Raw genomic sequence first — 48055 nt, 5'->3', positions numbered from 1 at the left:
AGCCTTTCCGATCACGAAGCTGCTGCTGGCTGTGCTGCCGTTGTGATTGGCATCGCCGCCGAAGTTCGCCGTCGCTGTTGCCGTGCCCGCGTTGACGTTGTTCGTGTAGTTCACCGTCAGCGACTGGTTCAGGTTTCCAGCTCCGGTTGCATTCGCGGTGCAGGCTGTGACTGGCGAACCCGTGTAGGTGAAGGGCGCACTGGCAGTGCAGTCCACAGTTACCGTGGAATCTGCTTTGCCGATGCTGAGGGTCACGGGTACATTTTGCGTTGTGTAGTTGGTCGTGTCGCTTGGAGTAAATGTGACTGAGAGCGTCTGATTACCCGCGTTCAGCACTGTTCCAGCAGCGGGTATGTAGGCGAAGTTGCCTGGCACACTGGCGGTGGCGTTCAGCTGCGTTCCGCTCAGCGCCGTGCCATATGTAATGGCTGCGGGGCTCGTCCAGGTGATCGTGGCCGTCGCCTTTCCGATTACGAAGCTGCCAGCCCCGGTACTGCTGTTGTGATTGGAATCCCCAGCGTAATTCGCCGTCGCAGATGCCGTGCCCGCGTTGAGGTTGCCGGTGTAGTTGACGGTGAGCGATTGGTTCAGATTCCCGACTCCGATTGCAGTCGCGGTACAGGGCGTCAGTGCCGAACCTGCATAGGTGAACGGAGCACCGGAAGTGCAGTCGACGGTCACAGTGGAATCGGCTTTGTTGACAGTGATCGTGACACTCGCGGTTTGCGTCGCATAGTTGCTTGTGTCGGTGGGTGTGAACGTAACCGAGAGCGTCTGGTTGGCACTGGCGGTCAGCAGCGTGCCTGGGGCGGGCGAGTAGACGAAGGTGCCGGACACGCTGGCGGTGGCATTCAACTGCGTCGCACTCAGCGCTGTCCCGTAGGTGCTGGCTGCCGGATTGGTCCAGGTGATCGTGGGCGTAGCCTTTCCGATCACGAAGCTGCTGCTGGCTGTCCTGCCGTTGTGATTGGCATCGCCGCCGAAGTTCGCCGTCGCTGTTGCCGTGCCTGCGTTGACGTTGCCGGTGTAGTTGACCGTGAGCGATTGGTTCAGGTTCCCGACCCCGGTCGCAGTCGCGGTACAGGGCGTCAGTGCCGAGCCCGTGTACGTGAACGGGGCACCGGCCGTGCAGTCGACGATCACAATGGAATCGGCTTTGTTGACAGTAATCGGGATACTCGCGGTTTGTGTCGCGTAGTTGCTTGTGTCCGTCGGAGTGAACGTAACCGAGAGCGTCTGGTTGGCACTGGCGGTCAGCAGCGTGCCTGGGGCGGGCGAGTAGACGAACGTGCCGGAGACGCTGGCGGTGGCATTCAACTGCGTCGCACTCAGCGCTGTCCCGTAGGTGATGGCTGCCGGATTGGTCCAGGTGATCGTGGGCGTAGTCTTTCCGATCACGAAGCTGCTGCTGGCTGTCCTGCCGTTGTGATTGGCATCGCCGCCGAAGTTCGCCGTCGCTGTTGCCCTGCCTGCGTTGACGTTGCCGGTGTAGTTGACCGTGAGCGATTCGTTTAGGTTCCCGACTCCGGTCGCGTTTGCAGTGCACGGCGTCAGCGGAGAACCTGTATAGGTGAACGGAGCGCCTGTGGTGCAGTCCACGTTTACCGTGGAACTGGCCTTGGCGATGGTGAAGTTGACGCTGTTCGAACTGCCGCTGTGATTGGCATCGCCTGCGAAGCTCGCTGTTGCTGTTGCCGTGCCCGCGTTGACGTTGTTCGTGTAGTTAATCGTCAGGGACTGGTGCAGATTTCCGGCTCCGGTTACGACTGCCGTACACGGCGTTAGCGCTAAACCGCTATAGGTGAAGGGCGCACCCGCCGTGCAGTCCACCGTCACCACGGAATCGGCCTTGTCGGCACTGATCGTGACACTCGCAGTTTGGGTTGTGTAGTTGCTCGTATCCGTCGGAGTGAATGTAACCGAGAGGCTCTGGTTTGCTCCTGCATTCAGTACCGTGCCCGCCGCGGGGGAGTAGACGAAGGTACCGGGCACACTCGGGATAGCATTCAACTGCGTCGCACTCAGCACATCGCCAAAGGTGATAGCGGCAGGATTTGCCCAGCTGATTGTGGGCGTTGCTTTAGTCAACATCACTGAGAAGGGTGCAGATGTTGCTGGAGCGTAGCTTTCGTCGCCTGCTTTGGTCGCGGCGACCGTGCACGTGCCGCTTGCGTTCGTAACTGAGATTGTCCTGTCGCTAACCGAGCATCCCGTTGAAGTGCCAGCGCTGAAGGTCACTGCGCCAGTTCCGCTCCCGCCAGAGACCGTCGCACTTCCAGTCATGCCGTAGACAAGGGACGACGGACCGGTGATCGAGAGCGGCGTTTGTGTCGCCGCTGCGACGTTTAGCGTGAAGTTCTGGGCTGCATCCGGTCCAATGCCGTTGTGCGCCGTGAATGTGAGCGAAAACGTACCGCTCGTCGCCGGAGTTCCACTCAGCACGCCAGTCGATGCATCGAAGTTCACTCCGCTCGGTACTCTTCCGCTGGCGCTGAGAAGTGGCATTGGAAACCCTGTTGCGGTTACCGTGAATGTTCCCGCCGTGTTTACGCTAAATGCGGTGCTGGTGGCACTGGTAATCTCGGACGCGGTGCCGGACTGAAATGTTGCGAATGGAGAAAATGATGTGACGCTGCCGCAGACTGAGTGGTTGGTTGTGTCGACTGAGGTGGTCACGTCGACCCAGGCGCTTCCGTTGTAGTGAAAGAGCCGCGGGGAATTTACGAAGCTTACGCCTGAGTAATTGATGCAAACGGAGACTGGGCCGGAAAAGACGGCTGTCGTGGCCAAGTCGAAATATTGTGCGGGGCTGCCGACAAGAAATCCGATTGGGGGCATGACGCCGGTGTTTGCTATGGTGAGGGTGGTCATCCCTGCTTGCGTTACGTTGCTGAAGACTAGCTTTGCCGGCGAGGCGCCCGTGCTATCTGTGGGTTGAACGGACACATTCGTTCCCGGCGCCGTATTACTTGTCGTTGGCGGAGGTGCAGGGCTGGACGAGAAGCTATTGGATCCTCCTCCTCCGCATCCGGCGGCCCAGACGATCAGGCCCACGATTATGACAATGGCTTTTCGGCTAGCGGTTCTTTGCTTGCCAAACATGAATACTGGGTCTCTATCTTCTACTCGGGGGGATCTGTAGGGTTGCGGACGTTCGACAAACCTTCGTTGGCTGCACGACCAAATGCCACCAGTACTGATTCGGGCACATGGCTCCAGATATCGTGCAATTGCCCCGCCATTGGCCCCAGCATTTGAAGGGACAATGAAGGCCCTTAAACTCTTGTCAGCGAATCTCTTAAGGCGGCGAGGAGAGGTACCGGACGTCACTGGCGCGCCGCCCGATCGGAAGGCATACAAATATGTGCAAAGTCTTGCACAGGATCGACGAAGAAATTGCCGCTTTGGCTCGCAACAGTTCTTGCGCAGGGCGTCGTTGCCCCAGCCAGCGGTTGGGATGGAAAGAGTTCACCCGGAGCTAACCGTGAAAAAACGCGGCCTTCAGGGCTCCATCTTGGGAATCAGCGACTTCAGAAGAGCAGAAAACTGTCCTTTGATGCGCTGGCCGATCTCCAGTACTTCCTCGTGATTAATTGGCTGATCCAGAATCCCCGCAGCCATGTTGGTTACCACGGAAATCGCAAGCACTTTCATGCCGCAATGGCGGGCGACCACAACCTCAGCGACCGTTGACATGCCGACTAAGTCCGCTCCGATGGTTCGCAGAAATCCAATTTCAGCTGGCGTTTCATAACTTGGGCCAGGTACAGCGGCGTAGACACCTTCGTGGATATCAATCCCTAGTCGCTTTCCTTCCGCCAGTGCAAGCTTCCGCCATTGTTTCGAGTAGGCCTCGGTCATATCCGGGAATCGTGGGCCGAAGCGGTCTTCGTTGGTCCCGATCAGAGCATTGGTGCCTTGCAGGTTGATGTGGTCGCTCAGCACCGCCAGGCATCCTGGCTTGAGTTGCGTGCCAATGCCGCCCGCAGCGTTGGTGAGCAGCACGCCCTTGATTCCCATGCGGCAAAATACCCGAATTGGGAACGCGACTCGCGACATTGCATGGCCTTCATAGTAGTGCACGCGGCCTTGCATGACTGCCACTGCGACAGCTCCCACTGCGCCTACGACCAAATTACCTGCGTGCCCAACGGCGCTAGAAACCGGAAAGTGAGGGATTGTGGAATAGGGAAGCGAGATGCGCTCCTCAAGATCGTCAGCGAACGCTCCTAATCCTGAACCGAGGACGAGAGCAAGGCGCGGTCGCAAAGATGTCTGCCTGAGAATGAAGTCCGCCGTCTCTCCGGCGAGCGTCCATTGGTCCGCCGCTTGAGAGTTCATAATTGGCAACGGACATACAAAGTCACGGAGAGGCGAAACGATGGAGACACGCTCATCGCAACTATCAGCACAAGCTCTCCTTGGTGTCTCTGTGTCTCCGTGGTGGACAGATTCTGCGCTTGAAGACGATCAATGTTGCACCAGAAGGCTCACAATGGATGCCGACATCAGATTCGCCATCGTTCCCGCGAGCATTGCGCGAAAGCCAAGCTTGGCCAACTCCGAGCGCTTATTGGGCGCCAACGCGCCAATGCCTCCGATCTGAATTCCGATCGATGAGAAGTTGGCGAAGCCGCAAAGCGCAAAGGTCGCGATCGTCACAGATCGCGGATCAAGCAGGGACTTCGCAGCTCCGAGCGCCTGGTAGGCAACCAGTTCGTTGATCACCATGCGGGTTCCCAACAGATTCCCGACGCCCACAGCATCTTTCCAGGGAATGCCAATCGCGTAAGCCACGGGAGCGAAGATGTGCCCGAGCAGAGACTCCAGGCTGATAGGGAAGATACCCACGTAACGGTGAATGCCACCGAAAACCCCGTTCACCAGCGCGATCAACGCAAGAAACGAAATCAGCATGATCGCTACATTGAAGGCAAGTTGTCCGCCATCGATGGTGCCACGGGCGATAGCGGCAAGGATATTGTCGTCGCGGTGCATGTCCTGCTCTGACATTTCCACTTTGCCCTGCGTCTTTGGCGTTTCCGTTTCGGGAACAAGAAGTTTCGCCATCAGGATTGTCCCCGGAGCAGTCATGATCACCGCAGCGAGCAAATGCTTGGCCTCGACGCCGAACGCTATGTAAGCCGCCATAATGCCGCCGGAAACGTGCGCCATTCCGGCGGTCATAATCGTCATCAGCTCCGAGCGCGTGCACTCGGGCAGGAAAGGACGGATGGTAAGTGGAGCTTCGGTCTGTCCCATGAAGATCGAAGCTGCTACGTCCAGCGACTCCACTCCGCTTACCTGCATGGTGCGTTTCATCAGCCAGGCAAAGAAGCGGATGATGAGCTGCATAATGCCGAGGTAGTACAGCAGAGCAAAGAACGCTGAGATAAAGATAATAGTGGGCAGAACCTGGAAGGCGAAGATGAATCCAGTGGGAGGCCTGGGTCTCCCGAGCGCCCCAAAGACAAATTCCGCGCCCGCTGCCGAATAGCTCAGAAGTTTCGTAATGCCGCCACCTGCGGTGGCCATGATGCGTTGTCCAAAGGTCCAGCGGAGAACAAGGATGGCAAATATGAGTTGCAGGCCAAGTCCCCACAGGATTGTGCGCAGGCGAATTGCGCGGCGGTCAGTCGAGAATAAGTAAGCCAGGCCCACGATTCCGACGATTCCAATCAAGCCCGTGACTCTAATCATTCGCTCGTTTCTCTTGTCCCTGAATTGAACAGCTCTATGACCCTTGAGCAGCCGGTTTGGAGCTTCCTTCGATGACTTGACGAATCAGTTTTGCGGGAGCCGAAGTTCGGGATGCGCTAATTGCATAACTGGATCGGAAGAGTGACTCGGCTTCGGCGAGACGCGCATCGGAGTTATAGTGGAGCGTGCAAATCGGCTCGTTCTCGGCGATAGCGTCTCCGACTTTCTTATGTAGGACGATTCCCACTGCGGGATCGATGCTGTCCTCCTTCTTCTCCCGTCCGCCGCCGAGCACAAGGCTCACGACTCCGACCTGTTCACATTGAATCGTCTGCACATAACCCGCCTTTTGACTGCGTATCTCCCGGCGATTTCTTGCGGTTGGAAGCCCACGCGGATCGCGCAAGGCATCCGCGTTTCCTCCTTGAAGCTGCGTGACTTCGCAGAACTTCTCAAATGCTGAGCCGTTCGCGATGCTTTGTTGAGCCAGCTTCCTGCCCTCGTCCAGAGAAGCAGTCTTGTCGCCGAGATAGAACATCCACGCGGAAAGCTCAACGCTGAGGTCGCGGAGATCAGCGGGTCCGCCACCCTTGAGCACCTCGATGCATTCGACGACTTCGAGCGCGTTGCCAACGTACCGCCCTAGTGGCTGATCCATATCGGTGATCAACGCGACCACGCGCTTGCCGATGCGCACTCCGGTTTCAACCATCAGCTCTGCCAGATGTACTGCATCGGCTTCTTTCTTCATGAACGCGCCGGAGCCGGTCTTCACATCGAGCACCAGCGCATTGATGCCCTCAGCGATCTTCTTGCTCATAATCGACGCGCAGATCAGCGCCGGACTCTCCACCGTTCCCGTCACATCCCGCAGCGCATACATCTTCTTGTCAGCCGGGACAATCTTTTCCGTCTGCCCAACCAGCACCATTCCGCATCTGGAGAGCACCTCGCGCATTCGGTCAGGCGCGAGATTTACGTTGAAGCCGGGAATCGCCTCGAGCTTGTCGAGCGTGCCGCCAGTGTGCCCGAGGCCGCGTCCGCTGATCATCGGTACCAGCAGGCCGCCGGCAGCAACGATGGGCGCGAGGATGAGGGAAGTCTTGTCGCCGACGCCACCGGTGGAATGTTTATCGACTTTCTTCCCTGGCAGGTCAGACCAGTCCAGCGTCACGCCTGAATTCACCATCGCTTCCGTGAGCGCCGCGATCTCTTGCCCCGTCATGCCGCGCAGCAATACAGCCATGAGCCAGGCTGACATTTGATAATCAGGAAACTGCGCCTCGGTGTAGCTGCGAACGGTGAACTGAATTTCTTCGCGCGTGAGCTCGTGCCCGTCACGCTTCTTGCGGATGAGGTCGACAATGCGCATGCGATACGCCCGGAGGCGTCAGAAGCTCCAGATAAATGTGGAAAGTGACAGGCAAGATTACAGGAACAAACTGGCGCTGAATAGAGTGTTCAACAGTTTGAAGTTGTTTTCTTGGCGAAACGATTAATCTCGTGGCACAGCCGCCCCCTGGCTGTAGCTCCGCTCAAAGTCAACACAAGCGAGGGCGTCTGTCCCACAAAATCACAGTTGTGCTTAAGTCAACGATTCCGAGCTAAAACAATTCGGCAGCAGCTCACGCATCGAGCTGCGCTGGATGCCTTTTGGCCCTATATAGAAGATGTCGGCGTCCGGACCGAATTCGCTGATCACCTGACGACAAGCTCCACACGGAGAGCAGGCAACGTTGCGATCGTTTACGACCGCAATCGCACGAATCTTTACTCTCTTTGGACCGAGTTCCGATACAGCCGAGAAGATCGCCGTCCGTTCCGCACAGTTGGTAAGTCCATACGAAGCGTTCTCCACGTTGCAGCCTGCGAAAACTTCTCCACCGTCCAGCAGTACAGCAGCGCCGACGCGAAAATTGGAATAAGGAGCGTGAGCGTTTTGATAGGCGCGTTTGGCGGCGCTGACTAGTTCGTCTTGTTGATTTGAGGTGAGTTCCTGTCTTGCTTTGCTCATTAAGGTTCGCGAAACAAGACTACAGAAAAAGCAGGGCACAGGGAACAGGGAACAGGGAACAGGAAAACGGAATTTAAAAACCAGGGGACAGGGAACACTCAAAGCGAAGCGGAATTTGCTATCCCCTGTTCCCTGTAACCCATCCCCTATCTTTAGGCTGCTTCGTGCTTTTCTGCTGAAGGCTTCTTGATTGTTCCTTCGTTTCTCTTCGTCTCGCCGCGGGCTGGTTCTCCTCGGGTGCCGCCGAGACCGGTACCGTGGCTGGCCTGATCTCCTACTAAGTTCGTGCTGGGACCTTCAGTAGCATCCGTCGGGGCTGACGGATTGATTTCACCAGTTCGGTTCTCCGGAGTGTGACTTTGAACGCGTACGTTTCCTGGTCCACTGCTCCCTGGACCCGATCCGTATTTCTCACTTCCTTTACTTTCCTTCTGACGCTCTCTCGATTCAGCCTGCTGCTCTTTTCCCACCATCTTTCCTCCTTACTGTCATTAGTAAGATGGCAGCAAGCAGGACCTTTGTGGCCTTATCCGGAGCGGGTCACACAGTAAGAATTCCGGTGTAGATGGCCATTCCAACCACGGCATCTATGCCCATCGCATCCAGCTGGTCGATCTCGGTTTGTGTCGCAATGCCGCCAGCGACGATCAGCTTCCTGCTTGTTGCTGGACGCAAATCTGCAAGGATTTCAAAAGGGAATCCCTGCATGAGACCCTCTGTTTCAATGTGAGTGTAGAGAAACGCCGAGCAGAATGGATCGAGTTCGCGCATGGCGTCCGCGGGACCCAATCCTGTACTCTGCTTCCATCCTTTTGCGGCAACGAACCCGTCTCGCGAATCGACTGCAAAGATCAGTCGCTCCGATCCAAGTTCCCGAGCAAGAGCTCTCGCAAAGTTGAGATTCACACCGCCCTCTCCGAACAGCGACGAGCCGATGATCACCTTCCGTGCTCCGTTCGCGAGCGCAGCACGAGCTTTCCCTTCGGTGCGTAAGCCACCACCAACCTGACAAGGAAGTTCAGCGCAGAATTCCTTCACTAGCTCCTGATTACTGCCAACTCCCATGGCGGCATCGAGATCAATGAGTTGAACGATGGCAAATTTCCTGAAACGATCCATCCACTCAGCGAAGTTGGCGAACTCGAGTGCCTTGCGTTCGCCCTGCACCAGCTGCACGATCTTGCCGCCCATCAGGTCGATGGAAGGAATCAGCACGGCGGCCTCACCGGAATGTTCTTCGATCGCAAAATGACTTTTAGCTCGCGAATGTCCTGCACTCCAAAATGGAAGACAGAAGCAGCGAGAGCTGCATCCGCCCGGCCTGCAGCGAAGACTTCAACGAAATGATCGCTGCTGCCGGCGCCGCCGGAGGCAATCACAGGGATGGCAACTGAGGAACTCACCGCCGATGTAAGGCAACAGTCAAAGCCGGCGCCAGTACCGTCCCGATCCATGGAGGTGAGCAGAATCTCTCCGGCGCCGTGGCGCTCAGCTTCCACCGCCCACTCCACAGCTTTGCGTCCCGTAGGGGTGCGACCTCCGGCGACTAGCACGTTATAGTTCTCACCATCGCCATTTCTTTGTGCATCGATTGCAACCACGACGGCTTGCGACCCAAAACGGGAGGCAATTCGCTCGATGAGCCTTGGATCGCGTACTGCGGCGGAATTAATACTGATCTTGTCAGCGCCAGCGTCGAACATCGCTGCGGCGTCCTCGAGCGTACGAATCCCCCCACCAACCGTAAAGGGAATAAACAGCTCACTCGCCGCTCGTTTGACTGCGTCGATAAGCGTTCCACGATTCTGATGCGTGGCGGAAATGTCGAGCAGAACGATCTCGTCCGCTCCCGATTCGGCATGCGCTCGGGCGAGTTCGGCAGGATCTCCGGCGTCGCGCAGGTTCAGGAATTTAGTTCCCTTCACGACCCGTCCGGCATCGACGTCCAGACACGCAATGATTCGTTTAGTCAGCATTTCTGGAGAAAGACTAAGCCCCTCAGAGATCGCAGAAGTTCTTGAGTACGCGTAGCCCCACCTGCCCCGATTTTTCAGGATGGAACTGCACTCCGAACAGATGATCGTTTTCTAATGCAGCGGAGTAAGTTCCGCAATACTCCGAGGTTGCCACAGTCTCAGCGTTCATCGGGACATAGTAAGAGTGGGAGTAATAAACGAATGATCCCGAATCGATACCAGCGAGGAGCCTGGAGTCGCGCACCTTTGCGATTTGGTTCCACCCGACATGCGGCACCTTCAGATCGTTTGATTGAAAGCGCTCACAGTTTGCCCGGATAGCTCCCAATCCAGAAACATCTGGAGCTTCGCTGCTGCCCGCTAGCATCCATTGCATTCCGACACAAATTCCGAGAAATGGCTTTTCGGCAGCGATTCTCTCCCGGATGGCCTCGCATAAACCAGTACGACTCAATTCCTTTGTCGCGGCGAAATGTCCAACGCCGGGAAGGATGACTTTATCCGCGCGGCTCGCGAGCCTGGGATCGTCAGTCACGACAGCCTCAACCTGGAGATGATCTAGAGCTTTCTTCACCGATGCCAGATTGCCCGCTTTGTAATCGATGATGGCGATCACAACAGCCCCTTTGTACTGGGCAACATCTTCGCCAGGCGCCTGTCGCGCGAGCAGGCAAAACGCAGCGCGCGAGCGAATGCTTTGAACAACGCTTCCAGCTTGTGATGATTCGAGCGGCCATACAGCGTCTTTACATGAACGCTGGCCCGCGCACCGCGCGCGAAGCCTTCGAAGAAGTCATGCGCCAGCTCTGATTGAAAATCACCTACCAGTCTCGTACGAACCTTCGCATCCACGACTGCCACCGCTCGACCGCTCAGATCGACCGCGGCCATTCCCAAAGTTTCATCCATCGTCATCAGAAAATAACCGGCGCGCAGAATTCCTTTGCGATTGCCAAGCGCTTTGTCGAAAGCTTCGCCCAGCGCGATCCCCACGTCCTCAACGCTGTGATGTTGGTCGACATCCAGGTCGCCATTGCAACGCAACTGCAGATCAAAAGCTCCATGTCGCGCGAACAGCTCCAGCATATGGTCGAAGAAACGGATGCCGGTTGCGACTTCGTACTTGCCGCGACCATCGATGTTTAGGGAAAGACCGATCTGCGTTTCCGTCGTCTTGCGCTTTAGCTTGGCGGTCCTCATTACACGCTTCCCATAATAGGACTAGCCGAAACCTGTTGCGTTGCCATCCAGCCGATCGTATTCAGTACCTCAGGCAGAACTATCAACAGGCGTTCCGTATGCTCAGTTGTGCCTACCGTCATGCGGACGCAGCCGTTGCAGCCGGGATCGCTACTGCGGTCTCGCACGAGGATGCCGCGCTTCCGCATCTCGGCAACAAATTCCCGATGTAGCGGGCCTATTTTCGCCAGCACAAAGTTCGCTTGGCTGATCCAATATGGAACTCCCTGGCACGTAAGCTGAATCATCAGGCGCGCGCGCCCCTGCAGGACCTGCTGAATATAGTCCGCAAGGAAGTCTCGGTCGGCAATTGCGTGCGGCAGGCACGCAAGAGCGATTCCATTCACGTTATAGGGCGACGCGACCTTGCGAACCATCGGCATCTGAATGCTGTTGCCCGCGAGTACGCCTATGCGCAAACCAGCCAGGCCATACGCCTTCGAAAATGTTCTCGTTACGAAGAGGTTGGGAAAGCGCGTGACGGCATCAATCACAGTCTGTCCCCAAAAGTCGTAATAAGCTTCGTCGACCAGCACCGCGGCTGCCGGAGCTGCATCCGCAATCCGCAGCAAATCCGCCCGTGCGACAACCGCCCCCGTGGGGTTGTTGGGACTCGCGAGCGCAATCATGCGTGTCTTTCCGGTAATAGAACTCAAGAGAACCTCAATCGGAAACCGAAATCCCCGCTCCGGGTTCGCCTGTACCGTGATTACTCTTGCGCCTGTGCTCTGTGCGTAAATCTCGTACATCGAGAACGTGGGCACTACGATCAGTACCTCATCGCCCGGCTCAAGAAACGTTTCGCATAGTAAGTGAATTGCCTCGTCTACACCATTCGTGAGCAGCGCCTGGTCGGGTTTGAGTCGAAGAAACTCAGCCATCCGGCCTTCTGATGGAGCGCGTTCCGGATACTTCGTGAGCTCGCCGCAGGCAATGTGTTTCAAAACTTCCATAACACGTGGAGAGGGAGCATCAGTGTTCTCGTTGAAATCGAGCCGAAGACCGTTTCGCCCACTGAGCGGCGGATGATATTCCTTCATGCGGCGCACTGCATTGCGGGCTTGCAGAGTCTTCTCCATCACGCCCCCATCCTTATTGCGATCGAATGCGCGTGTGCGACCAGGCCTTCCGCCTGCGCGAGCGTACTCACCTCGCGCGCGATCGTCTGCAGGCCTCTGGCAGTAAATTCCTGAACAGTAATCAGCTTTACAAAATCGTTCACGCTGAGTCCGGAGCGAAAACGCGCTGTTCCCCCTGTGGGAAGGACATGATTCGGACCCGATAGGTAATCGCCAGCGGCCTGCGGCGAATAGTCTCCGACAAAAACGGATCCTGCGGATTGAATTTCAGAAACTTCGCGTTGCGATGCGACCGTGATGTGCTCCGGAGCGAGCTGGTTTGCGATAAGCATTGACTCGCCAGGCGACGAGGTCACGATCACATAGCCATTCTTTTTGAGCGACTGCCGCGCTGTGTGGTTCGCAGCCGATTGTCGTTGTGTCTCGTCTAGTACTTGCTTGGCAAGTTTCTCGTTCGATGTGATGAAGACTGCGAGCGCGTCGGGATCGTGCTCGGCCTGAGCAACGAGATCGGCTGCGATGAACGCCGCGCTTCCCGAATCGCTCACGATCACGACTTCCGTCGGCCCCGCGAGCATATCGATTGCGCAGTCGAACGCGACGAGCTTCTTGGCCGCAGTCACAAAGGCATTGCCGGGTCCAACGATCTTGTCAACGCGTGGAATCGTGCGAGTGCCGTATGCAAGTGCGGCGATCCCTTGCGCGCCGCCTATCGCATAAAACTCCTTCACCCCGAGCAGGGAAGCGGCTGCCAGGGTTTCAGGCGCGGGTCGCGGAGACACCACCACGATTCGCGGTACTCCCGCTATCTGCGCGGGAATCACCGTCATCAGCAGCGTCGAAGGCAAAGGATGGCGTCCACCAGGTACATAGCATCCGACGGACTCGAGCGGACGAACCATTTGCCCGAGTCGAACGCCAGTTTGCACATCGCGCATCCACTCCAGCGGTTTCTGCCACTCAGCGAAGCGCCGGATATTCTCCGCGGCGCTCTCAAGTGCAGCGCGAAACTCAGAGCTGACCTGCCGCCACGAGGCATCGATGTCTGACTGACTGACGCGGAATGTCTTGCTCGCGAGGCCATCGAACTTTCGGCTGTAACGAAGCAATCCCGAATCGCCCTTCGTTCTCACTTCGCCGACAATCTTGGCAGCTGTCTTCTCCACGCGTGCAAGATCGAGCGCGCCGCGATTTGCCAATCGATTGAGCACTGCGGTACCGCGTTTGCTGGTGATGAGCTTCATTCGCTTGTCCTGGTCACATCACGATCTTGTTCAAGGGATATTCGACAATCCCACTCGCATTCGCGTCTTTCAACTTGGGCATTACATCGCGCACGACGCTCTCTTCAAGGATCGTGTTCACAGCCACCCAGTCGCGGTCGTTCAATTCAGAAACCGTCGGACTGTTCAATGCAGGCAAGACTGCGAGCACGTTATTCAGATCACGCTTGCGAACATTGAGCATCAGCCCCACGCGTCCTTGAGCGTCGATGGCGCCGCGCAACATCAGCGCGATGTTTTCGATCTTCTTGCGCTTCTCCGCTGACTGCCATGCTGCCTTATTGGCGATCAGCTGAGTCTGCGACTCGCAAACCGTCTCGATGATGCGCAGCCGGTTGGCTCGTAAGGAACTTCCCGTTTCGGTAACTTCGACGATAGCGTCGGCAAGAATCGGTGGCTTCACCTCGGTAGCGCCCCAGGAGAACTCAACCTTCACTGGAACATTCTTCGAGGCGAAGTAATTCTTGGTCGTGTTCACCAATTCCGTGGCGATGATGCAATGGCTTAGATCTTCAGCTTTTTCAAAACGGGAGTCCTGCGGAACCGCGAGCACCCAGCGCACCTTGCCACGGCTCTGCTTCGCATAGACCAGATCAGTAACGGTCTCGACCTCAAGTCCGCTTTCCAGCACCCAATCGCGGCCAGTGAGCCCAGCGTCGAGGAATCCATGCTCGACATAGCGCGCCATCTCTTGCGCGCGAATCAGCATGCACTCAATCTCCGGATCATCGATGGAAGGGAAGTAGGAGCGGCCATTCGCGTAAATGTTGAAGCCGGCCCGCGCGAACAGCGCGACAGTCGCGTCCTGCAGGCTGCCTTTAGGAATTCCGAGGCGGATCTTCATCCGACTATCTCGGGCGCTTCACTCAGCGCGATGCTCTTCGTAAAACAAGATCGTGTGCCTTCGTGGCAGACGAGCCCATCACCTTCGACCTCCACACGGAAGAGCAGGCAATCGTTGTCGCAATCAGTGGCGGCCGAGATTACGCGCAGGCGATTGCCAGAGCTCTCGCCCTTCATCCACAGCTTCTGGCGCGTGCGGCTGAAGAACGTCACATATCCCGACGCGAGCGTCTTCTCGTATGCTTCAGCATTGGCGAAGCCGACCATCAGCAGGTCGCCCTTGGCATTGTCCTGGACAACTACCGGCACCAAGCCATCCATCTTGTTGAAATCGATTTCCATCTTCATCTCCACGTTCGGCCCGTTCGCGTGCGCGCAAAAACACAAAGCCCGCTACGCGATTCGCGTCAGCGGGCTTGATCTCTATGATTGCTTCTGTATTTAGTCGCTAGAGAGCTCCGCCGACACGTTCGCCGCGTGATGATGGTGGCGATGATGGCGGAGTGTACTCATCTCTATTGCCGGTTACGATACATGGCCTTGCGGCGCCCTGTCAAACTACAGGTTAGTCTTGCCGTTGGAATAGCTTGCTTTGCCGTTGGTCTTCTTCTTGTTGTTTTTGGGATTGCCGAGGGCGATGTCGGCCAATTCCAGATACCGATTTCCGGCGGCCTCAGAGCTGCCGTGAATGATCGTTCGCGGCGTTTGCTGCTGCGTGTGCTTGCGGATCAGCTCTTTATCGATCCACAAACCAACTGGATGGTCGTCTTTGGCCAGGATCGTGCGCTTAGGACGAGCCTTCACCTTCTTAACTTTCGCGGGCATGTGCAGGAGTTTGCTCGGTGAGAATACAACACGAATGTTACATTTCAAGAGGAAAAACCACTGGGAAGCGCCAATAAGTGCCTTAACCCAAATTGGCCCAAAAACCGGGCATGCCTGGGTCGGGTCTTTCCGGGGAACAAGAGAAGAGCCACTGATGCTCCCTCTAGAATCATTCTGTTACACTCGCCAGCGTCATTCCGCGGGAGAGGAGAACCCAAACTATGAATGCAAAACGGCTTTTCACTTTGCTCTTTTCACTGATGCTGGCTGCTGTCCTGGGATACGGGCAAGCATCGGCCCCCAGCTCCAATTCAGACCAGACCACAACCACGACCACAACAACCACCAAGAAAACGAAAAAGCAGAAGACAAAAGAGGCCGGTTCCGACGTCAAAGAAGGATCTGAAAAGGCAGCCACCGCTACAAAGAAGGGCGCCAAAAAGGCTGCGTCGGCCACGAAGACAGGCGCGGAAAAAGCCGCCAGCGCTACAAAGACCGGCACTGAGAAGGCAGCAACCGCCACCGCTCATGGCACCGAAACCGCAGCCAGGACAACTGCAACGAAGAGCAAAGAAGTTGCAGGAGGCGCTAAATCAGCAGTCACGGGAAAAAAGGCCGCCAGCGAGAAACTCGACATCAACACGGCCAGCAAGGAGCAGCTCCAGGCGCTTCCCGGAATCGGTGATGCCTACTCACAGAAGATCATCGATGGCCGTCCGTACAATGCAAAAAACGATCTCGTCCGCAAAAACATCATTCCGCAATCGACCTATGACGGAGTCAAGGATCAGATCATCGCGCATCGCACCACAGCGAAAAGATAGGGGACAGGGAACAGGTTACAGGGGACAGGGCAACAGCGACTGTCTCCTTTTTGTTCCTCGGCTCCTCAGCTGAACCGATTCCATCAATCGAATTTGCTCCACGCGCATGCTTTTCCCTATCCCTGTCCCTGTCCCTGTCCCCTGTCCCCTGTTTTTCCCCCTGTACCCTGTCCCCTATTCCCTGTACCCTATTTGTTAGAGGTTTTCGATCGCCTCGACCTGTGGAATACCTGGTTGTGGCGACGGTGCCGGAGTGATTCGGCCGAGGGTGTGAGTGGAAACGCTTGCGCCTCCCGTTTTGGAAAGGAAACCGCCCGCTAATCGCCGTTCGCAGGCGTGTCTTCCCTTCCAACTGAATTCCGAATCCGCCGACGCGAGTTTTGCCTCTAACATTCACTGGCCTATGCCGCTGCAAGACAAATTCGGACGCGCCATCACCGATCTGCGCATTTCCATTACGGACCGGTGCAACTATCGCTGCGTGTATTGTCGAACCGGAAATGAGGGCGCGCAGTACGCAGATCTCAAGCTCGAAGAGTACCTGCGCATGGTGCGGGTCATGGTCTCGCTGGGAATCGAGAAGGTACGAATTACTGGCGGTGAGCCGCTATTGCGCCGTGGCGTAGTCGAATTTGTTCGCGAAGTAGCACAACTCCGCACTACGAGCGGGCACAAACCCGATATCGCGATCACTACAAACGGGCACCTGCTCGAGGATCTCGCCCAGCCGCTCAAGGACGCAGGACTGAGCCGCATCACGGTCAGCATGGATGCCGTCGATCGAGAAAAGTTCGCGCGCATCACGCGTGTCTCCGGCGGATTTGAGCGGGTTCTCGCCGGCATTCGCGCAGCCCGGCGAGCAGCTCTCGATCCAGTGAAGGTGAATTGCGTGCTGCTGCGCGGTTTCAATGAGGACCAGATTATCGAGTTCGCCAAGTTTTCCCGCGATCAAGGCGTGATCGTGCGGTTCATCGAATTCATGCCACTGGAAGAGGACCGCGTGTGGAGCCCAGAGGTGGTCGTTACTCTGGATGAAATCGTGAAGACGCTCTCATCATGGAAAGCGGTACGAGAGCTGCCGGCTAATGTCGCCAGCGAAACCGCGCGCCGCTATACGTTTGAAGATGGCTTGGGCGAAATCGGAATCATCGCTCCCGTCTCCAAGCCCTTCTGCGGACACTGCTCCCGAATCCGCATCACCTCCGACGGCAAAATCCGGACCTGCCTCTTCTCTCTCTTCGATCACGATCTCTATGCTGTAATGCAACGCGGCGGAGACGATGCCGAAATGGCCGATTACATCCGCTCAGTCGTAGAGAAGAAGGAAGCCCGACACCATATCGGCGAACCTGGCTTCATGCAGCCTTCACGAAGCATGGTGCATATAGGAGGCTGAGGGATCGGGTGATCGGGCCATCGGGTGATCGGGGTGAGTGAAAACAGGCACTCGGCTCTCGGCTGTCGGCGTTCAGCCAATTAGCTTTTAGTGCGGTTCCGCAAAAACCGTTTGCCGACCGCCGATAGCCGCTTTTACTTCACCCGATCACCCGATTCCTCTACTCTGTTTACTTCTTGATAACGCTCTCTGTAATCCCGCCCTGGTTACCATGCAACATTCTGGCTTTCTCTGCCCATCTGAATGAGTATTCGACTGTTTACTGATGAGTTATCGCGCCAATAGGCCATACGGCCGTCGCAAGACCGACAATGCTGCCTCTGGGAAGGAAAGCAATCATTGGCAGAAAATTCGCCGCGACGTGCAAGAGGACTCCAGTGGCCTGATTCGCCGCTATCTTCGTCTCTCCGAAAAGGTTCTTGGGACTGAGGGCCAATCTGAGCCTTCCGAGAACAGCGGCGAAAATGACTCCTCCCGCGGACAGGAGCCACAACAGCCAAAGCGTAAGGCTGCATGAGGCTTTTGGGTTACATTAACCCGTCCTAGCTCACATTCCCGCGCAGGATGTCTACCGAATTGGGAATGCGTGCGCCGCGCGCCTGTGCTTCCGCGGTTTCTTCCACGGCATCCCCCTCGCCTGGAGCCAGAAAGAGGTTCTTCTCCAGCCCATGCTGCTTCGTGTAAAGCTCGAAATAGCGGCCGCCGCGCTCGTAGAGTTCTTCGTGTGTGCCCCGCTCCAGCAGGTTCCCGCTCTCAATTACGAGGATCTGATCGGCGCGGCGAATCGTGCTTAGGCGGTGGGCGATGACGAAAGTTGTTCGGCCGCGCATTAGGAAGGACAGACCTTCCTGAATCAGAGCTTCCGATTCTGAGTCGAGGCTCGACGTAGCTTCGTCGAGAATGAGAATTCGCGGATCGGCCAGGATTGCGCGCGCGATCGAGATTCTCTGGCGCTGTCCACCCGAAAGCTTCACTCCACGCTCGCCGACAATCGTCTCGTAGCCCTTGTCGAAGCGATCGGCAAACTCGTCTACGCGCGCGATGCGGCAAGCGCGCAGAATCTCTTCTTCGCTGGCCTCCGGACGGGAAAAAGCCACGTTCTCCCGAATGGTTCCGTCGAACAGGAATGATTCCTGCAGCACGACGCCCAGCTTGGTGCGATACGAATCGAGACGCACATGGCTGAGGTCCACGTCGTCCACGAGAATGCGCCCGCTCTGCGGCTTGTAAAACGCTGAGAGCAGCCCGATGATCGTCGACTTCCCGGAACCGGAAGAACCAACCAGGGCGGTGACAGTTCCCGAAGAGGATTGAAATGAAATGTTGTGCAGGACCTCTTTGTTCTGATCGTAAGAGAAGCTGACGTTCTCGAACTCGACGTTACCGATGATGCCGGCGAGGATAATCGTTCGCTGCGGATCGACATCCTCGGGGTTCTCGTTCAAGACTTCGCGCGTACGCTCCAGGCCGGCCAGCGCTTCTGTAATCTGAGTCCCAATCGCCACCACCTGCAGCATTGGGGCTATCAAGAAGCCCATGAACATCGTGTACATAAAGAAGCCGCCAACCGTCAGACTTCCGGCGAGAATCTGCCGTGCTCCGAGATACATCACTACAGCGCCAACGATCCCGAGCAGCACGGTCGAGGAGAGACTCATGACTGAAGTTGCGGTCAGAGTGCGCAGGACGTTGCTCAGAAGACGGTGTACGCCCATGGTAAACACCGCATGCTCCCGCTCCTCGGCGTGGTAACCCTTGATGACGCGCACACCGCCCAGGGACTCGGTGAGACGTCCGCTGACCTCAGCGTAGATCTTGCTGCGCTCGCGAAAGATCGGACGAATCGTCTTGAACGCCTTCCGCAATGCCAGAGAAGAGATCGCGATGCAGACGAAGGCGATCGTCGTCATGGTCACGCTGATGCGTATCAAAACGATGAAGGCGAGAACCGCGGTTAGCAGTCCGCCAAGAAAATCAACCAGCCCTGTGCCGATCAGGTTACGCACGCCCTCCACGTCCGAAAGGATGCGCGCCACCGTTGTTCCCGTTTTGGTCGAATCATAGTAAGCGACGGGCAAGCGTCCCACGTGCTCCTGAATCTGCCGCCGCATGTCGGCAATCAGCCGCTGTGCCGCCTTCGACAATAACTGCGTGAGCGCGAACGAAGTAATGCCCTGAATGATGGTGGCCGCGATCACCGCAACCACAATCTGCTGAAGGCGAAACACGTGGCGCTTCACGATGACATCGTCGATCAGAAATTTCGTGGATGCAGGCAGCACCAATCCCGCCACCCGGTTGATGGCCATCAAAAGCAGGCCAACACCGAGCAGCCCCCTTCGCGGACGAACGAGAGCCCAAATCTCCGGCAGAGCGCCTTTCAGCTGTTGCAGAGAAGGAGGCTTCGGCTTGGCTGGAGCGACGACAGCGGTGGCCATAGGGATAGGGTACAGGTTACAGGCAACAGGGCACAGCTAGCCATTTGGCCGGGCAGAACCGTGCGCGCTATTCCTGGTGCCATGCACAGAACCACCTGCGGTAGCGGGTGGTGCCGTGGGGGTTGGATTCTTGCGACGGTTGATGTGGGTAGCGGGTGGGCCGAGGCGCTTAGCCGCCAAAGAGGAAGGCCGCCCATGGGGCGGCCGTTTTGATAAAAAACAGTCTCTAGTTAGAAGTTCAATTTAAGTCCAAGTTGCAGCGTGCGCGGATCGCGTGCGCTGATCACCTGTCCAAAGGTGCCACTACTCGCGCTCGTGCGGATCCCGTCGAAGTTCGTGTGATTCAGCACGTTGAACGCTTCTGCTCGAAACTGCACGTTTAGGCGCTCGCCGACTTTTGTATTCTTAAACAGCGAGGCGTCCCAGCGCTCCTGGCCGGGTCCGCGAACGGTGCCGCGACGCTCGTTTCCTGGAGTTAGTTGTCCGGCTGGATATGCCTTCTGGAATGCGGAGGTATTGAACCACTGCCTGACCGTGTGCGGAGCATTAGCATTAGGGTCTCCGATCTGATTCGGTCGACGTCCTGCGAAGCTCAGGGCGTCGAGAAGCCCCAGTCCCGCGGGATCGCGACTGGGGCTGCTGTTCGTCACAGTCAATGGCAGGCCCGACCACAAATATCCAATGCCTGACAGCTCCCATCCTCCAAGCACATGGCCGATAAAGCCCTGCTGATCCTTGAAAAACGGCAAGTCATAGATGTAGCTGCCCGTGAATACGTGCCGCCGGTCGAACTGCGCCGAACCATATTCGGAACGAATGTCGTAAGTGTTCTGGGGAGTACGGAAATCACTCTGGGCATCTGTATTTGCATGCGAATAGGTGTAATTGGCGACAATCGTGGAGTTTCCCGTGAAACGCTTCTGCAACTGCGCCTGCAGCGAGTGGTAATTGGAGCCGAAGATTGGGGAGAAGATGTTGATCGCGTCGTATCCCTTATAGGGTCGAACCGCATTTAACCTTTCCGTAGCTGCCGCAGTCAGTGGGATCGGGATCCCGGCAAGGGCCGTGTACGCTCCTGGCAGCGGTTCATTAATATCAACCACGCCGATCAGGTGCGTTCCCTTGCTGCCGTAATAGCCCATGTCACCTAGAAACCCGTGTCCGAAGTCCTGCTGGACGTCGAGGCTCCACTGTTCCACGTACGGTTGCTTCCAATTCACGGCCGGTCCTCCCAGCGCCTCGGGAGCGAGGTTCACATCGGCGGTGCCGCTCGCGGGGTTGTCAAGCCGAGTGGCACTAATTGTTATGTTCTGTACAAACGGCGGATTCGTGAATTCGAACTGCTCGAGGGCGTTGATCGCAGGCGAGTCAAAAAACACCCCATATCCGGCACGAATCGAGGTCTGTCCTTTCCCATATGGATCCCACGCGAAACCGATACGGGGAGCGAAGTTCAGTGCTGGAGTGTAATTCACCGAGCTGCCATAGGGAGAATTTTGCGGAGTAATAACGCCGTTCAGCACTGGAGTTTGCGTGCCGGCAATCAAGAGTCCGGTTTTGGGATCGATGGCTGGGGCCTTTGCCGGATCGTAGACGCGCGGATCGAAAGTGGCGGCCGATTTTCCAGCATCGTACGGCGCATGAAAATACGAATAGCGGATACCGTAGGTCACAGTGAAATTCGGCTTCCACCGATATTCATCCTGTCCATAGACTTCAAACTGTTTTTGCCTGATCTGCGCGTGGAAGTCTTGATTGGTTTGAGCAAACTGGGCAACATTGCCCTCCAGAAAATTCGCAAACTCCTGCTGGAAGGTGCCGTCTGATGGACCGTTTCCATTTGGGGAACTATCATCGAAGCTGAAGGAGCCGTTGTTCGATCCGCCGCCGCCGGCGTCATTCTCGTTCTTCTGGTAATAGATGAATGTTCCGCCGAACTTCAGGCTGTGATGACCCAGGATCTTGCTTACATTGTCGAAGATCTGGTGGTTGTAGTTGAAATCGCGGTAAGGACCAAATCCGAAAATTCCTTCGCCGTCATTGAAGGCAAGATTGGGAACTCGCGGAATTTGCGTAGTAAACGGCAGCTTTGGGGTTACATCCGGCGAGTTGGCCAGGGCTCCCAGCCCGACCGGAGTGCTGAGAACAGCGCCGTAAGAATAGGCATAGCCTACTTCATTCAGGAAGGTCGGACTAATATTCATCGTGCCTCGTACCGAGAACGTCTTTCCAGGGGAGTTGGTATTGGTAGTAGCGACACCAGGCAGCGCCGAACCGGTAAACAGTCCACCCTGTTCCACCGTCGGAATATTGTCATTCTCAAACCTGCCCGAGATTTGGAATTTCTGACCAAACAGATGATCGACCTTATAAACCTCCTGTCGGGCGTTGAAGACATTCGGTGCGGTGAAGAAGAAGGTATTGTCGGGCTGCAGCCGATTGAAGGGCAGTTTAGAAAAGATGTCCTTAATGTAGGCCTGCGCGATCGGATTGATTGCGCTAACCTGAGTGCCAGTTTGGGTGCAAGCTGCGTTCAAACACACCGCTTTTGGAAACGTGCCAGCGAGTTCCGCCTGAGTAGGAGCCTCTAAACTGGAAAAGTTGGAATAAGTGATTACGCGACGCGCTTCTTCCGAGAAGAAGAAAAATGTCTTGTTGCGTTCGGTGTTGTAAACGCGAGGTATGTAGAGAGGCCCACCAAACGTCCCTCCAAAATCGTTGTAACGAAGTTGCGGGCGCGGAGTAACGGGAGTGGAACGTTTGTCAAAGAATCCATTAGCGTTCAGCACGTCATTGCGGAAGAACTCGTAGACTCCGCCGTGAAATGTGCTTGTTCCAGACCGTGTGATGACATTCACTTCGCCTGCGGAGCTGCGCCCGAACTCCGGATTGTATTCGCCGCGTAAAACCTTGAATTCTGCGATCGAATCAACGCTGGGATAGTTGAGAAGCGTCAAATTAGCGCCACGATCTACGTTGTCGGCGCCATCGATGGTCCAATTGTTTTGTGTAGGACGATTACCGTTGACCGAAAAATTGATCTGATTCGATAAGCCGGTGGGATTGGAAACGCCGATATAGATCTGGTCGGAAACGCCCGACGAAACGCCAGGTTGCAATGCAACTAACTGCTCGTAGTTGCGATTATTAATGGAGAGCTCGCGAATCTGCGTGCCGTTGATCAAACCTGCAGACGTCGCATCTTCCAGTTGTACCTGTAACGGCTCGGACTCGACGTTTACAACCTGCTCCGGTGCTCCGGGTTGAAGGGTAAAGTTGTAGCTAAGGTGGTCGTTGACGTTCAGTTCAATTCCGGAACGCTCAACCTTCTTGAAATTAGGAGCTGTGACCGCTAAAGAATACCGCCCCACAGGTAACAGGGTCGCGACATAATCTCCGCTAGTGCTCGTCGTTAGGGTGCGCAAGACCGCGTGGGTATCGGTGTTCGTGACTTTGACTATGGCCCCGGAGATTACCGCTCCGGTGCTGTCCGCCACCGTGCCGCGAATAGTACCGGTAATCTCTTGCGCCAGCCCGACTGCTGTCAGGGCGAGCGCCCACATCAAGAGGGCAACCGATTGCAACCATGATTTCTTTTGGACTTCCATAAATCTCCTGATTCTTAGAAGTTGTCTGTTGCGGTTAGTGAGTTTGGTATGAGGGCTGCGTTAACAAATCGTGGGAAATGTTAGTGGAAGGTTAAGATTGTTATCAAGACCTGGAAGAGCAACATTCCAGAAGTCGATGACGTGGTTCCGGCTGCCCTCGGCTGGTATCAAGTCTGCGACACGAATGTTGTTGACTTATTTCCCCGCAGCAGACGTATTCCAAAACATCACCCGGTCTGTGCGAGTAGCATGGACCATTTTCAGCTGCGCGGGAACTCACGCCGACTACCGGCCGAGGGTAGCCGGAACCACGTAACCAAATCATTGAGCCACATCATCTCGTGGACTGAATTGCTGCCGGACCTTCTTTTGCGATAATCGGTAACCATCACCAGGGCCGCGACTGGATCAGCTCACGAAGAAAGGGGACAAGGGGCAGGGGAGCAGCAACCAAGAAGGATGCTTTTTTTGAGATCGCAAATTGCGACCGCAAAGCTTTGTATTCGGCGGCGGTCAAGCGGAATATGAAATCCCTGGATCAGTCCGCTGGATCACAAATAAGAAAAACTGATGGAAACCATCAAAAGTTTCAATCTGTTGCAGAGAGCGATAAGCAAGCCTGGTCACAGTAAGCTGAATCATTCCTGTTGCAAGGATTGGAGCACATGAAGAGGCGTTTTCCACGCGGTAAGCTACGGGCTCTCTTTCTCTGTTTGATCCTGCTTGCAAGCTGTTGTCACCTCACAGCGCAATCCTCGCCCGCGACTCCGGCCGACAGAATCGCACAGCTCGAATTGCAGGTGAAGAACGCGCAATCTTCGGCGGACAATGCCTGGATGCTGGTCAGCGCCGCACTGGTGTTGTTGATGACCGGGCCCGGGTTGGCGCTCTTCTACGGCGGTCTGGTACGCAAGAAGAATGTGCTCGCCACGATGCTCCAGAGCTTCGCCATGATGGCGCTGATTACGGTCATTTGGGCCATCGTGGGCTACAGCCTTTCATTTGGAGCAGGGAACAGCTTCATCGGTGGACTGCACAACGTTTTTCTTCACGGTGTGGGACTTCGACCTGATACGGACTACGCCGCCACCATTCCCGCGCAGACCTTCATGGTCTATCAATTGATGTTCGCGATCATTACGCCGGCGCTGATCACCGGCGCCTTTGCCGAACGGATGAAGTTCAGCGCCATGCTTCTCTTTATGACGCTCTGGAGCCTGGTTGTTTATGCTCCCATGGCTCACATGGTATGGGGTAAAGGTGGGTTTCTGAACGCAGCGCTGGGTGGGCATTTTCCCAGTTTGGATTTTGCCGGCGGTACGGTTGTACACGTTACTTCAGGCGTGTCGGCGCTGGTCTGCGCCACATACCTGGGACGCCGTCTCGGCTATCCCAAGGAACCAATGCCCCCTCATAGCGTGGTTCTGAGCTTTGTTGGAGCCTGCCTGCTGTGGGTTGGATGGTTTGGTTTCAATGCGGGAAGTGCATTGGCGGCGAGCGGCCTTGCGACCAGCGCCTTTGTAAACACACATTTCGCAGCTGCTGCCGCGGCGGTTGGATGGGGGGTTGCAGAATGGCTGCGTAATGGCAAAGCCAGTGCTCTTGGCGCGATTTCCGGCGCGGTCGCTGGACTGGTGGCAATTACTCCGGCGGCCGGGTTTGTTACGCCGATGTCATCTTTGATAATTGGCCTCATTGCTGGCGCGTTCTGCTATTTCATAGTTGCCAAAGTTAAAAACTGGTTCGGATACGATGACTCGCTCGATGCGTTCGGCGTGCATGGAGCTGGTGGAACCATCGGAGCACTCTTAACCGGGATCTTCGCCACCAGCAGCATCAATCCGATCTACCATAACGCTCGCGGCGATGTGCTTCCTTCCGGAGTTGTCGATGGCAACTGGGCTCAATTAGGAAATCAGTTCGTAGCGGTGGCGATTGCCTGGGTCTTGGCAATTGTTGGAACCTTCATCATTCTCAAAGTTGTGGACTTACTCATCGGCTTGCGTGTCACGGCCGATCACGAAGTGCAGGGGCTGGATCTGAGCCAACATGGTGAAGAAGGCTATTATTGGGAGCTTTCAGCTTCTTAGATGAGCAGGTACGTGAGGGCATACATGTCGATGACGAAGGTTGAGGCGATCATTCAGCCGTCAAAATTGGAACCGGTGAAGGAAGCGCTTCTAGAAATCGGTGTGGAGGGCATGACCATCCTCGAAGTCCGCGGCCACGGACGGCAAAAAGGACACACCGAGATCTATCGCGGGCGTGAGTACACAGTCGATCTCCTGCCCAAGATCAAACTCGAACTCGTCCTGGCCGATGAGATGGTAGATCGTGCGGTGCAGACCATCGTCTCCGTCACGCGTACAGGCCGCATTGGAGACGGCAAAATCTTTCTCTCGCGTATCGACGATGCGGTCCGAATTCGCAACGATGAGCGCGGAGTGACGGCGCTGTAGAGCGTTTCCACAGTTGCTGCGGACTCGACCGTGTGGTTCCAGGGAGGGGCACGGATTCATCCGCGCCGTTACTGCCAAATATGAATTGTCATCCTGAGGCCCGACGTTGGCCGAAGGATCTCCCGCGATGCATCGTCTTGAATGCTGCGTCCAGGCTCTTTGGCCAAGAACTTCGAGTCAATCGTGAAAGTGCCGGGAAAGGGCAAGCGAGTCCGAAATATTCCGGGAGATCCTTCGTCCGCCGGCGGCGGACTCAGGATGACAGGTTTTGTGGGACTGGCGGCCTACGCAAGACCTACTTTTGACGCGGCTATCTAAGAGCGACGAGTCTACATTAACTCTGAACTGCCATACTTTGAGTCCGTAAACATTCCTGCATGTCAGTCCTTTTGTCCAGCAGCGAGGTGCGCGAAACGTATGAAGACGGCCTGACCAGGCTGCGGAAACAATTCGAGGCGTCGGGAAACGGAATCGCCGTTGTCCAGGGACGCTCGCGGCTTGTAGATCAGGTAATCGGCCTCTGCTATGAACATCTGGTCGAGCAAAGGTCTGTCCCTGCAGATTGTGTGGCCGTCATCGCGCTTGGCGGTTATGGCCGAAACACACTCTTTCCTCATTCCGACGTCGACCTGCTCTTTCTTTTTAAGGATGCAAAACAGGAAGCCGCTCACAAAGACGCGCTGAGCCGGGTATATCTCGATTTGTGGGATCTCAAGATACGCGCCAGTGCGACAGCCCGAACCGTGGCCGAGTGCGGGCGATTTGATCGCGAGAATATGGAGTTCACAGTCTCAACGCTCGACTCCCGCTTTCTTCTAGGCGACCGAGAATTGTTTGAGCGTGTACGGGCGAAGACTTTGCCCGGCCTGCTCCGCAAGTCGGGCCAAAGGCTGCTCATGAGCGTCGCGGAATCTGCGCGTTCGCGTCATCACAAGTTCGCCAACACGATCTATCACCTCGAGCCCAACGTAAAAGAGGCGCCGGGCGGCCTGCGTGACTACAACCTTGCGTGCTGGCTTGCTTTAGTGAGCCGCTTTCGCCATGCAAATAGCTGGCCCGACGACGGATCTTTGTTCGAGCCGAGGTTACAGTTCGAATTGAACTCCGCCGTAGAGTTCCTGTTTTCTCTTCGTTGCTTTCTGCATTACCGCCACCGACGCGATGACAATCTCCTGTCATGGGAAGCTCAGGATGCCGCTGCGGCGAGTGGGATCGGAGTCGGTCGTCAGGACATGGAGACCGCACAGTGGATGCGCGTGTACTTCCGCCATGCCCGACTCGTGGCTGGAGCCGCGATTCAACTTCTCGAAGAACTGCCTGTGAAGAAAGCGTCTTTCACCACGACGCTGAGTCGATGGCGAGCGCATAAGTCCAATACCGATATGTCGATTGTCGCCGGCGCGATCGTGCTTCCAAAGGCATATCCGACGAATGAATATCCATCCCTGCTGAATGTTTTTGTCCGTATGGCTCGACAGGGTTTACGGCTGGGCATCGATGCGCAGCGAGCCATTATTCAGGTGATTCCGCAACTCAATGCCGCTGAAGCCGAGCAATCCTTGTGGCCATATCTTCGACGCATACTCACCTCGAGACATGCGGCGAATGCTTTGCGCGCGATGCGAGACTGTGGGCTGCTCGACGCCGTCATTCCGGAATTCAAGTTGATCGATGCTCTGGTCATTCGCGATTTCTTTCATCGCTACACCGTCGATGAGCATTCGTTTCTAACCATCGAAACCCTGCACACTCTTCGCGCCGCCACTGCGGAGTGGAAGAAACGATTCGCCGAGATTTTGGGCGAGCTCGAGAGACCGGAGCTGCTATTCCTGTCGTTGCTTCTGCACGATGTGGGGAAGGGAATGGAGGGCGAGAACCATGTGACCGCGAGCCTCACCACTGCGCGTCAGGTCTTGATTCGTCTGGGACTCCCGCCGGAAGAGCGGGAGGCTGTCGAGTTCCTGATTCAGAACCATCTTGAAATGTCGGCCGTTATGCGACGAGATGTTTTCGAGCCGAAGGTTGTGGGAGCGTTCGCGGATAAAGTCGGCACACCGGAGGTGCTGAAGATGCTGACCTTGCTTACTTATGGCGACATCTCATCGGTGAATCCCGAGGCCATGACCGAATGGAAGGCTGAAAACCTCTGGCACGTCTATGTGGCAACTTCCAATTTCCTCAATCGCCATGTCGATGAAGAGCGCGTTCATAGCACTCTGGATGGTCAGTCTCTGGCTCGATTTGGAGCTCTTCCTCCGTCCTTAATGAAGGACTTGGAGTCGTTTCTTGATGGCTTACCTCAACGCTACCTGCGGACCTATGGAACCGAGCAGGTTCTCAAACATCTGGAACTGGCTTCGCGGCTTTGGCAGCAGCCCGTGCAGTTGGTTTTAGCTCCTCATCGCAACCTGTACGAGCTCACGGTTGTCACTCGGGACAAGCCATTCCTGTTCGCCACCCTTGCCGGCGCGCTCTCGGCCTGGGGCATGGAGATTGTGAAGGCAAATGCATTCTCCAACAGCAAAGGCACTGTCATCGACTGCTTCTATTTCAAGGATCGCTTCCGCACCCTCGATCTGAATCCTTCGGAACACGACAGGATCAAGAGAGATATTTCGGAAGTAGTACGCGGTGACCGTTCGCTGGAGCACCTGATTCGCGCCCGATCCGGCTTCAAGTCTACCAATCGCGCGCGAACGAAGATAGAAACGAAGATCACGATCGACGACGAATCCTCGACTCACAGCACCCTGCTGGAAGTGGTCGCGCAGGATCGTCCGGGATTGCTGTACCGCATGGCAGAGGCGCTGGCGGAGTTGAAATGCAACATTGAGATCGCCCTGATCGATACCGAGGGGGAAATGGCCCTCGACGTCTTTTACTTGACCTCAAATGGGGCTAAGCTTCCCCAGACGCTGCAGGATTCGGTGCGCGAGGCGCTTCAGGAAAAGCTCAGGGGCGATGGGCAGACATAGTGAGTCTCACAGGGGCCGCTCCGGGCGAGGAGCACAGACGATTATTATGCCCATTGTGGGAAAATAAGTCAAGTGAAAAGTACTCGACTGCAGCTCGAGAGGAGTGGACTTGGCCCATTCTGGGAACACTGATGTGAGGCGAGCAACGGATGACGAATTCCCGAATTCACTGCTTATTCACTGTTATTCACTGTTCCAGCAGAGACATCAAATGCTGCAATCTTTGTAATCGATTGTTGACAGGAGGGTTGCGCGAAATTATCCGTCGCTCGCAAATCCCTTTGAAAAAATTCGCTGATAAATTCGCTGATAAATTCGCTGTTATGCGTTTTCAGTGAATTAGCCGAGTTGGCTTCTGGTCCGACGCGGGCTTGCGCCGAACCTTGCCGTTGCCGGAAAAGAGGATGAAATTGGGAGAGGAATGGTGGAGGCGGCGGGAGTTGAACCCGCGTCCGAAAATGTTACTGGCGAAGAGACTACATGCTTAGTCGCGTTCATGCTCCCGTACTTCTACGGGAACGTTCGCAGCCGGCGCTCAGAGCGGACAAGAAACGCAAACCGCTAGTCCGATGATCTCGCCTCCGGCACTCGGACCGCGCGCCGGAGACCAGCCCGCTAAATGACGTCCTTGGGCGGCCCGCGGGCCCTTCCGCCTAGGACGGCTACTTAATTAATTAAGCAGCGTATGCCAGGTTTTGATTGGCAATTGTTGTTTTGCACGCGATTACGGGTGTGTGCACCCCGGCATGCCTCTCAGCCGCAAGCACTTCCGTCGAAGCCGTGACGCCCCCGGATTGGCTGAAGCTGGCCAAACCAACATCTCTGCTGGCTGTGGTCAGTTCAATTATATAGATGTCGAGGAGTGGGATAGAGACGCAGCATGCTGCGTCTCTATCGTTGTGGTTGCTGCTGCTGTTGCTGTGCCGGCCGCTTGGGAGGCGGCTCCTTGACGGCCGCGGCAACCTGCTTCATGCGTTGGAATTGTCCCGTTTGGTAGGTATAGCTCTGGTGAGGCATTTTGGCGCTTTCTTGCTGAATCGCCGCCTGGCGGTTGCCGGGATTCGGATGATCCGAGAAGAATTGCGGACCTCGCGCGCCTCCGTCCGCCTCCAGCTTCTGGAAGAACTTCGCCATCTGGATTGGATCGTAGCCCGATTCCGCCATAAGGTGAGAACCGAGCAGGTCTGCCTGACTCTCAGCCCCGCGGGAGAACTTGAGCAGCACGCTATTTGCTCCCAGTCCGATTCCAAGCTGCGCGAGCTGTCCCATCATCGAACCACCGGCCATTTTGGAGCCAAGGACAGCCGGAAGCTGAATCATTTGCGATTTTGATGCCTGATTCGTTCCGTGACGCAGAATCACATGCGACATCTCATGTCCCATAACTCCGGCTAGTTGCGCTTCGTTATCGACAGCTTTCAGCAGCCCGCTGTTGATGAACATCGGTCCGCCAGGGAGCGCGAAGGCGTTGATGGATGGATCGGCGACTACTTCGAAGGTGAACGGAAATCCGCTGTCTTTCGCTTCTTGTGCGTTTGCCAAGCGCTTTCCAATGCTGCTGACGTACTGATTCAGGAACGGGTCTTTGAGCATGGTCATCTGTTTGCGCACCTGCGTGGCCGATTCCTGTCCAACTTGAACGTCTTGCTCTTTTGAAAACAAGTTGAACCCAGGGCGGAACTTGCTTGGCGCCTGAGCCCACGCGAGCACAACCAAAAGCGTGCAGGCTAGAGTGATTCGGCTTGTTTGTTTCATTCGTACCCCCAAAGTCCCCACAATGCGATAGATTTCAGCTTCCCAATAACTGAGAATTCTTGCAGGTCTTAGGATGCCTCGACAATGCAGGAACGCGCATTCAGGCCTCGAGGGCAGAGGGATTCGATGGTTCTGATATCTTGAGTTCATGCCCGTGAAAGCCATTCAGCTTGGACAGGTATGGCGTAACGACGAGAACGGATCCAATTATCTGGTGACCAAGCTCTATAACGAAGTCTTCACGCAATTTGCCATCCTGCGCCAGGCCGACGCCAATGCCGCTAACTCCGATACCATTCGAGTCAAGGTACAAAAAGGTTCCGACGGCGCAACTCTTCCCGGTTACACCTATACCCAGGATGCGCAGGACTTCTGATTGGTCGAAAAACTAATCGCAAGCTTAGGACTATTTGTTATTTCCGTGATCTCCGCGATGGGATATCTCGGAGTCATGTTGCTGATGGCTATTGAGTCTGCATGCATCCCGCTGCCCTCGGAAGTGATCATGCCTTTTTCTGGGTATCTTGTTTACGCGGGACAATTCAATCTGTGGCTCGTTGCGCTGGCGGGAGCGATCGGATGTAATTTGGGTTCGGAAATCGCGTACGAGATCGGCTATTACGGTGGGCGTCCATTGGTTGAACGCTACGGCTCTTACATCCTGATCACTCAAAACGAACTCGATTGGGCTGATCGTTTTTTTGCGAGACTTGGCGATCTGACCGTTCTGCTCAGCCGCATGCTGCCGGTGGTGCGCACTTTCATAGCGCTCCCGGCAGGAATTGCTCGCATGCCCCGTCTCCGATTTCATGTGTACACATTCGTCGGATCTTTCCCTTGGTGCCTCAGTCTTGCCTATCTGGGAATGAAGGCTGGAGAAAATTGGAAATACCTGGGCAAATATTTCCACGAATTCGACAAGGTCATCGGTGCGGTCATCATGCTGGTAATTATCTGGTTTGTCTGGTCGCGTTGGCGCCACCGAGTGCGCGTAGCATGAGTGAAGTAGACGGTAACCACCTAGCATGCTGCGTCTCTAGCGCATGAACGCCTCGTTCCGTTTCGGTGAGATCTCAGACATAGATCGTCTTCTTCCGCTCATGCAAGACTTCTATTCCTTCGAGCGGCTAAGTTATGACGAAGATCGATTGCGGCGCCTTCTGGCTGATCTAAGCAAAAACGGGAATCTCGGACGGTTTATTCTTTTCGAAGAATCGCAACAGCTGGTCGGCTACATGGTTCTCGGCTTCGGGTTCTCGCTTGAGTTTCATGGACGAGACTGTTTCATTGACGAGTTTTACGTGAGACCCGAGCGACGCGGGCAGGGCATCGGAAAGGCGGCCGTGGATTTTGCCATCCAGACTTGCCGTGCAGTCGGCATCAAGGCTATGCATTTGGAAGCTGATCACTTCAATGCGCGGGGCCACGAATTCTATAAGCGTCTCGGATTCAAGGATCACGATCGGCATCTGATGACGCGGTGGCTATGAGTTCGTGTCCTCGCGAACACCGAAGCTTTTCAAGCCGCAAATATCAACCGCAATGAGACTGTGAGCAGCACCACTCCGAAAATTCTCTTGAGATAGAGCATGGACAGCGATTGCGCCAGAGTGCCTCCGAAGTAGCCACCGATCATGATTCCAGCAGCAAGCAGGAGCGCCAGCTTCATATTGTAATGATGTGCGCGAAAGTAGGGGGTGAATGGAACCAGATAAATTGGCAGTGCTCCGATTAGCAAGGCGGTCCCTTGAGCGCGAACTTGCGTTTCCCGGAACAGGAGGGTCATTAGGGGAATGAGAAAAGCGCCGCTTGTGCCGGTAATTCCTACAAGAATTCCTGCGAGGATGCCAATGAGCAACACGACGGAGGAAGCAACATTCATCTTCTATGCCCTTTCAAGCTGCTAACGAAGCTTAGATCGACTGCACGGGAATTGCGGTGAGGTCCTCGACGAGGCCTACTTCCTTCTGCACAAACGGCTCTGCATACTTCACGCCGGCGAGCATGCCGTAGAAGCGCGCCATCGAATGAACGCGGTCGCGAATATCGGCTCGTGCAGGGAAGAGTCCGCTGCCTTCCTGCCGATCCTCAAATTGGGAGTTATATGCCATTAGCGCAGCGAATCTATCCTCGAACTGATTGCTAATGTCGACGACGAATGTCGGACGAACGTCGTAATACAGCGTGGCATAGATGATCTTGAAGGGCCGATGTGGAGGAAGGTCGTTAGTGATCTCCATGTCCAATCCCTCTTCCCGCATCTTAGCCGCAATCTCTAACTTCTGTAGTCCTGCAAGAAAACAAGCTTCGTACCCCACTGTTGAACACGTGTAATGATCTGGATGGCGCCCCTTCCAATATGGGAGAATCACAACTCGAGGACGTGCGCGGCGAATTACGTGAGCGATCTTCAGGCGATTCGCCCAATTGTTTTCGACTCTGCCGTCCGGAATATCGAGTGCTTCACGCCAGCGGACTTGCATCAGCCGCCCGGCCGCATTCGCCTCGCGCTCGCGATCGGCGGCACTGCCGCGCGTTCCCATTTCGCCACGTGTAAGGTCCAGGATCCCGGTACGCTGACCTTTCTGTGCCATCTTGAGCAGCGTACCGCCACAAGTTTGTTCCACGTCATCGCGATGAGCGGCGATGGCGAGGATGTCGAGTTGTGATGTGATTTTCGAACTCGGAGCAGGCATTAAGCCATGCTCCCTGATTCCACCACAACGTTTTCTCGAACAATGAGGCGTGTGCCGGACATCTGCTTGAGAGTTGGCAGCACGCGACTGACGTGTTCTTCTTCATCCACGAAAAGAACAACAAGTGGTAGCTTGCCGCCAGCGTCTACCAACGTGCTGGTTTTGACGCGGCTGCGGCCGATGAATCCTGCCACCGCGTGTACGACAACGGCATTGGCGATATTCTGCTGCCGCAGGTAGTTGAGAATTTGGAGATGAGCCGGACGGCGCTGATATTCGTCGGCTTCGTTCAGGTAGATGGTTACTTGGACGGCCACGGTCGAAATTGTAAACGAGGTTGCGCAGTGTCCTGCGCTACAACGATCGGGCCAGCGCCGCCCCAACGAGCACAGCTGCCAGACACAGCAGATTGTTGGTAAGGACGTTGAGGGCGAATAGACTCCAGTGTCCCTGCTCGAAATATGCAATCGTCTCGAAGGCGTAGCTTGAAAAGGTCGTATAAGACCCACAGAAGCCGACCGCGATCAACCAACGCCACCTGGCATCAGCTAACACGCGCTCGGTAGTCCAGATAAGGAACAAGCCGAGCACAAAGCTGCCCGAAATATTAATGATCAACGTGCCGTAAGGAAAATTCGGAGAAACCAGCTTGGCGGCAAAACGACTGACAAAGTAACGAAGATTGGCTCCGAAAAGAGCGCCCACGGAAACCCAGAGATAAGCTCGCATGAAGTTCGTCCCGTCCTAAAGACTTCCACTTTTGTTCCAGCAAAGCTGGAAGAGATTGTAGGAGTCATCAGCCGTGAGATCGGCGGTTCAGGCGAACTCCATCGCCTTACGGATTACAACGACATTGTAGCGGAGAGTGAAATCTTCAGAAGCTGTAAAGCGGTGTGGTTAGTTTTTACGCTGTACCAGGAAGTGCGCCAATGATTTCAGAGTCTGAGCGCGAGCACCGAAGCCATCTAGCGCATTACATCCGCGAGCGATGAGCGAGTCTGCACGGCGAAGAGATTCCTCGATGCCAAACACCGCCGGATACGTTGCTTTGTCCGAAGCAGTGTCCTTGCCGGCAGTCTTTCCGAGCTCTTCTGACGACTTGGTTACATCAAGCACGTCATCTACAATCTGGAATGCCAGGCCAATAGCGGAGCCGAACTCTCGCAGCTTCTCGATCTCGGCGTCCATACCTCCCGCATAAATGCCGCCGCTAGTGAGGCTGGCCGTAATCAATGCACCTGTCTTTGAACGGTGGATATATTCGACCGTAGCCGCGTTTGCACGTGTGTTCTCCGCCTCGAGGTCCATTACCTGACCGCCGATCATTCCGTCGATTGTGCCCGTGCCGTGGGCGATCTCCTCCACGATCCTGATGCGCGCTTCCGACAGACAGGGTAATTTGCTCACAACTTCATACGCGTATGTCTGTAGGGCGTCGCCAGCGAGGATCGCGAGATCTTCGCCGAATACTACGTGGCAGGTCGGCTTGCCGCGACGCAGATCATCATTGTCGAGCGCCGGGAGATCGTCGTGAATAAGCGAGTACGTGTGCAGCATTTCTAATGCGCTGCCTAACTCCTCAACACCCAGAGGCAGCTCGCCATTTGAGCGATCGCGCTGCACCATCCTGGCTGCTTCTATGCATAAGATTGGACGAATCCGTTTGCCACCAGCAAAGACGCTGTGGCGCATGGCCTTGTGTACCGAAACAGGAACTTGCGTCTCAGGAGGCAAGAGCCGATCGAGTGTTGCATCGATCAGGGCACAACCCGCGGTGAGGGTTTCTTGGAGGGATGACATCGAAGATGCATCTCCATTAGGCGCTTCCGGCCGCTCTCGGCCGGGTACTTGCGCAAGACCACGCGAATCTGTTTTTTGATTAATTTCCAACGTAAGAATCTCTCAGAAAAGGAATCAAAATGCCATCTGAGGCAGCCGCAACAAGACTAAGCAGCTACTTTCCTGCTGACCTGTCCTCGCCTACACTTTCAAAAGGCTGCGGTTGGAGCTTGCCACCATTTTTCATCAGAATCTCAACTTTACCCTCGGCTGCCTCAAGCTCCTGACGACATGAGTTCGAGAGACGAACTCCTTCTTCAAATAGCTTCAAAGATTGCTCGAGCGATAGGTCTCCTTTCTCTAGTTGTTCCACGATCTTCTCGAGCTGTTGCAGGCATTCTTCGAATTTAGGCAATTGGGGTCTCCAAGACCATTGTAAAGCGCAAGTCTGTGATCGCTAAGGGTGCTGCGTCTCCTTGGTTTGAAAGAGCAAAGCCACAAAGGCGCCGAGGTTTCGACGCCAAACCAACCAAGTGTGAGCTCCGGGAGTGTCGATGTCGGTGTGCGTTACCCCTTTAGCAGAAAGCCACTCGCGGATTTTTCGGTTTGGCTCGATAAGGCGATCCTCGGTGCCGCATGCGACCCAGAGCAATTTCAATCGCGTAACGTTCTTCCGCTTCATTTCCGAGAACTGTTGGTCGAGATTTTCGCCGAGCCCACCAGCGCTGAAGGCACCGATCCAGGAAAAAAGATCTGCAGAGGTGAGTCCGACGAATAAGGATTCCGAACCGCCCATCGAGAGCCCTGCGATCGCTCGCGAGGTGGGATCCTTCGAGGCCCGATAATCCTTCTCGATTCTCGGCAGCACTTCAGTCAGCAGAGACTCCCGAAACTTCTCCAAATTGCGTTCGCGAAGGTCGTCATGATTAAAGGCGTGAGGTGTGGAGAGCATCTCAGGCGCTCCATAACCGAGGGTCATTACCACAATCATCGGCTTCGCTTTTTGCTGCGCTATCAGATTGTCGAGGATCACGTTTGCCCGGCCCACAGCGGCCCAGGCGCTGGCGTCATCACTGAACCCATGGAGCAGATACAAGACCGGATATTTTGTCTTCAACGCGACATCGTATCCTGGTGGCGTGTATACGTAGTAATCCCGTTGATCGCCGACCACAGCCGACTTGTAAAAATGATGGTGAATTACTCCGTGCGGTACGTCGTTAACTTCCCAAAGCAGGGATGGCGGCCCCGGTACATGCACCATGCTTTGCGTGCCAAGCAGATTCGGTTTCATTAAGGGATTACGAGGATCGATGAGGGACACGCCATCGGCGACGAAAGAGTATCCGTAGTAGTCGGGTTCGAGTGAATCGGTAGTTACGCTCCATAATCCCGAATCGTCCTTTTGCATTGGCACATGCTGGGTTGTACCTTCGAGTTGAAGTTCAACTTTTTGAGCATTGGGACTGCGCAATCGGAAAATTACGCGATGATCCGATTGAACCTCGGGAGAGACGATGGGAGTCTGCTGAGCTTGCGCGGAGCACACGGTTAAGCCGATACAGACTAAGAATATTCGAACCAAAGTTCCATTCAGCACACGAGCGATTATACGCAGCGATTTGAGAACGCCTGCGCACTCACGCTCGTGTACTCTAAAGTGTGCCTACCGTTGTTGAGCCCTCAATACCTCCACGAGCAGCTTTTCAACACCGTGATTTCCGCCTTTTTCAATCAGGACGCGCTCTTTCCATTATTGGATCGGAGATGCAGTCGGTTGCTGTCGGATGGCAGGTCTTCCAGATCACTCACCGTCCGCTAGATCTCGGATACGTGGGCCTGGTGCAGTTTCTGCCTGGCATTCTGCTATCTCTGCCGGCTGGACACGCAGCCGACCGATTTGATCGGCGCGTCGTATTGCTGTGCTGCAACGTGTCGTACGCGGTGTGCTCGGCACTCCTGTTCTTACAAGCTTTGGCGGGGATACATTCTGTGCTTCCCATTTTTGGAGTGCTCCTGCTGATCGGCATTACTCGGGCATTTAGCGGTCCAGTGAGCCAGGCTTTGGTTCCGCAACTGGTACCGCAGGAGCATTTTGGCAACGCGGTCACATGGGGAGCGTCCATATTTCAGGTGGCGACCGTGGTTGGACCAGCGTTCGGTGGCCTCATCTACGGCTGGGCTCATGGAGCCCACAGCGTTTACGCCACTGCGGCGTGCATGTACTTCGCGGCGTTCACCTTCATATTGATGATGCACGTGCGCACGGGACGGATGGAGACCAAGGATGTCTCTCTGGATACGCTGTTGGCCGGTTTTCGCTACGTGTGGCGGGAGAAGATCATTCTCGGTTCGATCTCGCTGGATTTGTTCGCAGTCTTACTCGGCGGCGCGGTCGCGCTGCTTCCGGCGTATGCGCAGGACATCCTCCACATCGGACCGCGTGGATTGGGATTGCTGCGCAGCATGCCTGCCGCCGGAGCAGCTCTGATGGCCATATTGCTGGCTTATCGTCCGTTGCGTCGTCGTGCGGGCGTGGCTATGTTCGTCGCGATCAGCATCTTCGGTATGGCAACGATTGTCTTTGGATTGTCGCGTTCAGTAGTCCTCTCGTTGATCGCGCTGTTCACAATCGGGGCGTCGGACATGATCAGCGTCGTCATTCGCAGCACGCTCGTTCAGATAGCGACGCCGCCGGGGATGCGCGGACGTGTAAGCGCAGTGAATCTGCTCTTCATCGGAGCATCGAACGAATTCGGGCAATTCGAATCTGGCATCACTGCGCAGTGGTTTGGGACAGTTCCTGCCGTGATAGCCGGGGGAATCGGAACTTTGGTGATCGTGGGATTGTGGTCGTGGCTGTTCCCAGACTTGCGAAGTATGGATCGCCTGCTACCAGCTTCAGAAAGACCGGTGATCACCGAACCGGCCGGCCAGCAGGAACTCGTCTAGCATAAGTCCTTTAGTCAGCAATTCTCTTGGCTCTTCAGCGCATGGCCTGAGTTCTGATCCTGCGAGCGTGCAGGCTCGCTTCAGCGGCCTTATGCAGACGTTGTAGCAGCTCCTCAAGGTGGCTCTGCTCAGTGAGGTAGCTGATGATCATCACGCGGATCACTGTTCCGCCGTTGACCAGGGTGGTTGAAATCCACCGCCTGCCATCGCGGGTGACTTCGTCGACAATCGCCTGAAGTATTTGCGCATTTGCTGCTTCCGATTCCATTGGCTCTCTCAAGCAAAAGTTAAATATTGGTAGCATGGGCGGCGCGAACAGCCTCAGGTATGGGGAGTCCGCGACTTGTCGCTCGAACCACCGTGCGAGTTCAATTTGGCGATCGATGTGCTCTTCATAGGCCGCGCGTCCATGGACTTTGAGCGTGAGCCACAGCTTCAGGGAATTCATGCGTCGGGTCCACTGCGTGCTGATGGCGAAGTTCTCCGGTGGAAGCGGCGTGTTCAGCTTCGGCATGTAGGGCGTTGTCACACTGAAGGTCGCTTTCAGCAACTCCGGATGCGACGTGAGGACAACTCCGGCGGCAAACGGCATTGCCAGCCATTTATGCGGGTCGACTGTAACCGAGTCTGCGTGCTCGATTCCGCGCACAATGCTGCGATGCTTCTCGCTGAAGATCGCTGCGGCGCCATAGGCCCCATCGACGTGCATCCATAACTTGTGCTCACGGCAAAATTCGGCGATCGCTGGGAGATCGTCGATAGCGCCGGAGTTCGTCGTGCCTGCCGTCGCGACCACGCAGAAGGGTAGATTTCCCGCCGCCAAGTCTTCGCGAACCGCGCGCCCGAGCTGGTCGACGTCCATCTGAATGCGATGGGTGACGTCGACGCGCCTCACGGCCCTGCGTCCAATGCCGAGTAGTCCGGTCGATTTGTCCAGCGAGTGATGAGCTTCCGAGGAGGCATAAACGACGGGAGCTCCACCGATTGAACGGGCGCCGTCGTTCACGAAACTTGGAAAGTTTGCTGTTAACGCCAGCGCCAACGCAGAGAAGTTGGCTTCGTTGCCACCGCTGGTGAAGGTTCCTCCGAAAGCACGATTCCATCCGACGCGCTCGCCGATCCAGCGAACCATCTCTTGCTCGATCTTGGAGGCAAGTTGTGAACGCGCAAGCGTTGCAAGCTGCGGATTAATAGCAGCGACGAATGCTTCGGCCAGAACCGCCATATATGCCGGCGTGGGGTTCATCAGGCCAAAGTAGTTCGCTGCCGGAACGTGGAATCCTTTGTCCACGAGCTCCGCGCAAACGTCGTCGAGCACCTGCGCAGCATCCTCGCCAAATTCAGGCAGGATGTTAGTCAGTTGACTAAACGTGCGTTGCTCTTCGGGCAGCTGCACCGGACGCGTTGGCAGCGACTCGAAGTAGCGGTCGATGTGATCGATCAGCCGATAGCCAAGTCGTCGTCGAGTTTCAGAATCAAACGCAAAGCCCACGCTAGCAATGTCCTTGATTAATGTAAATGGTCTAGCAAGAGGCACGGATAGTATCCGTGCGAATGAAGGCTTACCTTAATCTCCTTTTAAAACGGCTTCTGACTGAAGCCGCTGAACTCAAAAAAGAGACTATTGTCCTTGGCTCGACGGCACACATGAAATCACTTCCCCAATACCGAAGACTCAACATCTTCGAAATAAGTACGACTAGGCACCCGTGCCCGTCGCTTCCTGCAACACATCTTCCTCCTGCTTCTGCGGCCTCAGAAGAGGGAACAGGATCACATCGCGGATCGATTTCGAATCGGTCAGCAGCATCGTCAGACGATCAATGCCGATTCCTTCGCCGCCTGTTGGGGGCATGCCATACGAGAGCGCACGAATGTAATCTTCGTCCATGGCGTGAGCTTCCTCATCGCCACGCGCTTTCTCCGAGAGCTGCTGCTCGAATCGGCGCCGTTGCTCTTCAGGATCGTTCAGCTCGCTGAAAGCATTTCCGATCTCCAGGCCGCCAACGAAGATCTCGAAACGCTCTACCCAGTCGGGTTCGTCTTTCTTGTTCTTCGATAGCGGGGAGATCGCGACCGGGAAGTCGTAGAGAATCGTCGGCTGCCACAAATGTTCTTCGGCGACCGCTTCGAACATGTTGCCGATGCTCTTCCCCGCCGGTTCTGTCGGATCGTACGGCATATGCGGAGCGTGCCGGGCGTTCAACCGTTCCACTAGCTTTCGCACTGAACTGGCATCGGCAAAATCCAACATCTGCGGTGCAGGCGCACAGCTTTCGGGCCAGAATTTGATGATCGCTTCTCTCATCGATAGGCGCTGCCAATTCCCGAAATCGATCTCCCGTCCCTGATAAGGGACCACAGTGCTCCCATTCACCTCGCGCGCAACATGCGCCAGCATCTGCTCGGTGAGTGTCATTAAGTCGTGGTAGTCGGCGTATGCCTGATAGAACTCGAGCATCGTGAATTCAGGATTATGCTGGGTAGAGATGCCCTCGTTGCGAAAGTTGCGATTGATCTCGTAAACGCGATCAAGCCCGCCGACAATTAGTCGCTTCAGATAGAGTTCCGGCGCGATGCGCAGGTAAAGGTCGATATCGAGCGTGTTGTGGTGCGTGATGAAGGGACGCGCCACTGCTCCGCCCGCAATCGGTTGCATCATCGGCGTCTCGACTTCGATGTAGCCGCGCGCATCGAGGAACGACCGAATCGCCTTCACCAGTTTGCTGCGCGCAACGAACACATCGCGCACCTCTGGATTCATATTGAGGTCAACGTAGCGCTGACGATAGCGCAGTTCAACATCCGACAGTCCGTGATACTTCTCCGGAAGCGGGAGCAGATCCTTCGCCAGAAATGTGATCTGTTCCACGTGCACTGATAGTTCATTCGTTTTGGTGCGGAAGAGATAACCGCTGACTCCAACGAAGTCGCCAAGGTCGAGCAGCTTGTAGAGTTGAAAACCCTTTTCGCCGACAAAATCGAGCTTCACGTAGATTTGGAGCCGCTGGCCCGCCTGCTGCAGATGCGCGAATCCTGCCTTCCCTTGTCCACGTATCGACATAAGTCGACCCGCAACGCGCACATTGACGCGATCGGGGTCCAGTTGCTCGCAGGTGAAGTCGGAATACTTGGCAACAATTTCCGGAATGGAATGCGTGAACTCAAATTTCCGAGGATAGCTCTGCTGTCCCAGCGCCTCGATCTGCTTCAGCTTCTCGCGACGGAGCTGATATTGACTTTCTTCGAATGACATTGAAAGCAGTATATCGGGTCAGTTGGATCGGGTAATCGAGCCATCGAGTGATTGGGTGAAGCAAGTTGTGGCATGAATTTAGAGCAGGCCATGGCGTGGAATCCACACAGAGTACCGCCATTCGGCGAGTTGAATTATGTGCATGCCGGATTTCAGTGTGCGTCAGCCCAAAAAATAACGCCCGAGACTTTCGTCTCAGGCGTTCTGGTTTTGTGATCCGCATTACTTACGGAAACGTGCAACTAGTCCCGTCAGGAATGAGCCGAATCCGAGCAGGCCGAGCAGCGGGAGCGGAGAAGCCGTTTGTGGCAGTCCGCTGGTGTTGCCGGCGTTCTGGCTGGCGGAGTTGGCGTTGTTACTGGCATTAGCGTTCTGATCTGCACTGGCAGCGTTCGACTGCGTGCTCGCGGCAGACTGATCAGCAGCGTTGCTGCCGGTGGTCGTGCTGGAGGCAGCGGGCGCAGTCTGATCGGTTGTGCTGGTTGAAGATGAAGAAGCAGATGGCGCGGCAGCGTTGCTGCTGGGCGTTGCGCTGGTCGAGCTTGAGCTCGAAGTGGCGCTGGGAGCCGTGGCTGCGCTCTGATCGCTTGTGCTCGAAGGAGCCGCGGTCGGATTCGCCTGGCTCGAAGTCTGATCGGTTGCAGCCGGGGTCGTCGACGTCTGACCAGAGGTCGCGCTGGGCGCCGTGTTGGTCGGCGTTGCGCTGGACTGGCTTGTGCTCGACGGCGTAGCTGACTGGTTCATATCCGAGCTGCTGCTACTCGTCGATGGGGTCGTGCTCGAAGTCGACGATGGATTCTGACTGGTCGAACTGCTCGCAGCCGGTGTTTGGTTCTGACTGTTGGGGTCGGTTGTACTGGATGTCTGGCCGATAGCGATGCCGGCAGACAGCAGCAATGCAGAGCATGTAAGGAACATTTTCTTCATGAGCTACTCCTCTTGATCTCTCTCGCCCGGCCGGTTTTGCCGGACATCGTGGGTGCGTGATTCAGCCCGAGTGGCGCACGCGAACTGTCACCATTGGCAGTTAGAGAATAGTTACCAAAGCGGGGTTTGCCTCCATATGAAATTTAGAAATTATGCCCAGCAGCGAGCAGAGCTGCGGATTTCGCTGGTTTACAGAGAATCGGGCTGGTTTGTTGCCGTTTAATAGAGAGTTAACATGCGTTGGCGGCAATGGGGTTTGCGTGCGTGTGGAGTGCCGCGTCTCACGATATACATCCAGCGTTCCGGAATTCAGTCCTGTTCAAGCACGACACTTACTGGTGGGAATGTGTCGTCCTTCCGGGGCTCGCCTTGTATACACGTCAACCCAGCATTTCATGTTTGGCTGTCAGATTTGGCGCCTCCTGCGCTGGCCGTCGGTTTGGGTGCCGCGAGGCCCGGCACGAATGTTTTGCCCACGCTCCTGGACTCTTCAACGCGAGCGGCAGAACCACGCTTTACAATCGCCTCAATGTCTTCCGAGCACGAATCATGGATGAGGCGCGCTATTGAACAAGCCAAAGCCGCGCAATTAGTGGGCGAAGTGCCGGTAGGAGCCATCATTGTCCGCAGCGATGAGCTGATCGCTGCTGGCGAAAATAGGAACTTGCGTGATCATGACCCCTCCGCACATGCAGAGATTGTCGCCTTGCGTGCTGCTGGAACTGCGCTCGGAAACCATCGGCTCGATGGATGCGAGATGTACGTGATTATTGAACCATGCGCGATGTGTGCCGGAGCTCTGGTTCATGCGCGTCTTAAAGCTCTGATCTATGGCGCGAGTGATCCCAAGGCGGGAGCTGTGAGCTCCGTGATGAACGTGCTGAATCATCCTCGTCTGAACCATAGGATGGAGGTTATTGGCGGCGTTTTGGAGGCAGAATGTTCTGAGCTACTGAAATCATTTTTCCGTTCGCGAAGGGTCGAAGCAGAATGATTTAGAAATTGGCGCACTTTTTCGCTGCTGCCCGAATAAAACCAAAGGAGATGATACCTGCGTCAAACTTCAGTAGTCTTAAATCAGAGTTCATTCGAGGCTGTATGCTCTTGGCCATGCAGATCCGCAATGAAATTGTTCCAAGTAATGTGAGGTCAAAGCGCCATGAAACGCCCAGCAAGACGCGAAAAGGGAAACCGGGGCAAAGATTTTTGTGGATTTGTATGCCCTGCGTGTAACTTCCGGCTGAGGCTTTCCGATCCGCATGTATCCGAAGCTATCGTCGAGCTTTTCAACCGCGGTGTGCAAATGACCTCGCTCGAATGCACGGAGTGCGGTTACGAACAGCAGTACGGCCAAGAGGACCTGCAGATGTTTCTCCCCGGAGGCAAGCAGGCGCCTCTGAAGGGTCGGCTAAGCACGCGAGGCACTGCTTAAGAAGCATCGCCACCCGGATCGGGAATTGAAGATGGCGGATTGCTGGTTGGGAACGGATCCGCTAAGCTTATCGGAGCTCCTCTCCTACAACTCTTTCCTGTTTCTGGTCGCGCCTTCTTCGGATTGCCCCGCCTTCTTTTTCCGGGATTTCTTCCAAGCCAGCGCCCGTTTCTCCCGGAACGGCCGTCAGTCGGCGCCTGTTAGACATATTCAGGCAGCTTTCAAGCCTGCTTCGATTCGCTTCTGCCTTTCCTCATCCTTCTGCTGAGCCTTCAGCTGGGCATCTGCCGCCCTTCCAATAGCCGAGTTGACTTCGCCCCCCACAAGGATGGCAAAGCCGGTGATGTAGAGCCAAAGCAACAGAATCATCACGGCGCCAACTGAACCGTAGGTCTTGCTGTAAGAGTTAAAAAAATGCAAATACAATTTGAAGCCCAGGGAAGCAACGATCCAGAAAATCAAACCGAGAGCCGAACCGGGAGTGATCCAGTGCCATTCTGGTTCTTCAAGATTGGGAGCGAAGTAATAGGTAGTGGCAAAGGCAAGGAACATGCACGCCAGCACCAGTGGCCATTGCACGATCTTCCACGAAATGACGGCGAATTGCCCGAGTCCCATGTGTGAACTCAGCCAGTCCGCAGCATCGCTTCCATAGAGCGTGAGTCCGAGGGCGGCCAGGACCAGAACGGCCAAAGCAATAGTCAGGCCAATGGCGATGGCCCGCTGCTTCCAAATTGGACGATCTTCTTTCACGTCATATGCGATGTTGAGACTTTCCATTACTGCACTAACCCCGCTTGAAGCGGACCACAATGCGCCCAGGATGCCGAAGACAGCCTTGCCGGCCCCGCTGGATCGGGTGATTTCGTCGAGAGTCTTATGGACCAGATCGGAAGCAGACGCCGGGAGTACTCGGGCGAGCGTCGTGAAGAGCGTGTCGCGAAGCTGCGTGCCTGCTCCTGCAAAGAAGCCCAGTATCGAGAGCAGAAACAGCATTGCCGGAAACACTGCCAGTACAAAGTAGTAGGCCAGCGCTGCAGATCGTACTGTGACTTCGTCTTCTCCGATATGTGCCCAGACTTGTCTGCCCAGGCTCACGGGTGTGAGCCCTCCAAATTTCCAGAGTGATGGCTTGAGTTTAGGGCTCATTGTTCGCACCTCTTGTTCCGTCTCGATGAAAGCTATCTCCTTAGGATGCCTGACCAATTGGGTGGGTCACTGTGAAAAGAATTCTGAAGATCGCAGAGCTGCCGAGAGTACCCGTCGATCTCGGAATTAGTCTCACAAAGGGACCGCGGCGCGTCCCCCGCGCGGGTTTTGGACAGTTATAACAACAAACCCTAGGGCAACGTGACACGAGAGATCCTTCCAGGCATAAGCAAAGAACGCGGGCGAGGGCGCGGAGCGGTTCTTATAGATAATTCGTTATAGATACAGTGCGGATCAGTTCAACCGGCGATGCTGTCGATCAATTTGCGAACTGGGCTGCCACCTTCTTCTTTGCCGCCTCCCTGAAATTTAGTTTCTATGACAGCCCAAAACGGGAGATCTACAATGGTTTCGAATTCGCGCATGCTGACGGAATCTTTCTCCGGCATCTGCCTGCCTGCCTTTAGATCCGCCAAGGCTCGCTGTATCGCCTTCGTGAGCCGGAAGAGAATTGTCGTGGGATAGAGAATCATGGAGAACCCGATTTCATACAATTCTTTCGGTGGAACCCATGGCGTCTCGCCTCCACCTTCGAGAATCGTAGTGACCAGTGGAGTGCCGCGAAACTGGCTTCCAACTTTTTTCAGTTCTTTCATGTTACGCACTCCGTCGAAATACAAGGCATCAGCGCCCGCTTTGAGGTAACGTTCTGCGCGGTACAACGCGTCTTTGAGCCCGTGCGGCGCGATTGCATCCGTGCGGGCAATCAGAAAGAGATTCTCGCGGTTCTTGCGAGCCTCCACGGCTGCACGGATCTTGTTTTCCATATATTCTGCAGCGACGACTTTCTTGCCCGCCATGTGGCCGCAACGTTTCGGAGGTTGCTGGTCCTCGATGAAGAGAGCGGAAGCGCCGATGCTTTCGTAGAGATGGATTGTGTGACTTACATTCTTGGCGTCACCGTATCCATCATCGGCATCAACCAATACCGGGAGGTCACTGATCGCCATGATTTCACGCACCGCTGCGAACTTCTCCGCAAATCGCGTGAGGTCAATATCAGGAAGCCCAAAACGCGCTCCGTCCACCGCGAAGCCACCAATCTGGTAAGCCGGAAATCCTGCTTGTTCAATGAGCCTGGCAGCCAGAGCATCGTGTGCTGCTGGAAGTTGCAAAGGGTGATGCAGCCGCAGCAGCTCTCTCCATGTCCGTCGTCTAATACCATTTTTCCCCATTTGGAAGAAGATGCAGGATCAAGGGCCGCAAGTGGTCTTCAGCTATCTTCTTCCAAGGCCCGAATCGGCATTATTCCGCTGCGCCTTGCAAAACTCCAATGGTATGTAACCAGCGCGTGGCTAATTTTGGCCATTCCGTGACCGGCTTGTCCGTCGGACGCAGGCCATATCCATGACCGCCCTGCGCGTAAGTGTGCAGCTCAGCGGGAACGCCTGCTTTCTTGAGTGCCATGAAGTACTCGACAGCGTTCTCGACGTGCACGGAATCATCCTCTGCTTGCACTAGAAAGGCCGGAGGAGTCGAAGCTGCGACTGGAATGTCAGGGTTGAACTCGAAATTCTTGTCCGCGCTAGCCAGATATCCTGGATAGAGAATAATGGCGAAGTCGGGACGGCAGCTCAGCTGATCGGCAGCATCGGCTACAGGATAGAGACGCTGATCATAATGCGTGCTGACGGCCGCGGATAGATGTCCCCCAGCGGAGAATCCGAGGACCCCCACGCGCTTAGGATCTACGTGCCACTCAGCCGCGTGCTGGCGCAGCAGGCCAATAGCACGCTGCGCATCCTGCAGCGCGGCGACCGATTTGGGAAACGGTCCAGTCTCCGGCACGCGATACTTCACGAGCACACAATTTACCGCAATGGAGTTCAGCCAGTCACAGACCTCGGTTCCCTCCAGGTCGATCGCCACGATGCGATAACTTCCGCCGGGAAAGACCACGACTGCAGGTCCAGAATTGCTGTTCGGCGAAGCGGGATATAACGTCATCGTCGGCTGCGAAACATTCCCGATGCGAATCACTGGGCGTCCGGCAACCTGGCGGTCTTTGCTGGTCGTAGTGTCTTGCTCAGGCCCTTTGGCGGTGGATGCACCAGGGGCGCCGCCGGGCCACAAAGGAATCGTTGTGTGGCTCTGACTAGGCGGCCAGGCAGAAAGTGCTGATATTTGGGCCAGCGCAGAAGAAAGGGAAGGCACGAGCGCTAGCAATACCAGCAATGATTTCAGCATTCCGGACCTCAGCCGGAAGAGTGTACCTTATTCGTTTTCGGATCGCCTCGAACAGCAAAGCAGTTCGCTGAATGAAATCTTTATCGCATCAGTCCCGAAATTTACGGCGTCTCTTGCTGCTGACCGCTTGCAGCCAAACGCAACCAAATCGGGAACCATACGAACGCTAAACCGGTACAGTCTTGTTGCGCATGCGGATGAAAATGAGGACACGATGGCAAGAAGGAGGAGAGTCTCGCCCCGGCCTCCGTCGTGTCTCCGTGGTGTGTTTGGACGGGGGACTCGCGAGTGCGAATCTCCCCTTCCTAGACTGCTGTTTAAGCCGCTGCCTGATTCGGTTAAGAGAGAGAGGTCCCGGAGGCTGCCGCTCGGGCAGTCCCAATACGGAACCGCTTTGCGGCAAGAATTGTGAGCCAAATGAAGGCTAGCGAGACCGCGAGCTGCGCAACCAGGAATGGAGGTTCCTTTTGTGTAGGAGCCAGCGCTTTCAGTGCGGGCACTTTCATAAACGATTGGACGACAAGCACAAACACATTCAAGTAGAGAGCCAGGGCCGATCCAATTACGTACACCGAACGCCAGCTTCCTTCCATGTGAAACAGGTAGCGGGCGGGGATCGTCGCTGCCAGCACCACAAGGGAAATGATACCGACCTTGTGCGACGGCAGGAGATGGTCAAACGGGAAGCCGAATCCGCTTATGCTCGTCAGAGCAGTAGTCGTGAGAAACACTGCAGTCCAGCCGTTGAGACGTTTGCCGGTGATAAGCCCATAGAGGACAACCAATCCTGACCCGATTCCCGCCAAGCTTATCAAAACGTGGAGCAAGGTATATGTTGCTGTGCTCATGCCGAGGATCATGCTGTGCCCCCTTGTAAATGAAAGGATTCAGCGTTCGTAAACGATTGGGATTTTCTGCAGCATGTATTCGATGCGAGATTCCGATCGCGCAACTCTAGTCTCAATACTGAGACGCCGCAATCGAACGGCATCAGGCAATGGAAGTGTATTTAGCTACCCCGGAGGAGGAAAAGGGAGATCACCCAATCGCGGTATGCGTGAAGCAGAACTTGGGGTGGGTGATGGGAATCGAACCCACAACGTCCGGAGCCACAGTCCGGTGCTCTGCCAGTTGAGCTACACCCACCACATGTGGAAAGAAGAGTTGCGAGCAGAATTGGATTATAACAGGCGGTGCTCTGGA

The 48055-nt window shown here is 55.6% G+C and carries 43 protein-coding genes, 1 tRNA gene, 1 other RNA gene and 1 riboswitch; of the genes, 11 read left to right on the top strand and 34 right to left on the bottom strand.

The features are described 5' to 3' along the window. From DMG62_17690 to DMG62_17620, 15 genes are all read right to left on the bottom strand, one after another. Window positions 1-3102 (bottom strand): hypothetical protein (locus DMG62_17690; GenBank protein PYY21647.1); only part of this gene is annotated, 3102 nt, incomplete at its 3' end. Window positions 3103-3501: 399 nt separating this feature from the next. Then, window positions 3502-4341 (bottom strand): purine-nucleoside phosphorylase, encoded by an 840-nt coding sequence (locus DMG62_17685; GenBank protein PYY21646.1) that lies wholly within the window; start codon window positions 4339-4341, stop codon window positions 3502-3504. Between the two features lie 129 nt (window positions 4342-4470). Continuing rightward, on the bottom strand, window positions 4471-5700 hold the full coding sequence (locus tag DMG62_17680) for a NupC/NupG family nucleoside CNT transporter (GenBank protein ID PYY21645.1): 1230 nt from the start codon (window positions 5698-5700) through the stop codon (window positions 4471-4473). A gap of 34 nt (window positions 5701-5734) precedes the next feature. After that, window positions 5735-7072, bottom strand: coding sequence for a thymidine phosphorylase (locus tag DMG62_17675; protein PYY21644.1), 1338 nt, complete (start codon window positions 7070-7072; stop codon window positions 5735-5737). Between the two features lie 213 nt (window positions 7073-7285). Next, window positions 7286-7714, bottom strand: a complete 429-nt coding sequence (gene cdd / locus DMG62_17670; protein PYY21643.1) for a cytidine deaminase — start codon at window positions 7712-7714, stop codon at window positions 7286-7288. 152 nt (window positions 7715-7866) lie between these two features. Next, window positions 7867-8187, bottom strand: coding sequence for a hypothetical protein (locus DMG62_17665; protein ID PYY21642.1), 321 nt, complete (start codon window positions 8185-8187; stop codon window positions 7867-7869). Window positions 8188-8254: 67 nt separating this feature from the next. Continuing rightward, window positions 8255-8929, bottom strand: a complete 675-nt coding sequence (locus tag DMG62_17660; GenBank protein PYY21641.1) for a 1-(5-phosphoribosyl)-5-((5-phosphoribosylamino)methylideneamino)imidazole-4-carboxamide isomerase — start codon at window positions 8927-8929, stop codon at window positions 8255-8257. Next, a complete protein-coding gene (locus tag DMG62_17655) occupies window positions 8923-9690 on the bottom strand; it encodes an imidazole glycerol phosphate synthase subunit HisF (protein ID PYY21640.1) in 768 nt (255 codons plus the stop codon). The genes DMG62_17660 and DMG62_17655 overlap by 7 nt, the downstream gene beginning before the upstream one ends. A gap of 22 nt (window positions 9691-9712) precedes the next feature. Next, window positions 9713-10306 carry an imidazole glycerol phosphate synthase subunit HisH gene (gene hisH, locus DMG62_17650; GenBank protein PYY21639.1) on the bottom strand — a complete coding sequence of 198 codons (594 nt, stop codon included), beginning with the start codon at window positions 10304-10306 and terminating at the stop codon, window positions 9713-9715. Further along, window positions 10303-10890: an imidazoleglycerol-phosphate dehydratase HisB gene (locus DMG62_17645; GenBank protein PYY21638.1), complete on the bottom strand. Its 588-nt coding sequence runs from the start codon at window positions 10888-10890 to the stop codon at window positions 10303-10305. Before DMG62_17645 ends, hisH begins: the two co-directional genes overlap by 4 nt. Further along, window positions 10890-12008 (bottom strand): histidinol-phosphate transaminase, encoded by a 1119-nt coding sequence (gene hisC / locus DMG62_17640; protein PYY21637.1) that lies wholly within the window; start codon window positions 12006-12008, stop codon window positions 10890-10892. The genes DMG62_17645 and hisC overlap by 1 nt, the downstream gene beginning before the upstream one ends. After that, window positions 12008-13252, bottom strand: coding sequence for a histidinol dehydrogenase (hisD, locus tag DMG62_17635; GenBank protein PYY21636.1), 1245 nt, complete (start codon window positions 13250-13252; stop codon window positions 12008-12010). Before hisD ends, hisC begins: the two co-directional genes overlap by 1 nt. A gap of 13 nt (window positions 13253-13265) precedes the next feature. Next, entirely contained in the window at window positions 13266-14135 is an 870-nt protein-coding gene (locus tag DMG62_17630) for an ATP phosphoribosyltransferase (GenBank protein PYY21635.1), read from the bottom strand. Then, a complete protein-coding gene (locus tag DMG62_17625) occupies window positions 14132-14476 on the bottom strand; it encodes a phosphoribosyl-AMP cyclohydrolase (protein PYY21634.1) in 345 nt (114 codons plus the stop codon). The genes DMG62_17630 and DMG62_17625 overlap by 4 nt, the downstream gene beginning before the upstream one ends. A gap of 216 nt (window positions 14477-14692) precedes the next feature. Beyond that, the gene (locus tag DMG62_17620) at window positions 14693-14959 is read right to left on the bottom strand and encodes a hypothetical protein (GenBank protein PYY21633.1); all 267 of its coding nucleotides are present in this window, start codon (window positions 14957-14959) and stop codon (window positions 14693-14695) included. A 260-nt stretch (window positions 14960-15219) separates the two neighbouring features. Between DMG62_17620 and DMG62_17615 the strand changes: the two genes are divergently transcribed. The 3 genes from DMG62_17615 (at window position 15220) to DMG62_17605 (ending at window position 17696) form a co-directional block, all read left to right on the top strand. Continuing rightward, entirely contained in the window at window positions 15220-15783 is a 564-nt protein-coding gene (locus DMG62_17615; protein PYY21652.1) for a hypothetical protein, read from the top strand. Window positions 15784-15974: 191 nt separating this feature from the next. Next, window positions 15975-16108, top strand: a riboswitch (molybdenum cofactor riboswitch). A 78-nt stretch (window positions 16109-16186) separates the two neighbouring features. Next, window positions 16187-17179, top strand: coding sequence for a GTP 3',8-cyclase MoaA (moaA, locus tag DMG62_17610; protein PYY21632.1), 993 nt, complete (start codon window positions 16187-16189; stop codon window positions 17177-17179). A 265-nt stretch (window positions 17180-17444) separates the two neighbouring features. Next, a complete protein-coding gene (locus tag DMG62_17605; GenBank protein PYY21631.1) occupies window positions 17445-17696 on the top strand; it encodes a hypothetical protein in 252 nt (83 codons plus the stop codon). A 25-nt stretch (window positions 17697-17721) separates the two neighbouring features. On the opposite strand, the gene DMG62_17600 is transcribed toward DMG62_17605, so the two are convergent. Then, entirely contained in the window at window positions 17722-19617 is a 1896-nt protein-coding gene (locus DMG62_17600; protein PYY21630.1) for an ABC transporter permease, read from the bottom strand. A 230-nt stretch (window positions 19618-19847) separates the two neighbouring features. After that, window positions 19848-23225: an adenylyl cyclase gene (locus DMG62_17595; GenBank protein ID PYY21629.1), complete on the bottom strand. Its 3378-nt coding sequence runs from the start codon at window positions 23223-23225 to the stop codon at window positions 19848-19850. Window positions 23226-23890: 665 nt separating this feature from the next. On the opposite strand from DMG62_17595, the gene DMG62_17590 reads away from it, so the two are divergent. The 3 genes from DMG62_17590 (at window position 23891) to DMG62_17580 (ending at window position 28659) form a co-directional block, all read left to right on the top strand. Then, complete coding sequence (locus DMG62_17590; protein ID PYY21628.1) at window positions 23891-25315, top strand: ammonia channel protein; 1425 nt, start codon at window positions 23891-23893, stop codon at window positions 25313-25315. Window positions 25316-25345: 30 nt separating this feature from the next. Continuing rightward, on the top strand, window positions 25346-25684 hold the full coding sequence (locus tag DMG62_17585) for a P-II family nitrogen regulator (protein PYY21651.1): 339 nt from the start codon (window positions 25346-25348) through the stop codon (window positions 25682-25684). Between the two features lie 377 nt (window positions 25685-26061). After that, entirely contained in the window at window positions 26062-28659 is a 2598-nt protein-coding gene (locus DMG62_17580; protein ID PYY21627.1) for a [protein-PII] uridylyltransferase, read from the top strand. Between the two features lie 422 nt (window positions 28660-29081). Here the strand turns inward: DMG62_17580 and ssrA are convergent. Both ssrA and DMG62_17570 read right to left on the bottom strand, forming a co-directional pair. Next, window positions 29082-29450: a transfer-messenger RNA gene (gene ssrA, locus DMG62_17575) on the bottom strand. Window positions 29451-29550: 100 nt separating this feature from the next. Next, window positions 29551-30579 (bottom strand): hypothetical protein, encoded by a 1029-nt coding sequence (locus tag DMG62_17570; GenBank protein PYY21626.1) that lies wholly within the window; start codon window positions 30577-30579, stop codon window positions 29551-29553. Between the two features lie 211 nt (window positions 30580-30790). On the opposite strand from DMG62_17570, the gene DMG62_17565 reads away from it, so the two are divergent. Both DMG62_17565 and DMG62_17560 read left to right on the top strand, forming a co-directional pair. Next, the gene (locus DMG62_17565; GenBank protein ID PYY21625.1) at window positions 30791-31414 is read left to right on the top strand and encodes an alkaline phosphatase; all 624 of its coding nucleotides are present in this window, start codon (window positions 30791-30793) and stop codon (window positions 31412-31414) included. A gap of 43 nt (window positions 31415-31457) precedes the next feature. Further along, window positions 31458-31904, top strand: coding sequence for a GNAT family N-acetyltransferase (locus DMG62_17560; GenBank protein PYY21624.1), 447 nt, complete (start codon window positions 31458-31460; stop codon window positions 31902-31904). A gap of 29 nt (window positions 31905-31933) precedes the next feature. On the opposite strand, the gene DMG62_17555 is transcribed toward DMG62_17560, so the two are convergent. The 7 genes from DMG62_17555 to DMG62_17525 form a co-directional block, all read right to left on the bottom strand. Continuing rightward, window positions 31934-32296 (bottom strand): sulfite exporter TauE/SafE family protein, encoded by a 363-nt coding sequence (locus DMG62_17555; protein PYY21623.1) that lies wholly within the window; start codon window positions 32294-32296, stop codon window positions 31934-31936. 31 nt (window positions 32297-32327) lie between these two features. Further along, window positions 32328-33110: a bacillithiol biosynthesis deacetylase BshB1 gene (gene bshB1 / locus DMG62_17550; GenBank protein ID PYY21622.1), complete on the bottom strand. Its 783-nt coding sequence runs from the start codon at window positions 33108-33110 to the stop codon at window positions 32328-32330. Then, window positions 33110-33436, bottom strand: a complete 327-nt coding sequence (locus tag DMG62_17545; GenBank protein ID PYY21650.1) for a hypothetical protein — start codon at window positions 33434-33436, stop codon at window positions 33110-33112. The genes bshB1 and DMG62_17545 overlap by 1 nt, the downstream gene beginning before the upstream one ends. A gap of 28 nt (window positions 33437-33464) precedes the next feature. Next, window positions 33465-33839 carry a fluoride efflux transporter CrcB gene (crcB, locus tag DMG62_17540; protein ID PYY21621.1) on the bottom strand — a complete coding sequence of 125 codons (375 nt, stop codon included), beginning with the start codon at window positions 33837-33839 and terminating at the stop codon, window positions 33465-33467. A gap of 168 nt (window positions 33840-34007) precedes the next feature. Then, window positions 34008-34910, bottom strand: coding sequence for a polyprenyl synthetase (locus DMG62_17535; GenBank protein PYY21620.1), 903 nt, complete (start codon window positions 34908-34910; stop codon window positions 34008-34010). A gap of 154 nt (window positions 34911-35064) precedes the next feature. Next, window positions 35065-35304, bottom strand: a complete 240-nt coding sequence (locus tag DMG62_17530; GenBank protein ID PYY21619.1) for an exodeoxyribonuclease VII small subunit — start codon at window positions 35302-35304, stop codon at window positions 35065-35067. 42 nt (window positions 35305-35346) lie between these two features. Next, window positions 35347-36474 carry an esterase gene (locus DMG62_17525; protein ID PYY21649.1) on the bottom strand — a complete coding sequence of 376 codons (1128 nt, stop codon included), beginning with the start codon at window positions 36472-36474 and terminating at the stop codon, window positions 35347-35349. A 77-nt stretch (window positions 36475-36551) separates the two neighbouring features. Here DMG62_17525 and DMG62_17520 point away from each other — a divergent pair, with 77 nt between their 5' ends. After that, a complete protein-coding gene (locus DMG62_17520) occupies window positions 36552-37841 on the top strand; it encodes an MFS transporter (GenBank protein PYY21618.1) in 1290 nt (429 codons plus the stop codon). Window positions 37842-37875: 34 nt separating this feature from the next. Here the strand turns inward: DMG62_17520 and DMG62_17515 are convergent, their stop codons facing one another. From DMG62_17515 to DMG62_17505, 3 genes are all read right to left on the bottom strand, one after another. Continuing rightward, on the bottom strand, window positions 37876-39387 hold the full coding sequence (locus tag DMG62_17515) for a hypothetical protein (protein ID PYY21617.1): 1512 nt from the start codon (window positions 39385-39387) through the stop codon (window positions 37876-37878). Between the two features lie 153 nt (window positions 39388-39540). Beyond that, window positions 39541-41097: a lysine--tRNA ligase gene (lysS, locus tag DMG62_17510; protein ID PYY21616.1), complete on the bottom strand. Its 1557-nt coding sequence runs from the start codon at window positions 41095-41097 to the stop codon at window positions 39541-39543. A 222-nt stretch (window positions 41098-41319) separates the two neighbouring features. After that, complete coding sequence (locus DMG62_17505) at window positions 41320-42024, bottom strand: hypothetical protein (protein PYY21615.1); 705 nt, start codon at window positions 42022-42024, stop codon at window positions 41320-41322. A 529-nt stretch (window positions 42025-42553) separates the two neighbouring features. Here DMG62_17505 and DMG62_17500 point away from each other — a divergent pair. Together DMG62_17500 and DMG62_17495 are read left to right on the top strand one after the other, a co-directional pair. Continuing rightward, window positions 42554-43018 (top strand): tRNA adenosine(34) deaminase TadA, encoded by a 465-nt coding sequence (locus DMG62_17500; protein ID PYY21648.1) that lies wholly within the window; start codon window positions 42554-42556, stop codon window positions 43016-43018. 165 nt (window positions 43019-43183) lie between these two features. After that, window positions 43184-43456: a hypothetical protein gene (locus tag DMG62_17495; GenBank protein PYY21614.1), complete on the top strand. Its 273-nt coding sequence runs from the start codon at window positions 43184-43186 to the stop codon at window positions 43454-43456. Window positions 43457-43666: 210 nt separating this feature from the next. Here the strand turns inward: DMG62_17495 and DMG62_17490 are convergent, their stop codons facing one another. From DMG62_17490 to DMG62_17470, 5 genes are all read right to left on the bottom strand, one after another. After that, the gene (locus DMG62_17490) at window positions 43667-44605 is read right to left on the bottom strand and encodes a ribonuclease BN (GenBank protein ID PYY21613.1); all 939 of its coding nucleotides are present in this window, start codon (window positions 44603-44605) and stop codon (window positions 43667-43669) included. Window positions 44606-44904: 299 nt separating this feature from the next. Beyond that, window positions 44905-45840, bottom strand: coding sequence for a 2,3-dimethylmalate lyase (locus tag DMG62_17485; protein PYY21612.1), 936 nt, complete (start codon window positions 45838-45840; stop codon window positions 44905-44907). A 70-nt stretch (window positions 45841-45910) separates the two neighbouring features. Next, complete coding sequence (locus DMG62_17480) at window positions 45911-46852, bottom strand: xylanase (GenBank protein ID PYY21611.1); 942 nt, start codon at window positions 46850-46852, stop codon at window positions 45911-45913. Window positions 46853-47190: 338 nt separating this feature from the next. Next, on the bottom strand, window positions 47191-47712 hold the full coding sequence (locus DMG62_17475) for a hypothetical protein (protein ID PYY21610.1): 522 nt from the start codon (window positions 47710-47712) through the stop codon (window positions 47191-47193). A 210-nt stretch (window positions 47713-47922) separates the two neighbouring features. Next, window positions 47923-47998 (bottom strand) — tRNA-His (locus DMG62_17470). Between the last annotated feature and the right edge of the window lie 57 nt (window positions 47999-48055).

The organism is Acidobacteriota bacterium (assembly GCA_003225175.1).
Lineage (GTDB): Bacteria > Acidobacteriota > Terriglobia > Terriglobales > Acidobacteriaceae > Gp1-AA112.
The sequence above is the reverse complement of the archived record's forward strand: the minus strand, read 5'-3'. Positions and strand labels throughout refer to the sequence as shown.

Bases quoted from the DNA above. Each gene is read 5' to 3' on its own strand.
- DMG62_17685 (PYY21646.1), bottom strand. From the start codon at position 4,341: ATGAACTCTCAAGCGGCGGACCAATGGACGCTCGCCGGAGAGACGGCG.
- DMG62_17680 (PYY21645.1), bottom strand. From the start codon at position 5,700: ATGATTAGAGTCACGGGCTTGATTGGAATCGTCGGAATCGTGGGCCTG.
- DMG62_17675 (PYY21644.1), bottom strand. From the start codon at position 7,072: ATGCGCATTGTCGACCTCATCCGCAAGAAGCGTGACGGGCACGAGCTC.
- cdd (PYY21643.1), bottom strand. From the start codon at position 7,714: ATGAGCAAAGCAAGACAGGAACTCACCTCAAATCAACAAGACGAACTA.
- DMG62_17665 (PYY21642.1), bottom strand. From the start codon at position 8,187: ATGGTGGGAAAAGAGCAGCAGGCTGAATCGAGAGAGCGTCAGAAGGAA.
- DMG62_17655 (PYY21640.1), bottom strand. From the start codon at position 9,690: ATGCTGACTAAACGAATCATTGCGTGTCTGGACGTCGATGCCGGACGG.
- DMG62_17645 (PYY21638.1), bottom strand. From the start codon at position 10,890: ATGAGGACCGCCAAGCTAAAGCGCAAGACGACGGAAACGCAGATCGGT.
- hisC (PYY21637.1), bottom strand. From the start codon at position 12,008: ATGGAGAAGACTCTGCAAGCCCGCAATGCAGTGCGCCGCATGAAGGAA.
- hisD (PYY21636.1), bottom strand. From the start codon at position 13,252: ATGAAGCTCATCACCAGCAAACGCGGTACCGCAGTGCTCAATCGATTG.
- DMG62_17630 (PYY21635.1), bottom strand. From the start codon at position 14,135: ATGAAGATCCGCCTCGGAATTCCTAAAGGCAGCCTGCAGGACGCGACT.
- DMG62_17625 (PYY21634.1), bottom strand. From the start codon at position 14,476: ATGGAAATCGATTTCAACAAGATGGATGGCTTGGTGCCGGTAGTTGTC.
- DMG62_17620 (PYY21633.1), bottom strand. From the start codon at position 14,959: ATGCCCGCGAAAGTTAAGAAGGTGAAGGCTCGTCCTAAGCGCACGATC.
- DMG62_17615 (PYY21652.1), top strand. From the start codon at position 15,220: ATGCTGGCTGCTGTCCTGGGATACGGGCAAGCATCGGCCCCCAGCTCC.
- moaA (PYY21632.1), top strand. From the start codon at position 16,187: ATGCCGCTGCAAGACAAATTCGGACGCGCCATCACCGATCTGCGCATT.
- DMG62_17605 (PYY21631.1), top strand. From the start codon at position 17,445: ATGAGTTATCGCGCCAATAGGCCATACGGCCGTCGCAAGACCGACAAT.
- DMG62_17600 (PYY21630.1), bottom strand. From the start codon at position 19,617: ATGGCCACCGCTGTCGTCGCTCCAGCCAAGCCGAAGCCTCCTTCTCTG.
- DMG62_17595 (PYY21629.1), bottom strand. From the start codon at position 23,225: ATGGAAGTCCAAAAGAAATCATGGTTGCAATCGGTTGCCCTCTTGATG.
- DMG62_17590 (PYY21628.1), top strand. From the start codon at position 23,891: ATGAAGAGGCGTTTTCCACGCGGTAAGCTACGGGCTCTCTTTCTCTGT.
- DMG62_17585 (PYY21651.1), top strand. From the start codon at position 25,346: ATGACGAAGGTTGAGGCGATCATTCAGCCGTCAAAATTGGAACCGGTG.
- DMG62_17580 (PYY21627.1), top strand. From the start codon at position 26,062: ATGTCAGTCCTTTTGTCCAGCAGCGAGGTGCGCGAAACGTATGAAGAC.
- DMG62_17570 (PYY21626.1), bottom strand. From the start codon at position 30,579: ATGGCTTTCACGGGCATGAACTCAAGATATCAGAACCATCGAATCCCT.
- DMG62_17560 (PYY21624.1), top strand. From the start codon at position 31,458: ATGAACGCCTCGTTCCGTTTCGGTGAGATCTCAGACATAGATCGTCTT.
- DMG62_17555 (PYY21623.1), bottom strand. From the start codon at position 32,296: ATGAATGTTGCTTCCTCCGTCGTGTTGCTCATTGGCATCCTCGCAGGA.
- bshB1 (PYY21622.1), bottom strand. From the start codon at position 33,110: ATGCCTGCTCCGAGTTCGAAAATCACATCACAACTCGACATCCTCGCC.
- crcB (PYY21621.1), bottom strand. From the start codon at position 33,839: ATGCGAGCTTATCTCTGGGTTTCCGTGGGCGCTCTTTTCGGAGCCAAT.
- DMG62_17535 (PYY21620.1), bottom strand. From the start codon at position 34,910: ATGTCATCCCTCCAAGAAACCCTCACCGCGGGTTGTGCCCTGATCGAT.
- lysS (PYY21616.1), bottom strand. From the start codon at position 41,097: ATGTCATTCGAAGAAAGTCAATATCAGCTCCGTCGCGAGAAGCTGAAG.
- DMG62_17505 (PYY21615.1), bottom strand. From the start codon at position 42,024: ATGAAGAAAATGTTCCTTACATGCTCTGCATTGCTGCTGTCTGCCGGC.
- DMG62_17500 (PYY21648.1), top strand. From the start codon at position 42,554: ATGTCTTCCGAGCACGAATCATGGATGAGGCGCGCTATTGAACAAGCC.
- DMG62_17495 (PYY21614.1), top strand. From the start codon at position 43,184: ATGAAACGCCCAGCAAGACGCGAAAAGGGAAACCGGGGCAAAGATTTT.
- DMG62_17490 (PYY21613.1), bottom strand. From the start codon at position 44,605: ATGAGCCCTAAACTCAAGCCATCACTCTGGAAATTTGGAGGGCTCACA.
- DMG62_17485 (PYY21612.1), bottom strand. From the start codon at position 45,840: ATGGGGAAAAATGGTATTAGACGACGGACATGGAGAGAGCTGCTGCGG.
- DMG62_17480 (PYY21611.1), bottom strand. From the start codon at position 46,852: ATGCTGAAATCATTGCTGGTATTGCTAGCGCTCGTGCCTTCCCTTTCT.
- DMG62_17475 (PYY21610.1), bottom strand. From the start codon at position 47,712: ATGATCCTCGGCATGAGCACAGCAACATATACCTTGCTCCACGTTTTG.